Annotated in this window: 52 protein-coding genes; 38 read left to right on the top strand and 14 right to left on the bottom strand. The window is 68.2% G+C overall.

Translation table 11 applies throughout. The features are described from left to right. Positions 1–115: 115 nt before the first annotated feature. Together hflX and M2428_RS10950 are read left to right on the top strand one after the other, a co-directional pair. The gene (hflX, locus tag M2428_RS10955) at positions 116–1,723 is read left to right on the top strand and encodes a GTPase HflX (RefSeq protein WP_277525995.1); all 1,608 of its coding nucleotides are present in this window, start codon (positions 116–118) and stop codon (positions 1,721–1,723) included. Further along, on the top strand, positions 1,716–3,890 hold the full coding sequence (locus M2428_RS10950; protein WP_277525994.1) for an ATP-dependent DNA helicase: 2,175 nt from the start codon (positions 1,716–1,718) through the stop codon (positions 3,888–3,890). The genes hflX and M2428_RS10950 overlap by 8 nt, the downstream gene beginning before the upstream one ends. A gap of 73 nt (positions 3,891–3,963) precedes the next feature. Here the strand turns inward: M2428_RS10950 and lexA are convergent, their stop codons facing one another. Beyond that, positions 3,964–4,713, bottom strand: a complete 750-nt coding sequence (lexA, locus tag M2428_RS10945; RefSeq protein WP_277525993.1) for a transcriptional repressor LexA — start codon at positions 4,711–4,713, stop codon at positions 3,964–3,966. Positions 4,714–5,346: 633 nt separating this feature from the next. Here lexA and M2428_RS10940 point away from each other — a divergent pair. The 8 genes from M2428_RS10940 (at position 5,347) to M2428_RS10905 (ending at position 11,593) form a co-directional block, all read left to right on the top strand. Next, positions 5,347–5,652 carry a LysM peptidoglycan-binding domain-containing protein gene (locus M2428_RS10940; RefSeq protein WP_277526220.1) on the top strand — a complete coding sequence of 102 codons (306 nt, stop codon included), beginning with the start codon at positions 5,347–5,349 and terminating at the stop codon, positions 5,650–5,652. 101 nt (positions 5,653–5,753) lie between these two features. Further along, positions 5,754–6,872 (top strand): histidinol-phosphate transaminase, encoded by a 1,119-nt coding sequence (locus M2428_RS10935; RefSeq protein WP_277525992.1) that lies wholly within the window; start codon positions 5,754–5,756, stop codon positions 6,870–6,872. Between the two features lie 70 nt (positions 6,873–6,942). After that, a complete protein-coding gene (gene hisB / locus M2428_RS10930) occupies positions 6,943–7,569 on the top strand; it encodes an imidazoleglycerol-phosphate dehydratase HisB (protein ID WP_091557762.1) in 627 nt (208 codons plus the stop codon). Beyond that, positions 7,566–8,315, top strand: a complete 750-nt coding sequence (gene hisH, locus M2428_RS10925) for an imidazole glycerol phosphate synthase subunit HisH (protein WP_277525991.1) — start codon at positions 7,566–7,568, stop codon at positions 8,313–8,315. The genes hisB and hisH overlap by 4 nt, the downstream gene beginning before the upstream one ends. After that, on the top strand, positions 8,316–8,474 hold the full coding sequence (locus M2428_RS10920; RefSeq protein ID WP_277525990.1) for a hypothetical protein: 159 nt from the start codon (positions 8,316–8,318) through the stop codon (positions 8,472–8,474). Between the two features lie 40 nt (positions 8,475–8,514). After that, entirely contained in the window at positions 8,515–9,261 is a 747-nt protein-coding gene (gene priA, locus M2428_RS10915; protein ID WP_277525989.1) for a bifunctional 1-(5-phosphoribosyl)-5-((5-phosphoribosylamino)methylideneamino)imidazole-4-carboxamide isomerase/phosphoribosylanthranilate isomerase PriA, read from the top strand. A gap of 13 nt (positions 9,262–9,274) precedes the next feature. Beyond that, a complete protein-coding gene (locus M2428_RS10910; RefSeq protein ID WP_277525988.1) occupies positions 9,275–10,216 on the top strand; it encodes an SseB family protein in 942 nt (313 codons plus the stop codon). A 63-nt stretch (positions 10,217–10,279) separates the two neighbouring features. After that, positions 10,280–11,593 (top strand): MFS transporter, encoded by a 1,314-nt coding sequence (locus M2428_RS10905; RefSeq protein WP_277525987.1) that lies wholly within the window; start codon positions 10,280–10,282, stop codon positions 11,591–11,593. A gap of 130 nt (positions 11,594–11,723) precedes the next feature. Here M2428_RS10905 and M2428_RS10900 read toward each other — a convergent pair whose 3' ends face one another. Next, positions 11,724–12,110, bottom strand: coding sequence for a DUF1844 domain-containing protein (locus tag M2428_RS10900; protein WP_277525986.1), 387 nt, complete (start codon positions 12,108–12,110; stop codon positions 11,724–11,726). A 324-nt stretch (positions 12,111–12,434) separates the two neighbouring features. On the opposite strand from M2428_RS10900, the gene infC reads away from it, so the two are divergent. From infC to M2428_RS10880, 4 genes are all read left to right on the top strand, one after another. Next, the gene (gene infC / locus M2428_RS10895) at positions 12,435–13,646 is read left to right on the top strand and encodes a translation initiation factor IF-3 (protein WP_346780741.1); all 1,212 of its coding nucleotides are present in this window, start codon (positions 12,435–12,437) and stop codon (positions 13,644–13,646) included. Between the two features lie 115 nt (positions 13,647–13,761). Further along, entirely contained in the window at positions 13,762–13,956 is a 195-nt protein-coding gene (gene rpmI, locus M2428_RS10890; RefSeq protein WP_009358635.1) for a 50S ribosomal protein L35, read from the top strand. A gap of 121 nt (positions 13,957–14,077) precedes the next feature. Further along, complete coding sequence (gene rplT / locus M2428_RS10885; RefSeq protein WP_018774438.1) at positions 14,078–14,548, top strand: 50S ribosomal protein L20; 471 nt, start codon at positions 14,078–14,080, stop codon at positions 14,546–14,548. Positions 14,549–14,613: 65 nt separating this feature from the next. Beyond that, the gene (locus M2428_RS10880; RefSeq protein ID WP_277525984.1) at positions 14,614–15,510 is read left to right on the top strand and encodes an RNA methyltransferase; all 897 of its coding nucleotides are present in this window, start codon (positions 14,614–14,616) and stop codon (positions 15,508–15,510) included. A gap of 147 nt (positions 15,511–15,657) precedes the next feature. On the opposite strand, the gene M2428_RS10875 is transcribed toward M2428_RS10880, so the two are convergent. Next, positions 15,658–15,924 (bottom strand): GlsB/YeaQ/YmgE family stress response membrane protein, encoded by a 267-nt coding sequence (locus M2428_RS10875; RefSeq protein WP_090956472.1) that lies wholly within the window; start codon positions 15,922–15,924, stop codon positions 15,658–15,660. Positions 15,925–16,153: 229 nt separating this feature from the next. Here M2428_RS10875 and M2428_RS10870 point away from each other — a divergent pair, with 229 nt between their 5' ends. Continuing rightward, a complete protein-coding gene (locus tag M2428_RS10870) occupies positions 16,154–17,074 on the top strand; it encodes a cation diffusion facilitator family transporter (protein WP_277525982.1) in 921 nt (306 codons plus the stop codon). Positions 17,075–17,248: 174 nt separating this feature from the next. On the opposite strand, the gene M2428_RS10865 is transcribed toward M2428_RS10870, so the two are convergent. Beyond that, positions 17,249–18,457, bottom strand: coding sequence for an MFS transporter (locus M2428_RS10865; RefSeq protein ID WP_277525981.1), 1,209 nt, complete (start codon positions 18,455–18,457; stop codon positions 17,249–17,251). Between the two features lie 286 nt (positions 18,458–18,743). Here M2428_RS10865 and M2428_RS10860 point away from each other — a divergent pair, with 286 nt between their 5' ends. The 4 genes from M2428_RS10860 (at position 18,744) to M2428_RS10845 (ending at position 22,193) form a co-directional block, all read left to right on the top strand. Beyond that, the gene (locus tag M2428_RS10860; protein ID WP_277525980.1) at positions 18,744–19,208 is read left to right on the top strand and encodes a (deoxy)nucleoside triphosphate pyrophosphohydrolase; all 465 of its coding nucleotides are present in this window, start codon (positions 18,744–18,746) and stop codon (positions 19,206–19,208) included. Between the two features lie 89 nt (positions 19,209–19,297). Next, on the top strand, positions 19,298–20,440 hold the full coding sequence (locus M2428_RS10855) for a Re/Si-specific NAD(P)(+) transhydrogenase subunit alpha (protein ID WP_277525979.1): 1,143 nt from the start codon (positions 19,298–19,300) through the stop codon (positions 20,438–20,440). Beyond that, entirely contained in the window at positions 20,440–20,823 is a 384-nt protein-coding gene (locus M2428_RS10850; protein WP_277525978.1) for an NAD(P) transhydrogenase subunit alpha, read from the top strand. Before M2428_RS10855 ends, M2428_RS10850 begins: the two co-directional genes overlap by 1 nt. Next, complete coding sequence (locus tag M2428_RS10845; RefSeq protein WP_277525977.1) at positions 20,820–22,193, top strand: NAD(P)(+) transhydrogenase (Re/Si-specific) subunit beta; 1,374 nt, start codon at positions 20,820–20,822, stop codon at positions 22,191–22,193. Before M2428_RS10850 ends, M2428_RS10845 begins: the two co-directional genes overlap by 4 nt. 84 nt (positions 22,194–22,277) lie before the next feature. Here the strand turns inward: M2428_RS10845 and M2428_RS10840 are convergent, their stop codons facing one another. Continuing rightward, a complete protein-coding gene (locus M2428_RS10840) occupies positions 22,278–23,456 on the bottom strand; it encodes an Rv2578c family radical SAM protein (RefSeq protein WP_277525976.1) in 1,179 nt (392 codons plus the stop codon). A 137-nt stretch (positions 23,457–23,593) separates the two neighbouring features. Between M2428_RS10840 and pcp the strand changes: the two genes are divergently transcribed. After that, positions 23,594–24,235, top strand: a complete 642-nt coding sequence (gene pcp, locus M2428_RS10835) for a pyroglutamyl-peptidase I (RefSeq protein WP_277525975.1) — start codon at positions 23,594–23,596, stop codon at positions 24,233–24,235. A 154-nt stretch (positions 24,236–24,389) separates the two neighbouring features. Here pcp and M2428_RS10830 read toward each other — a convergent pair whose 3' ends face one another. Then, a complete protein-coding gene (locus M2428_RS10830) occupies positions 24,390–25,028 on the bottom strand; it encodes an SIMPL domain-containing protein (RefSeq protein ID WP_277525974.1) in 639 nt (212 codons plus the stop codon). A 1-nt stretch (position 25,029) separates the two neighbouring features. After that, positions 25,030–25,524 carry a DUF4157 domain-containing protein gene (locus tag M2428_RS10825; protein WP_277525973.1) on the bottom strand — a complete coding sequence of 165 codons (495 nt, stop codon included), beginning with the start codon at positions 25,522–25,524 and terminating at the stop codon, positions 25,030–25,032. A gap of 289 nt (positions 25,525–25,813) precedes the next feature. On the opposite strand from M2428_RS10825, the gene pheS reads away from it, so the two are divergent. The 3 genes from pheS to M2428_RS10810 are packed head-to-tail and all read left to right on the top strand — an operon-like array spanning position 25,814 to position 30,236. Next, complete coding sequence (gene pheS, locus M2428_RS10820) at positions 25,814–26,875, top strand: phenylalanine--tRNA ligase subunit alpha (protein ID WP_277525972.1); 1,062 nt, start codon at positions 25,814–25,816, stop codon at positions 26,873–26,875. A gap of 2 nt (positions 26,876–26,877) precedes the next feature. After that, entirely contained in the window at positions 26,878–29,421 is a 2,544-nt protein-coding gene (gene pheT, locus M2428_RS10815) for a phenylalanine--tRNA ligase subunit beta (protein WP_277525971.1), read from the top strand. A gap of 44 nt (positions 29,422–29,465) precedes the next feature. After that, the gene (locus M2428_RS10810) at positions 29,466–30,236 is read left to right on the top strand and encodes a 4'-phosphopantetheinyl transferase family protein (RefSeq protein WP_277525970.1); all 771 of its coding nucleotides are present in this window, start codon (positions 29,466–29,468) and stop codon (positions 30,234–30,236) included. 25 nt (positions 30,237–30,261) lie between these two features. Here M2428_RS10810 and M2428_RS10805 read toward each other — a convergent pair whose 3' ends face one another. The 4 genes from M2428_RS10805 to M2428_RS10790 all read right to left on the bottom strand — a co-directional run bounded on the left by M2428_RS10805 (position 30,262) and on the right by M2428_RS10790 (position 38,014). Further along, complete coding sequence (locus tag M2428_RS10805) at positions 30,262–31,569, bottom strand: M1 family metallopeptidase (protein WP_277526219.1); 1,308 nt, start codon at positions 31,567–31,569, stop codon at positions 30,262–30,264. Positions 31,570–31,731: 162 nt separating this feature from the next. Continuing rightward, on the bottom strand, positions 31,732–35,664 hold the full coding sequence (locus tag M2428_RS10800) for a Pls/PosA family non-ribosomal peptide synthetase (RefSeq protein WP_277526218.1): 3,933 nt from the start codon (positions 35,662–35,664) through the stop codon (positions 31,732–31,734). A 113-nt stretch (positions 35,665–35,777) separates the two neighbouring features. Further along, entirely contained in the window at positions 35,778–36,743 is a 966-nt protein-coding gene (locus M2428_RS10795; protein ID WP_277525969.1) for a quinone oxidoreductase, read from the bottom strand. 179 nt (positions 36,744–36,922) lie between these two features. Then, entirely contained in the window at positions 36,923–38,014 is a 1,092-nt protein-coding gene (locus tag M2428_RS10790) for an acyl-CoA desaturase (RefSeq protein ID WP_277525968.1), read from the bottom strand. A 203-nt stretch (positions 38,015–38,217) separates the two neighbouring features. Here M2428_RS10790 and argC point away from each other — a divergent pair, with 203 nt between their 5' ends. The 10 genes from argC to M2428_RS10740 all read left to right on the top strand — a co-directional run bounded on the left by argC (position 38,218) and on the right by M2428_RS10740 (position 48,499). Beyond that, on the top strand, positions 38,218–39,249 hold the full coding sequence (argC, locus tag M2428_RS10785) for an N-acetyl-gamma-glutamyl-phosphate reductase (RefSeq protein WP_277525967.1): 1,032 nt from the start codon (positions 38,218–38,220) through the stop codon (positions 39,247–39,249). After that, positions 39,246–40,412 carry a bifunctional glutamate N-acetyltransferase/amino-acid acetyltransferase ArgJ gene (argJ, locus tag M2428_RS10780; protein ID WP_277525966.1) on the top strand — a complete coding sequence of 389 codons (1,167 nt, stop codon included), beginning with the start codon at positions 39,246–39,248 and terminating at the stop codon, positions 40,410–40,412. Before argC ends, argJ begins: the two co-directional genes overlap by 4 nt. Before the next feature lie 43 nt (positions 40,413–40,455). Continuing rightward, entirely contained in the window at positions 40,456–41,388 is a 933-nt protein-coding gene (gene argB / locus M2428_RS10775; protein ID WP_277525965.1) for an acetylglutamate kinase, read from the top strand. Between the two features lie 107 nt (positions 41,389–41,495). Then, positions 41,496–42,806, top strand: coding sequence for an acetylornithine transaminase (locus M2428_RS10770; protein ID WP_277526217.1), 1,311 nt, complete (start codon positions 41,496–41,498; stop codon positions 42,804–42,806). Positions 42,807–42,814: 8 nt separating this feature from the next. Continuing rightward, positions 42,815–43,828 carry an ornithine carbamoyltransferase gene (gene argF / locus M2428_RS10765; protein ID WP_277526216.1) on the top strand — a complete coding sequence of 338 codons (1,014 nt, stop codon included), beginning with the start codon at positions 42,815–42,817 and terminating at the stop codon, positions 43,826–43,828. Further along, entirely contained in the window at positions 43,828–44,358 is a 531-nt protein-coding gene (locus M2428_RS10760) for an arginine repressor (protein ID WP_277525964.1), read from the top strand. Before argF ends, M2428_RS10760 begins: the two co-directional genes overlap by 1 nt. Positions 44,359–44,468: 110 nt before the next feature. Next, positions 44,469–45,674, top strand: coding sequence for an argininosuccinate synthase (locus M2428_RS10755; protein ID WP_229993928.1), 1,206 nt, complete (start codon positions 44,469–44,471; stop codon positions 45,672–45,674). Further along, positions 45,674–47,089 (top strand): argininosuccinate lyase, encoded by a 1,416-nt coding sequence (gene argH, locus M2428_RS10750; protein WP_277525963.1) that lies wholly within the window; start codon positions 45,674–45,676, stop codon positions 47,087–47,089. Before M2428_RS10755 ends, argH begins: the two co-directional genes overlap by 1 nt. A gap of 93 nt (positions 47,090–47,182) precedes the next feature. Next, complete coding sequence (locus M2428_RS10745; protein WP_277525962.1) at positions 47,183–47,704, top strand: pyridoxamine 5'-phosphate oxidase family protein; 522 nt, start codon at positions 47,183–47,185, stop codon at positions 47,702–47,704. Positions 47,705–47,761: 57 nt separating this feature from the next. After that, a complete protein-coding gene (locus M2428_RS10740) occupies positions 47,762–48,499 on the top strand; it encodes a maleylpyruvate isomerase family mycothiol-dependent enzyme (RefSeq protein ID WP_277525961.1) in 738 nt (245 codons plus the stop codon). Positions 48,500–48,609: 110 nt separating this feature from the next. Here M2428_RS10740 and M2428_RS10735 read toward each other — a convergent pair whose 3' ends face one another. Together M2428_RS10735 and M2428_RS10730 are read right to left on the bottom strand one after the other, a co-directional pair. Beyond that, a complete protein-coding gene (locus tag M2428_RS10735; RefSeq protein WP_277525960.1) occupies positions 48,610–49,128 on the bottom strand; it encodes a methylated-DNA--[protein]-cysteine S-methyltransferase in 519 nt (172 codons plus the stop codon). Further along, complete coding sequence (locus M2428_RS10730; RefSeq protein ID WP_277525959.1) at positions 49,125–50,648, bottom strand: AlkA N-terminal domain-containing protein; 1,524 nt, start codon at positions 50,646–50,648, stop codon at positions 49,125–49,127. The genes M2428_RS10735 and M2428_RS10730 overlap by 4 nt, the downstream gene beginning before the upstream one ends. 90 nt (positions 50,649–50,738) lie before the next feature. Here M2428_RS10730 and M2428_RS10725 point away from each other — a divergent pair, with 90 nt between their 5' ends. The 5 genes from M2428_RS10725 (at position 50,739) to tyrS (ending at position 56,653) form a co-directional block, all read left to right on the top strand. After that, positions 50,739–51,497: a DNA-3-methyladenine glycosylase gene (locus tag M2428_RS10725; RefSeq protein ID WP_277525958.1), complete on the top strand. Its 759-nt coding sequence runs from the start codon at positions 50,739–50,741 to the stop codon at positions 51,495–51,497. 64 nt (positions 51,498–51,561) lie between these two features. After that, positions 51,562–52,161, top strand: a complete 600-nt coding sequence (locus tag M2428_RS10720) for a hypothetical protein (RefSeq protein ID WP_277525957.1) — start codon at positions 51,562–51,564, stop codon at positions 52,159–52,161. A gap of 163 nt (positions 52,162–52,324) precedes the next feature. Continuing rightward, the gene (locus M2428_RS10715) at positions 52,325–52,846 is read left to right on the top strand and encodes an adenine phosphoribosyltransferase (protein ID WP_277526215.1); all 522 of its coding nucleotides are present in this window, start codon (positions 52,325–52,327) and stop codon (positions 52,844–52,846) included. A gap of 149 nt (positions 52,847–52,995) precedes the next feature. Then, on the top strand, positions 52,996–55,224 hold the full coding sequence (locus M2428_RS10710; RefSeq protein ID WP_277525956.1) for an AAA family ATPase: 2,229 nt from the start codon (positions 52,996–52,998) through the stop codon (positions 55,222–55,224). 115 nt (positions 55,225–55,339) lie between these two features. Then, complete coding sequence (tyrS, locus tag M2428_RS10705; protein ID WP_277525955.1) at positions 55,340–56,653, top strand: tyrosine--tRNA ligase; 1,314 nt, start codon at positions 55,340–55,342, stop codon at positions 56,651–56,653. A gap of 128 nt (positions 56,654–56,781) precedes the next feature. Here the strand turns inward: tyrS and M2428_RS10700 are convergent. Further along, positions 56,782–57,064, bottom strand: a 283-nt coding sequence (locus tag M2428_RS10700; protein ID WP_277525954.1) for a hypothetical protein, incomplete at its 5' end; no start/stop codon positions are given.

Raw genomic sequence — 57,064 nt, 5'->3', positions numbered from 1 at the left:
GCCGCGGGCAATCCAGGAGGCCTGCATGACCCCCCGCCGTCAGCCCAGCGCGAATACCGCCCCACAGAGCACCAATCGGCACTATTCTGAAAGTGCCGAACCCTTAAAGGAGACCATGACCAGCCACCCCAACACCGGACCCGATTCAGCAGCCCAGGACATGAGTCCTGAGGAGATCCAAGCTGTAATCGACCGGATCCTGTCCAAGGACACCCCGGCCCCAGGCGCAGGCCGTGGCGGCGGCTCCGGAGCCGGCGCCAACGGAGGCGCTGGCGCGACCGGCGGCCCGACGTCGGTACTCGGCAAGGCACAGGCCATCTCCCGCCTGGACGAGGTGTACACCAACTTCGACGGCGACCAGCAGGATCTCGAGGAACGCCACGCGCTGCGCCGCAAGGCAGGCCTGTCCACCGAACTCGAAGACGTCACCGAGGTCGAATACCGGCAGCTGCGCCTTGAGCGCGTCGTCCTGGCCGGCCTCTGGACCGAAGGCACCTTAGCGGATGCCGAGAACTCGCTGCGCGAACTCGCTGCCCTCGCCGAGACCGCCGGCTCGGAGGTCCTCGACGGGCTGGTCCAGCGGCGGGCAAAGCCCGATCCCGGAACCTTCCTCGGCTCGGGCAAGGCGCAGGAACTGAAGGCCATCGTGATGTCCACCGGCGCCGACACCGTAGTGGTCGACGCCGAATTGGCCCCGTCCCAGCGGCGTGGCCTGGAGGACATCGTCAAGGTCAAGGTCATTGACCGCACGGCGCTGATTCTGGACATCTTCGCGCAGCACGCGAAGAGCCGCGAAGGCAAGGCGCAGGTGGAGCTGGCCCAGCTGGAATACCTGCTGCCGCGCCTGCGTGGCTGGGGCGAGTCGATGTCCCGCCAGGCCGGTGGCCAGGTGGGCGGCGCCGGCGCCGGCATGGGTTCGCGTGGCCCAGGTGAAACCAAGATCGAACTGGACCGCCGTCGGATCCGCACCCGGATGGCCAAGCTGCGGCGCGAAATCGCAGCCATGAAGCCGGCCCGGGAAACGAAGCGGGCCAACCGCCGTCGCAATGCGGTGCCCTCGGTGGCGATCGCCGGGTACACCAACGCCGGGAAGTCCTCGCTGCTGAACCGGCTGACAGACGCCGGGGTGCTGGTGGAGAACGCCCTGTTCGCCACCCTGGACCCCACCGTCCGCAAGGCCGAAACCGCTGACGGGCTGGGGTACACCCTGGCGGACACCGTGGGATTTGTCCGGTCCCTGCCCACCCAGCTCGTGGAGGCATTCCGCTCCACGCTCGAAGAGGTGGCCGACTCGGACCTGATCCTGCACGTCGTGGACGTCTCGCACCCGGATCCGGAAGGTCAGATCGCCGCTGTCCGGACCGTATTCAGTGAAGTCGACGCGCGCAAGGTTCCGGAAATCATTGTCCTGAACAAGGCCGACGCCGCGGACCCGTTCGTGGTCGAGCGGCTCAAGCAGCGCGAACCGCGCCACGTGGTGGTCTCGGCCCGCACCGGGGAAGGCATTCCGGAGCTGCTCAGGGCCATCAGCGACGGCATTCCGCGGCCCAGCGTGAAGCTTGAACTGTTGATCCCGTACAACCGCGGGGACCTGCTCAGCAAGCTCCACGAGACCGACGCCGAGATCCTCAGCCTGGACCACGAGGAAACCGGGACCCGTGCCGTGGTGATGGTGCGTGAAGGACTCGCCGCCGAACTGGATCCCTTCATCAGCAATGACTGACGCTGCGGTGACCAGGGCAGACGCCGGATCTGCGGACGCCGACGCAGCTGACGTTGAATTGGACGCCGCCGGACCTCCGGACGCATCGGCCGACGCCGGCTCAGCCGCCGAAGGCGACGCCGATTCGGTTGCCGGGGCGGCCGGCGAGGAGTTCGTGGTTAAACTGCTCGACCGTGCCGTGTCCGGCATGGGCGGCCAGAGCCGCGATGGCCAGCACGAAATGGCCCGGCAGGTGGCGCGCGCGATAGACAGCGGCGACCACCTGCTGGTCCAGGCCGGCACCGGCACCGGCAAATCCTTGGCATACCTGATTCCGCTGATCGCCCATTCGCTGACCAGCAACAAGCCCACCCTGGTCTCCACCGCAACCCTGGCGCTGCAGACGCAGATCGTGGGCCGGGACCTGCCCCGGCTGCTCAAGACCCTCACGCCTGCCCTGGCACGGCCCGTCAAGGTCGCCCTGGTGAAGGGCCGGTCCAACTACGTGTGCCGGCACAAGCTCGAGGGCGGTTTCCCGTCCGAAGAACCTTCCGAGGGACAGCTGTTTTCCCTCGGGGAGGACACCAGCGTGCCGCATTTCGCCGCCGCACTGGGCGGGCCGTCCTCGCAAATGGGCAAGGAAGTCGTCCGCCTGCGCGAATGGGCGGAGGGGACCGCGACGGGGGACCGCGACGAGCTCATGCCTGGCGTCACGGACCGGGCCTGGCGCCAGGTCTCGGTCACCTCCATGGAGTGCCTCGGCGCGCAGAAGTGCCCGCTTGCGGCCGAATGTTTCAGCGAGCTTGCACGGCAGAACGCCGCCGACGCCGACGTCGTGGTCACCAACCACGCCATGCTGGCCGTCAGTGCCTTCGAAGGCCTGGCGGTGCTGCCCGAGTACGACGTCGTGGTGGTGGACGAGGCGCACGAACTGCAGGACCGCGTCACGGGCGCGGTCTCCGGTCAGCTCTCCGTGGCGATGGTTCACGCTGCCGCGTCCGGGGCCCGGAAGCACACGGGCATCACGGTGGACGCGCTGAACAATGCCGCGGCCCATCTGGAGCTGGCCATCGACGGCGTCCCCAGCGGGTTGATGCCCAACGGGCTGAACAGCGAGCAGCTGGACTGCATCGACCAGCTGCGCGATGCGTGCCGCGCCGCCCTGTCTGATTCGAAGGGGGACAGCTCCGTGTCGGCCGACGGCGGACGCCAGCTGGCCCGGTCACGCCTGATGGTCATCCTGGAACTCTGTGAGCGCCTCCTGGCCGCGCGCGAAAACCGCGAAGTGGTGTGGTTCTCCCGCAACAGCAGCTTCGACCCGGCGCAGGGCTACTCCCAGCCGGACGAGAGCTCGCCTGCCTTGATCAATGTTGCCCCGTTGAGCGTCGCGGGGCGTCTGCGCGAGGGTTTGTTCGCGGACCACACCGTCATCCTGACCTCGGCCACGCTGGCCATCGGCGCTGCCTTCGAGCCTGCTGCCGGCGGCCTCGGCCTCGTTGGCAACGGCGCCCCGAGCTGGACCGGCGTCGACGTCGGATCCCCCTTCGACTATCCGAAGCAGGGCATCCTCTACGTCGCCCGGCACTTGCCCAAACCCGGCCGCGGAACGTCCCCCGAGGCCTTGGACGAACTCGAGAAGCTGATCCGCGCTTCAGGCGGCGGTGCCTTGTGCCTGTTTTCCTCGCGGCGCGCGGCCGAGGAAGCGGCCGAGGCCATGCGGCCCCGGCTGGGCCTCAGCATCCTGTGCCAGGGGGAGTCGACCATGACGGCGCTCGTGCGGCAGTTTGCCGACGAGCCGGACACCTGTTTGTTCGGCACGATGTCCCTGTGGCAGGGCGTCGACGTTCCGGGGGTGTCCTGCCGGCTGGTGGTCATTGACCGGATTCCGTTCCCGCGGCCGGACGATCCGCTGATGACGGCACGCTCGCGGGCCGTCGCCCAGGCCGGCGGCAATGGCTTCATGTCCGTCTCGGCCACGCACGCCGCCATTCGGCTCGCGCAGGGCGCCGGACGGCTGATCCGCTCGACGTCGGACAAGGGCGTGGTGGCGGTGCTGGATTCGCGGCTGTCCACGGAGCGCTACGGCGGATTCCTCCGCGCCGCGCTGCCGCCGTTCTGGCCCACCACCGATTCGTCGATAGCCATGGCGGCCTTGGAGCGCCTGGCGAAGGACTCCGCGAAGGGCTAAGTCCCAAGCTGAAGCAGGAGCCGGACATCCTCGAGGAGGCGGCCACTCTGAGTGGCGGCCCCGACGGCGATGGCTAAAGGGAGCGGAGTACCGAGACGACCTTGCCCATGATGACGGCGTGGTCGCCGAGGATGGGCTCGTACTGGGTGTTTTGCGGCAGCAGCCAGGTGTGGCCGTCCCGCTGGCGGAATGTCTTGACCGTGGCTTCGTCGTCCAGCAGTGCGGCAACGATGTCGCCGTTTACGGCATCGCCCTGGCGGCGGACAACCACCCAGTCGCCGTCGCAGATGGCGGCATCGATCATCGAGTCGCCCGCCACCTTGAGCATGAAGAGTTCGCCATGGCCCACCAGCTGGCGGGGCAGCGGCATGACATCCTCCACCACCTGGTCCGCGAGGATCGGCCCGCCAGCGGCGATGCGTCCGACGAACGGCACCATTGCCGTGTCGGTGGCGCTGGCGAGTTCATTCACTGACAGGCCGCCGACGGCCCGCAGGCCGCTGGACTTCTCGACTCCCGAAATCGGGGTGGTCCCCTCGTCCAGGGTCAGCGGCATGAGCACTTCCATGGCCCTCGGGCGCTTCGGATCGCGCCGCAGGTAGCCGAGCTTTTCGAGCTGGGAGAGCTGATGGGTCACGCTCGACAGGCTGGCTAGACCGACAGTGTCGCCGATCTCGCGCATGGACGGCGGGTAGCCCTTGTCCGTGACGGACCGCTGGATGGTCTCCAGAATTTTCTTTTGCCGGACGGTGAGGCTTTTGGGGGCCCGGGCGGGCTGCGGGCTCCGTGAGGTGGCCCTGCCGCCGGTGGCTTGTGCTGCCATGTTCGCCAACGCCTTTCCGTTCCGCCCGGCTGCCGTGGCTGCTGTCACCGGGAACTTCCGGTCTGAAATGTCAGACCCTGCTGATCAACTACCAATGACTTCACCCAGTGAATTCATTTGTGGTTGTCCTGTCCCTCAAAAATAGGCCAGCCGCAGGGCTTTTTCAAACATTTGTTCTAGCGAGTCTCGACATCGTTCGTTAGTAAGTGCTAAAACAGAACAAGCAGAGTTCGAATATGTGTTCGAGTTCGGAGTTTCGAGTCCGGATCCGATGTTCGGTTCTATGTTCGAAGGTTCGGCCGGTTGGCGGCGAGTACGTGGAGTACGCCGGGCGGCACCGTATGGTCCAGGAGGGCTCAGTTCATGTCAGCTTCAAGCGCGTTTCAAGGCACGTTCGTTCAGGGCGTCACGAATCACCACCGCCGGGCAGGTGCCAGTGGCGTCGCCGGTTTCGGCAGCGCCGGCCAGGGCAGTGTTGGCCAGGGTAGCGTTGGCCAGAGCAGCGCCGACCAGGCCAGCGCCCGTCACGGCAATGTGTACCCGATCAACGCCGGCCGCCGCACTTCCCCGACGTCGCCTGCACCGCTAGGGGCGACGGCCGCTGTTTCCGCCGGCCGGCCCAAGCAAGCGCCGCTGCGGCTCACCCGGCGCGGACGCTTCGTCTTCTTCGGTGTCCCGCTGATCCTGCTGGCGGCGCTCATCCTGTCGTTCAGCGGATTCCTCAACGCGCCCGCGAAGGCGGCGGATTCCGCGGACCAGCTCTCGCTGACGCCGACCGTTACCGTCACTGTGCAGCCGGGGGAGTCCCTCTGGGCCATTGCGAGGTCCGTGGCCCCGGAGCGAGATCCCCGCGACGTCGTGGCCGATATCGTGCAGCTGAACAACTTGGATGCCGCGCGTGTGATGCCGGGCCAGCAGCTGTTCGTCCCGTCCAAGTAGCGTCCGGCAAGCCAGGTACCGTCACCCAACTACCATCACCCAAGTGCCGTCGCAGGCGTCACAGTTTCAGCGCCCGTGCCGCTACCACTTAAACTGGTCACGTGACTGACCAGCTTGAGCGCCTCAACCGACTGCCCCTCCGAACCAATCTGCGTGGCCTGCGTCCGTATGGCGCGCCGCAGCTGGACGTCCCCATCCTGCTCAACGTCAACGAGAACACCCATGGCGTTCCGGCCGATGTCCGCGCGGCGATCACCGAGGCCGTCAGCGCCGCCGCCGTCGGGCTGAACCGGTATCCGGACCGCGAGTTCACCGAATTGCGCGAAGCCCTCGCCGAATACCTTGGCCACGGCCTGGACGCGGAGAATATCTGGGCCGCGAACGGCTCCAACGAAGTCCTTCAGCAGATCCTCCAGGCATTCGGCGGCCCCGGCCGGACGGCCCTCGGGTTCCCTCCCACGTATTCGATGTACCCGCTGCTGGCCTCCGGCACGGACACGGAGTACATCGTCGGTGCCCGCGCGGCAGATTATGGGCTCAGCGCGGAATCGGCGGCGCGCCAGGTCCGCGAGCTGCAGCCCAACATCGTTTTCCTCTGCTCCCCGAACAATCCCACCGGCACGGGGCTGGGGCTTGATGTCGTCGAGGCCGTCTACGACGCCGGCGAGGCCAGTCAAACCATCGTGATCGTTGACGAGGCGTACCACGAGTTCGCCCACGACGGCACGCCCAGCGCGCTCACCCTGCTGCCAGGCCGGGAGCGGCTCATCGTCTCGCGCACCATGAGCAAGGCCTTCGCCCTCGCCGGCGCGCGGCTCGGCTACATGGCCGCGGCCCCGGAGGTCGCGGACGCCCTGCGCCTGGTCCGTCTCCCGTACCACCTCTCCGCCATCACCCAAGCCGCGGCCCTGGCCGCCCTGCGCCACCGGGAGGCCCTCATGGCGGACGTCGAGGACATCAAGCGCCAACGCGACAGGATCGTGTCCGAACTGACGCGGCTGGGCCTGAGGCCGGCCGCCTCCGACTCCAACTACGTGTTCTTCGGCGGCCTGGAGAACCCCCACGAGGTCTGGCAGGGCATGCTGGACGCCGGTGTCCTCATCCGCGACGTCGGCATTCCGGGGCACCTTCGCGTGACCGCCGGCACTGAGACAGAAACCACAGCCTTCCTTGAGGCCCTTGAACGCATCCTGAACGGCTCCGCAAAGCCGCAGGCCTAGACTTGATGGGGAGCCCGAGCGCCCCGCCAGACTGCCCAACACCCTGCCTTCTTCCAAAGGACACATCTACATGAGCAACACGGGATCCACCGCCGCCGAGGGCCGGACCGCACGCATGGAACGGACCACCAGTGAGTCCTCGGTCCTGGTCGAGATCAACCTGGACGGCACCGGCGTTTCAGACATCAGCACGTCGGTTCCGTTCTACGACCACATGCTGACAGCCCTCAGCAAGCACTCCTTGATTGACATGACCGTCAAGGCCACCGGTGACACCCACATCGATGTGCACCACACTGTCGAGGACGTGGCCATCACCTTCGGCGAGGTGCTGCGGACCGCCCTGGGCAACAAGGCCGGAATCCGCCGGTTCGGCGAGGCGACCGTGCCCCTGGATGAGGCCCTCGCGCAAGCCGTCGTGGACGTCTCCGGCCGTCCCTACCTGGTCCACGCCGGTGAGCCGGCAGGCCAGGAATACCACCTGATCGGCGGCCACTTCACGGGCTCCCTGACCCGCCACGTCTTCGAGGCGATCACGCTGCACGCCGGGATCTGCCTGCACATGAACGTCACCGCCGGGCGCGACCCCCACCACATCGTCGAGGCCCAGTTCAAGGCCTTTGCCCGGGCACTGCGGGCAGCCGTCGAACCGGATCCCCGCGTCGAGGGCATCCCGTCCACAAAGGGTGCCTTGTGAGCGGCCCGCTGCTCCGCGACGGGGCCATCATCGACCCCGCCGCCGCGACCAAGCCGGTGTCCCCGGAGGGAAAGCCCACTGTTACGGTGCTGGACTACGGCTCCGGGAATGTCCGGTCCGCCGTCCGCGCGCTGGAGCGGGCCGGCGCCGAAGTCATCCTCAGTTCCAAGCCTGAAGACGTCCTCAACGCCGACGGCCTCGTCGTCCCCGGTGTCGGCGCCTTCGAAACCGTCATGCGCGAACTCAAAGCCGTTGACGCCATCCGCATGATCGGCCGCCGTGTCGCCGGAGGCCGCCCCGTGCTGGCCATCTGCGTCGGACTCCAGGTGCTGTTCGAGGCCGGCGTCGAGCACGGCACGGAAGCCGAGGGCATGGGGGAGTGGCCCGGCAAGGTGGAGCTGTTGCCTGCCGACGTCGTACCGCACATGGGCTGGAACACCGTCTCCGTCCCTGAGGGATCCAAGCTGTTCGCCGGGGTCGAGGGCGAGCGCTTCTACTTCGTGCACTCCTACGGCGTCCAGCACTGGGACTTCGACGTCATCCAGCCGCGGATGGCCGCGCCGCTGGTGACCTGGTCCGACCACGGTGCCCCGTTCATCGCGGCTGTGGAAAACGGCCCGCTGTGCGCCACGCAGTTCCACCCGGAGAAGTCCGGCGACGCCGGCGCCCGGCTGTTGCGCAACTGGGTCCAAGGCCTGCGGCCCGCATCCCCGGAACGAACCGCAGCCCCGGAACGGACCGCCTAGATGTGGTCCCTGGTGCTCATGGGCGTCGCGGGCCTGCTGGTTGGCGGCGCGATCTCCTTCCGGCAGCAGAAAAGTCCGCTGTGGGTGCAGATCGTTTTCTATGTCCTCGCCGGCATGTCGCTGCTGGCCGCCTACCTCCTGACCCTGCCGGCGTCCTGACGGCCGCTCCCAACTACCATCCCAAGCTGAGGACTCCACGATGACCACCGAAACCCCGTTGCCCGTACTTGAGCTCCTGCCCGCCGTCGACGTCGTCAACGGCCAGGCCGTCCGCCTCGTCCAGGGCGAAGCAGGCAGCGAGACGAGCTATGGCACCCCGCTGGAGGCCGCCCTCAACTGGCAGCAGCAGGGGGCCGAATGGGTGCATCTGGTCGACTTGGACGCCGCGTTCGGGCGCGGCTCCAACGCCGAGCTCCTGCGCGAGGTGGTTGGGCGGCTCGACATCAAGGTGGAGCTCTCCGGCGGCCTGCGCGACGACGAATCCCTCGAGAAAGCCCTCGACCTCGGCGTCGCTCGCGTGAACCTGGGCACCGCGGCACTGGAGAACCCGGACTGGACGGCCCGGGTGATCGAACGCTTCGGCGACAAGATCGCCGTCGGCCTGGATGTCCGCGGCACCACCCTCGCCGGCCGGGGCTGGACCAAGGAAGGCGGGGACCTCTGGGAGGTGCTCGGCCGCCTCGAGGACGCCGGCTGCGCCCGGTACGTCGTGACCGATGTGACCAAGGACGGCACGCTCCAGGGCCCCAACGTCGAACTCCTGCGCCAGATGGTCGAGAAGACAGGCAAGCCTGTGATCGCTTCCGGCGGCATTTCCAGCCTTGAGGACCTCTTGGTCCTGCGTTCCCTGGTGCCGCTCGGGGTCGAAGGCGCCATCATCGGCAAAGCCCTCTACAACGGCAACTTCACACTGCCCGAGGCCCTCGACGCCGCCGGCCGCCGCTAGGCGCTCAGTGCCCATGACGCACACCGACAATCCGCACGGCCCCCACGACCCCCGGGACACAGTCCAGCCGGGCGCCGGGGCGGGCCCCGTCCGGCATCTGCCCGGACACATCGCGGCCGCCCTGGCCGGCTCCGGCGGGGCCACTGACTCCGCCGGCCAACCCTGGGCAGGCCGCAGCCTGTCCGGCGATGACGCAAAGATCCACAATTTCGAGGACGACGCCGGCACCGCCGACGCCGGATACCTTGCGGCTTTGGCCGACCTCGCCGCGGGCACTGGCGACGAGGCGGCCGTGGTGGCCGCGCTTGCCACCGCAAGGGTGTTCGTGCCAATCCTCGCCCAGCTCGCCGAAGAGGGCGAAGCCGCTGCTGGGGCGCACGGGGACCAGCTGCACTCGGACAAACAGGCCGACATGGCCCTCGTGACGCTCAAGGCGCCGGACGGGCGAACGGCTATGCCGGTGTTCACCTCGGCGGCGTCACTGACTGCGTGGCATCCGGAGGCCAGGCCGGTCGCCGTGTACGCGGCGCGGGCCGCCCTATCCGCGGTCGCGGAAGGCGCCGAGCTGCTGGTGCTCGATCCCGGCTCCAGCCTGACGTTCGTGGTGCGCCGGCCGGCGGTTTGGGCCCTCGCCCAGCAGCAGACCTGGACGCCGTCGTACGCCGATCCCGATCTCGCAGCAGCCCTCGGGGAGGGCGCGGTTAGCTTTCCTGCGGTCCGCCGTGTTGAAATTCATCCGGGGGGAGGAGTTGCCACGGCCACGGCCGATGGCACGCGGCTCCCCGGTGGGGGAGCCGGCCCGGAACTCCGGGTGGTCCTCTACCTTGAAGACGGGCTCGACGCCGCCGGCGTGCAGTCCATTGTCGCTGGCCTCAACAACGCCTGGGCCCGGAATGAAATCTTTGCCGAGCGGGTTGATTCGATCGAGGTCAAGCTGCAGCGCGCAGCACCATAGCTGACGGCCCAACGGGGGGACTTCCCGGTGCTGCCGTGGGCAGTACCAGAAGGAAGTAGTCTCGTGAATTTCGCGCTTTACCGTCAGCTGCTGGCCGTCCGGCCCATCCGGCGGCTCCTGCTGGTCGGCATGATCGCCCGCATACCGCACTCGGCGGCCGGAGTCTTGCTGACCCTGCACATCGTCCTGACCCTCGGCCAGGGCTACGCGGCCGCCGGCGCAGCCGCCGCCGTGATGACGATCGGAATCGCCGTCGGCGCCCCCTGGCGCGGGCGCCGGGTCGACACCGTGGGGCTGCGTAAGGCGCTCATCCCGTCTGTCGTCTCCGAGACGGTGATCTGGTCGATCGTCCCGCACGTCTCCTACGAGGTGCTGCTACCCCTGGTGTTCATCGGAGGCCTGCTGACCCTGCCCATCTTCAGCGTGGTGCGGCAGTCCCTCGGCGTGCTGGCCCCCGGGGAACAGCGCCGCACGGCCTTCACCCTGGACGCCATCGCCACCGAACTGGTCTTCATGATCGGCCCCGCTGTCGGAGCCGTCGTCGCCACCAGCGGCCAGTCCGTCCTGGGCCTGACAATTGTGGGAGTGGCGACATCCGTCTCGGGACTCTTCCTCATGTGGTTCAACCCGCCCACCCGGAGTGCTTCTCCGGACGCCGGGCTCGAGGCGCAAGAGCTCGAATGCGCGGAAGCCGCCGTCGTTGCCGCCGCGCCGGCCCACCTGCAGGAGGCCGCTGCCGAACTGGCACCCCTGGCCGCCGCGGCCGAGGAACGGCGCCGGCGGGGCTCCGGCCTGCGACACAGAGTCATCCACAACTTCAGCTGGTTCACCGCCGCCGTGGCCTCCGTATTCGCTGTCGCGGCCGGTGCGGGCATGGTCCTCAGCGGCACCGACGTCGGCATCGTCGCGGCCCTCCAGACCGGGGGCCACGAGGCCGAAGTCGGCATTGTGTTCCTCTTCTGGTGCGCGGCCTCGGTGGTGGGCGGCATCCTCTACGGCGCCATGCACCGGCCCATCTCCCCGATCCTCCTGTTGCTCGGGATGTCAGCGCTGACCGTCCCGATGGCCTTCGCGACCGACGTCTGGACGCTCAGCCTGCTCGCGTTGCTGCCGGGTCTGCTGTGCGCACCGGTGTTGTCCGCGGCCTCGGAAAAGGTGGCCGAACTGGTTGACGAAAGCCGCCGCGGTGAGGCGATGGGCTGGTACGGTTCATCGCTCACGTGCGGAGTGGCCCTGGGTGCGCCGCTTGCCGGGCTGTTCATCGACCTCATCGGCCCCTCGGCGGGCTTCGTGTCCGTGGGGCTGGCCGGCGTGGGCCTCTGCCTGGTGGGACTCGTCCTGCAGCACCTGCGCCGCCGCCGCCTGGCCCACGTCTGACCTTCCGCTGCCGCCGCTTGCGGCACCCGACCCCGGAGCGCAGGGGCGTTAACGACGGCGGCGGCGGTCGGACCGAAGTGGTCCGCCCGCCGCCGCTTTATGGCTGACGCTTGTGCTTAGTTGACTGTGCTTAGTTGACCGGGCCGGTGTACTTCTCGCCCGGGCCCTTGCCCGGAGCATCCGGAATGATCGATTCCTCGCGGAAGGCCAGCTGGAGCGAGCGGAGTCCATCGCGCAGCGGTCCCGCGTGCTGGGAGCCGATTTCCGGCGCCGCCGCGGTCACCAGGCCGGCAAGGGCGGTGATCAGTTTGCGGGCCTCGTCCAGGTCCTTGAGTTCCTGGGCATTTTCCTCGGCGGCGAGGCCGAGCTTTACCGCGGCGGCGCTCATCAGGTGCACGGCGGCCGTGGTGATGACCTCGATCGCGGGGACTTCCGAGATGTCGCGGATCTGCTGCGAGACGTCGGCCTGGGCGGCTGCGGGCTCGAAGACGTGGGAATTACGGTCTGATGTGCTCATGCTGGTAAGCTTGTCACAGACCGACTGAATGTCGTTATTCTCAGGCTTTTATAGAATGCAGTGCTTCTGGCTGAACTTTGGAGCCCGGAGTTGACGCCCGGCGACGCACATGTGCGTTGAACGGGTATCTTTCTGTAGAGTTGACTTTAGTTTGCAAGCGGAGTTCTCTCCCACCCGCGTCAGCCGCGAAACTTCCTTCGGGAAGCCCCTCCCTCCGGGAGTCAAGGTTGCCGGGTACCTGGTCGGGCACTACCTCGGACTCCGGTCCGCAGGAAGTGCATGCCGCCTCATTGAGGGCGGCAGCTCCGATCTCGAGGCCTTCGATTGCTCCGGCAATTGGGGGCCTTCTCTTTTTGCCGGTGGAATACCCCTCACGAACACAGGAGCTTTAACATTAGCGAGCCAAGAATCAATGAGCGTATCCGCGTCCCCGAGGTGCGGCTGGTCGGCCCTGCAGGCGAACAAGTAGGAATTGTCCGTATTGAGGATGCCCTGCGTTTGGCTGCCGAGTCCGATCTTGATCTCGTTGAAGTTGCACCGCAGGCGAAGCCTCCGGTGTGCAAGCTGATGGACTTCGGCAAGTACAAGTACGAAGCCGCCGTCAAGGCACGCGAGGCCCGGAAGAACCAGACCAACACGGTCCTGAAGGAAATCCGCTTCCGCCTGAAGATCGACACTCACGACTACGAGACGAAGCGCGGCCACGCGCTCCGCTTCCTCGGTGCCGGCGACAAGGTCAAGGCCATGATCCAGTTCCGCGGCCGTGAGCAGCAGCGCCCCGAGATGGGCATCCGCCTGCTCCAGCGCTTCGCCGACGACGTCGCCGAGGTTGGCGTGGTGGAGTCCAGCCCCCGGATCGATGGCCGAAACATGGTCATGGTGGTTGGCCCGCTGAAGAACAAGGCTGAAGCCAAGGCAGAGGCCCGCCGCGCAACGCAGCGCGCAGAAGCCAAGGCTGAGAACGAAGCCAAGGCTTCGGGACGTGTCGATGTCTCCGGTGACAGCAACGCCCCGCTGACCCAGACGCTGGCAGACCTCCTGCCGGAAGGCTACGTCGTATCGCCGGAGGCTCCCGCAACGGAGGCGCCCGTCGAGGAACCCCAGGTTGAAGCGGCCCCGGTCGAAGAAGCCCAGGTTGAAGCGGCCCCGGTCGAAGAAGCCAAGGTTGAAGCGGCCCCGGTCACAGAGACCAAGGTCGCAGAGGCCCCGGTTGAAGAGACCAAGGCCGACGAGGCTCCCGCCCAGGAAGCACCGAAGGCGGCTGCTCCCAAGGCGGCCGAGAAGCCGGCAGTAGCCAAGGCTCCCGCGGCTCCGAAGGCAGCCGAGAAGCCGGCAGCAGCCAAGGCTCCCGCGGCTCCGAAGGCCGCTCCGGCCAAGGCTCCCGAGGAAAAGGCAGCCGCTCCGGCCGCTCCGGCGGCGGCACCGAAGCCGGTTGCTGCTCCGAAGCCGGTGCCGAGGCCTTCAGCGCCGAAGCCCGCTGCACGGCCAGCCGCCCCCCGGGCTGCCGCCAAGCCTGGCAGCAAGAAGACCAACTAGTTCACGGCTGCCGGACAGCAATGTCCGGCAGTAGGCAACCAGCATGCCGCCCGCAGGGGCGGCTGCACGAAAGAGCTGCAGACTTTTCTGCGGATACGTAAGGAGATCGGTTCCCATGCCGAAGATGAAGACCCACAGCGGTGCTAAGAAGCGCTTCAAGCTGACCGGTAGCGGCAAGCTGCGCCGCCAGCAGGCCAACCGCCGCCACTACCTGGAGCACAAGTCCTCCCGGCTGACCCGTCGCCTTGCCGGCGACAAGATCGTCTTCAAGGGCGACGCCAAGGTCATCCGGAAGATGCTCGGCATCTAAGTTCCAAGTTTTCTGACTGTTCGCCACCTGGCAGCAGTCAACTACCAAAAAGGCTTCTCAGGCCAGCCGGACCGATCCGGCAGTAGACGCTTGGGATCAGAATTTTCTAAGGAGTACGCACGTGGCACGTGTGAAGAGGGCGGTTAACGCCCACAAGAAGCGCCGGGTTATCCTCGAACGCGCAAAGGGCTACCGCGGACAGCGTTCACGCCTGTACCGCAAGGCAAAAGAGCAGCTGCTGCACTCGTTTGTGTACAGCTACGGTGACCGCAAGAAGAAGAAGGGCGACTTCCGCCGTCTTTGGATCCAGCGCATCAACGCTGCATCCCGCGCCAACGGCCTGACCTACAACCGACTGATCCAGGGCCTGAAGGCCGCTGAGGTTGAGGTTGATCGCCGTATGCTGGCCGAGCTGGCCGTTTCCGACGCCAACGCCTTCGCCGCGCTGGTCAAGGTCGCCAAGGACTCGCTGCCCGCCGACACGTCCGCTCCGGCCGTCCAGGCTGAGGCCGCTCCGGCTCCGAAGGCTGCCAAGAAGGCTCCTGCGAAGAAGCCTGCTGCCAAGAAGGCTGACGCCGAGGCCGCAAAGTAGTTCCTGCCGTAGTCGAAAGACTGCTTCGTTCAAGAACCGGCTGTGAAAGCAACTAAGGTTCTTATATGAACGAAACCGGGCGCCCGCAAGATTTTCCACTTTCCAATCCTCGAGCTGATCGGGTGAGGAAGGTGGCACAACTTGCCGGGCGCCCGGCCCGTTTAAAGCGCAGCGAGTTCCTGGCGGAGGGCCCGCAGGCTGTCCGGGAGGCCCTGATCCTGCACCAGAAAAGGATTGCCGCGGGGGAGCCCGGCATCGTCTATGAGGTGTACGCGAGCGAGGCCTGCCTGGACCGGCACCCGGACCTGGAGACACTCGCAGAGGGCACCACCGCATTCCTCGCCACCGACGAAGTGCTGGCCGCGATGGCGGATACGGTCACCCCGCAGGGCATTCTCGCGGTCTGCGGTTTCCTGGACGTGAGCCTTGAGCAGGTACTCGACGCCGGCCCGCAGCTGATCGCGGTGCTGTGCCAGGTCCGCGACCCCGGCAATGCCGGAACCGTGCTCCGGGCAGCCGACGCGGCCGGCGCGGACGCCGTTATCCTGACCGCATCCAGCGTTGACATCTACAACCCCAAGGCCGTGCGCTCGACGGCGGGATCCCTCTTCCACCTGCCCGTGGTGCTGGGCGCTGATGTCGAGGAGTTGGTGGCCCGCTGCAAGGAACGCGGCATCGGAGTCCTCGCGGCGGACGGCCAAGGCCAGCTGAACCTGGACCGTCTCCAGGACGAGAATGCGGCCCGGCGCCTGGGGACCTCCGCGGCCGAGTCGGTCTTCGCGCTGGAGAACCCCACGGCCTGGCTCTTCGGCAACGAGGCACAGGGACTGTCCGAGGACGAGATCGCGCTGGCCGACCACCGCGTGGCCGTGCCGGTTTATGGGGGAGCGGAAAGCCTGAACCTCGGCACCGCAGCCACCGTCTGCCTCTACGCCAGCGCCCGCTCCCAGCAGGCGTCCTAGGGGCTCTGCACGGACCTGGCACTTCCGGCCGGCAATCCGGCCGGAAGCCCTCCAAAAAACGAACGGCGGGGCCCACCGAATGGTGGGCCCCGCCGTCGTACTGTCACTGCCGCCCCACACACAGTGTGCGGTCAGTGCTTTGCAGAATTATGTGGTCTTGTTGCGCCCTGTGATGGCGCCGTAAATGCCCGCTACGGCGAGGCCGCCGACAATGGCAAGGAGCCAGGAACCGAGATTCCAGAATTCCATCTTGCCGCCGCCGAACAGAAGGTCCCCGATCCAGCCGCCGACAATTGCGCCGACGACGCCGAGCACGAGGCTGGTAACCCAGCCGCCGCCGACCCTGCCGGGCATGACTGCCTTGACGATTGCACCTACTATGAGTCCGAGAATGATCCAGCCAAGAAAGCCCATGTCTCCTCCTACATATTCGTCGGCACCCAAATTGTGGATCCCGAATATGGCTTCAAGCTAACATAGGGCGGATTCGTTGTCAGCAGGGGACTACCCAATCGTTACGTGGCCCCGTTGGCCCCTGCCCCGGTTCGGCTGCGGCCCGGAAACGGGTACGGTATTCCTTGTGGGCGCTGGGTTCTTCCGGTGTTCGCGTACACCCTGAAGAACCCCATAAGGAGAAGCTCACGTGGCTGCAAATGGCGGTACCAAGGCGATTCTCGCGGCGCTGGCCGCAAACCTGACCATCGCCGTTTTGAAGTTCGTCGCCTACTTTCTGACGTTTTCCTCGTCCATGCTGGCCGAGGCGATTCACTCGCTCGCAGACTCCGGCAACCAGCTGTTGCTCCTGGTCGGCGGCAAGCGCGCGCAGCGGAAAGCCAGCCCCGAGCACCCCTTCGGCTATGGCCGCGAGCGGTACATCTACGCCTTTATCGTCTCGATTGTCCTTTTCAGCGTCGGCGGCCTGTTCGCCCTGTATGAGGCCTGGGGAAAGATCCAGCACCCGCACGCCATCGAAGGGGACTTCTGGTGGGTGCCGCTTGCCGTCCTGATCGGCGCAATCATTGCCGAGTCCTTCTCCTTCCGGACAGCGATCATCGAATCCAACCACCTCAGGGGAAAGCAAAGCTGGGTCAAGTTCATCCGCAATGCCAAGCAGCCGGAACTCCCCGTGATCCTGCTCGAGGATTTCGGCGCCCTCGTGGGCCTGGTGTTCGCGCTCTTCGGCGTGGGCATGACGCTCCTGACCGGGAACGGCATCTGGGACGCCCTCGGCACCGCCATGATCGGCCTGCTGCTTGTGGCGATCGCTGTGGTGCTGGCCATGGAAACCAAGTCCCTGCTGCTGGGCGAGTCGGCCACCCGCGATGACGTCGCCAAGATCCGCGGCGCAATCGAAGCCGGCGGCACCACCATCATTCACCTCAAGACCATGCACCTTGGTCCTGAGGAACTGCTGGTGGCGGCCAAGATCAGCATCGGCCGCTCGGACTCGGGCCAAGACATTGCGAAGGCGATTGATGACGCGGAGGTCCGGATCCGCGAGGCCGTCCCGATTGCCCGGGTCATCTACCTGGAACCGGACGTGCAGCGCGTCAACGCCCCCTGAGCCGCCCGGCAGCCCATTGCCCCAAATAGGACAACGGCCCTAAAGACAACGGCAGTACCTAAAGAAAACGGCAGTCCGGTCCAGTACTCCACTGGACAGGACTGCCGTTCTTTTTGAGCATGTCCGCCTTTTGCCCGGCCGCTTCGCTGCGGCTCAGGGGATGGCTAAGGGCGGCTAGGAGGCCAGCGGCCGCCTGCGTTCCACGGCACCGCTGATGGCAGCGACCCCGAGCCCCAGCACGGCAAGGACCGCGCCTACGAGAGCCGGCGCGACGTAGCCCCAGCCCCAGGCGATCACAAGGCCGCCCAGGAAGGCCCCGAGGGCGTTGGCGACGTTGAGCGCCGCGTGGTTGAGCGAGGAGGCCAGCGACGGTGCGTCGGGAGACGCATCCAGAAGCCTGGTCTGCAGGGCCGGAACCAGCATGGACCCGGCGGCGCCAACCACGAACACCATGACCAGCGCGGACCAGGCCCAATGGACGCCAATGGCGTAGACCACGAGCGCCACCGCAGTGCCGGGCAGCACCCAGTAAATCGTGCCCATGACGGACTTATCGGCGATCCGGCCGCCCACGATGTTGCCCGCCACCATGCCCACGCCGTACAGCGCCACGACCAGCGGCAGCCAGGGCGCCGGGACACCGGCCACGGAGGTCATGGTGTGCGAAATGTACGTGTAGGTCGCGAAGAAACCGCCGAAGCCGACGATGCCGACGAGGATGGCGAGCCACACCTGGAGCCGCTTGAGCGCGCCGAGCTCACGGCGGAAGCTGGCATCTGCGTGCGGCTTCTGGAACGGGACGAACTTCCACAGCATAGCGAGCGTGATGATGCCGATCAGGCCCACCAGCAGGAACAGGAGCCGCCACCCGTAGCTCTGGCCCAGCCAAGTAGCGAAGGGGACACCGACGACGTTGGACACCGTCAGCCCGGCCATGACCATCGAAATGGCCCAACCCCGCTTGGTCGGCGCCACCAGGGAGGCAGCAATCACGGCCGCGACCCCGAAAAAGGCGCCGTGGGGCAGTCCCGCGGCGAACCGGGACACCAGCATGGAGCCGTAGTCCGGGGCGAGGAAGGAACTGAGGTTGGCGATGCTGAAGAAGAGCATGAGCCCCAGGGCCAGATACTTCCGCGGGAGTTTGGCCCCGACGGCGGCCAGCACCGGCGCGCCGATCACGACGCCGAGGGCGTAGGCCGAAATAAGGTGGCCGGCCTCGGGCGTACTGATGTTCAGGCCCTGTTCGATCTCCTTGAGCAGGCCCATCATGGTGAATTCTGTGGTGCCGATGCCAAATCCGCCCATCGCCAGGGCAATGATGGCCAGGGCAACGTGACGGGTGCCGGTCTTGGACGGCGCCGGGGCGCGTGTGGTGGTTGTCATTCGTCTTTTCAGGGAGATTTTCCGGAAGGTCCGGAGGGATCGGACAGATAAATATGCTTTTAAGAACTGGGAGGCGGCGCCGAATATTCCGCAACCGGCCGCAACCAGTCTGCGCGGCCGCCTCCACCATTGTCCCTTACCCGGCCGCTCCCGGGTCCCCGTCCGCCCCGGCCTGAGCGCAGGACACGCTCCCGAGGCGATCCCGGGTCCCCGGTCCCGCCCGCAGCCGTCCGCCCCGGGTCCCCGCTCCGGCCCGGGACCCGGCGGCCGCAATAGACTGGTGGGCGTGACTGGACTCATTGGCGTCGTTGGCGGCGCAGTAGTGGACTCCCTGGCCGAACCGGGCCTGCTCCTTGTGGCGCGGCGCACGGCGCCGCCGCAGTTTGCCGGCATGTGGGAGTTCCCGGGCGGAAAAGTGGAGCCAGGCGAAGCAGCCGAAGACGCCCTGCACCGCGAGCTCCGCGAAGAACTGGGCGTACTGGTGCGGCTCGGGGCCGAGCTGCCTGCAGAATCCGCCACGGGCTGGCCGCTCAACGAGAAGGCGGCGATGAGGGTCTGGTTCGCCGAACTGGCTGGGGGAGAGCCCGAGCCGCTGGAGGATCACGACGAACTGCGCTGGCTCGACCTCCGCAACCTGGCGGAGGTCCTGGGCCTGCCATGGATCCCGGCGGACTTCCCCATCGTAGAAGCCCTGCTGGCCGCAGTCCGGGCTACCGGGCCGCGCGGAGTGGGCGCCGGGCTTAGCCGCTGACCCGGACGGGCCGACGGGCTTTCGAATGCCCGCCTCTCGCCAAACAGTCAGGCATGTGCCTACTCTGAACGCAATCGAGAGGAGTGGCCGTGCAGGTCGGTGTCGGACGAGAGCAGCGAGCCGGAGAACGCCGCGTTGCGGCCACCCCGGAGACGGTCCGGCAACTGACAGCCCTCGGGCTCCATCTCCTGGTGGAGAGCGGCGCCGGAACCGAAGCAGGGTTCGTGGACGCCGCCTTCAAGGAGGCTGGCGCCACTGTGATCTCCGAACTCCCGTTCGAGGTCCTCGACGTCCTGCTGCATGTCCGCCCACTCACCCCGGAAACCGCAGCCCGGCTCCGGCCCGGCACGGTCACCATCGGTCTGGCGTCGCCGGCCGCGGAACTGCCGACTGTCCGCGCGCTGGCAGCCGCCGGGATCACCTCGTTCGCCCTCGAGCTGCTTCCGCGGATTTCCCGGGCACAGTCCATGGATGCGCTCAGCTCGCAGTCCCTGGTCACCGGCTACCGTGCAGTACTGGAAGCGGCCATGCGGTACCCGCGGTTCTTCCCGCTCTACATGACCGCCGCGGGGACCATCCCGCCGGCGAGGGTGCTGGTCCTCGGCGCCGGCGTCGCCGGGCTGCAGGCGATCGGCACGGCGAAACGGCTCGGCGCCCGGGTGTCGGCCAACGACATCCGGGCCGCCTCCGCCGACGAGGTCGCCTCGATGGGTGGCACTTTCATCAATCTGGACGTGGACGCCGCCGCCGAAGGAGCCGGAGGCTACGCCCGTGCCCTCGGCGAGGACCGGGCACAACGCCAGCGTAGCCTCCTTGCCCCGCACGTCGCTGCAGCGGACATCCTGATCACCACCGCGGCCATCCCGGGCCGGGCCGCTCCCTTGCTGGTGACCACCGCAATGGTGGCCAGCATGCGGGCCGGGTCGGTCGTGGTCGACCTCGCCGCGGAGTCCGGAGGCAACGTCGAAGGCGTGATCGCCGGCCAGGACGTCCAGGTCCCGGCGGACGGCGGGTCGGTGACCCTCGTGGGCCTGCAGGACGCGGCGTCCGCCATGCCGTCGGATGCGTCCCGGCTTTTCGCCCGGAACGTCAGCAACTTCCTCGCCCTCATGACCGACTGCGGCTCGGTGGCCCCGGACTTCGACGACGACGTGGTTGCCGGAACGTGCCTGACCCATGGGGGCGCCGTGCGGCATGCCCCCACCGCGGCAGCACTGGAAACGGAGGCGTGATGGGCCCGGTCGCATTGCTGACAGTGGTGGTACTGGCAGTGTTCGTCGGATTCGAAGTCGTCTCCAAGGTCACCAGCAAGCTGCACACACCACTAATGTCCGGCGCCAACGCCATCCACGGCATCATCCTGGTCGGCGCCATCATTGTGGCCGGACGGGCCAGCGACCCCTGGGTGCTCGGCATCGCGCTGCTGGCCGTGGTCCTGGCAACCGTCAACCTGGTGGGCGGCTTCGTGGTCACGGACCGCATGCTTGAGATGTTCAGCGCCCACAAGCGGGCGGGAACACCGGCACGAACCGGGGCCGGCACAGCCGGCGGAATCGCGGGGGACGGACGCTCAGGTAACGGGAGCTCCGGCGGCGGGGCGGGGGAGGGCCGATGAGTCTCCTGGGCCCCGAATGGACAGCCCTGCTCTACCTTGCGGCCGCCGTCTGCTTCATCCTTGCGCTCAAGGGTCTCAGCTCGCCACGGACCGCACGCCGCGGCAACGCCATCGGTGCGGCCGGGGCGCTCCTCGCCGTCGTCACCGTGTTCTTCTCCGCGCGGCTGGATAATATTCCGCTCATCCTGGCAGCCGTTGCCGTGGGCTCCGCGATTGCCGTCCCCGTGGCCCGGCGGGTGCAAATGACGCAGATGCCCCAATTGGTGGCGCTGTTCAACGGCGTGGGAGGCGGGGCCGCCGCCCTCGTCGCCGTACTGGAACTTGGCCACAACGAAGATCCATGGGTCCGCCTGGCCGTGGTTTTCACCATGCTGGTGGGCGCGGTGTCCTTCGCCGGCTCCGCGGTGACTGTGGGCAAGCTGCAGGAACTCATCAGCACCCGCCCGCTGCTGTTTCCCGGCATGCCCTCGGTCATGGGCGCCGTCCTGCTGGGGGCAGTCATCTCTGGAGCGCTGGTGGTCCTGACCGGGTCGTTCGGCTGGTCGCTCGCGCTGCTGGGCTTTGGGCTCGCCGCCGGGCTGCTCCTGGTGCTGCCCGTCGGCGGGGCGGACGTGCCGATCGTGATCTCCCTGCTGAACGCCTTCACTGGCCTGGCGGTGGCAGCGTCCGGCGTGGTCCTGGGCAATGTCCTGCTGCTCGTCGCCGGGACGCTGGTCGGCGCGAGCGGCACAATCCTGACCAAGGCGATGGCCTCGGCCATGGGACGCGGAGTCGCCGGCATCCTGTTCGGGGCGTTCAAGGGCGGCTCGACGGCGGGTTCCACCGCCGTGAGCGACCGGCCTGTGCGTTGCTCGTCGCCGGAGGACGTTGCCGTTCAGCTTGGCTATGCCCAGCGGGTGGTCATCGTTCCCGGCTACGGACTCGCGGTGGCGCAGGGCCAACACACCGTGGCGGAACTCGCCACGGCCCTAGAGGCCCGCGGCGTGGAGGTGGTCTTCGCCATTCACCCCGTGGCGGGACGCATGCCGGGGCACATGAACGTGCTGTTGGCCGAGGCCGACGTGCCGTACGAGTCACTGCGGGAGCTGGCCGAAATCAATCCCGAGTTCGCGAACACGGATATCGCGCTGGTGGTCGGCGCCAACGACGTTGTCAACCCGGCGGCCAAGACTTCCCCCGGTTCGCCGATTTACGGGATGCCGATCCTGGAAGTGGTGCAGGCCCAGCAGGTCGTGTTCCTGAAGCGGTCGATGCGCCCGGGGTTTGCCGGCATCGAGAACGAGCTTCTGCACGATCCCAAGACCTCGCTCCTGTTCGGGGATGCCAAGGATTCGCTGTCCAGGGTGCTCGGCGCGGTCAAGGCACTCTAGGGTCAAGACACTCTAAGTTCACGGCTTAATCCGTTCACGCCGCGCGGCGCCCAAGGCTCAGGGCGCTTCGTGGTGGAGCGGGCTTCAAAACAGTGTGGGCTGCGCTGAGCTGGAAGAGGCTGCACCGGAGTGGGCTATGCCCGCGTGGCCGGCGAGCTGGCCGCCTGCGCGCCGGGCGCTCGCGTGCCGGGCAGTGTCCGGGATGCTTCCGGCCGGATATTGGGCTTCTTCCTCGCGGGCATCGTGGTGGTCGGTGCCGCCGTCAAGATCCCTGTGGCTGAATCCGTGCGAGCCGGAGAAGCCGTGCAGGTCTTTGAAGTAGCGGATGCGGCCGGCCAGCCACGCCCGGTATTCCTTGGACGCATAGGACCCGCTGCCGTACAGCCGACGGTACTTGCCGGCCAGCTGCGGATGTTCGCGGGCGATCCACTGCATGAACCATTCACGGGTGCCCGGTTTCAGATACAGCGCGCCGGCCGTGACCCCTGTGGCGCCGGCCGCCGCCAGGGCTCCGAAGAGCGAGTCGAGGGCCTCGTCGCTGTCCGAGAGCCACGGCAGGATGGGCATGGCCATGACACCACAGGGCAGGCCTGCCTCCCGCAGCCGCGAAATGAGCTTCAGCCGTGCGCGCGGCCCCGGCGTGCCCGGTTCCACGGCCTCGGACAGTTCTTCATTGGTCATGGCCAGCGAAATCCCTACCCCCACCGGCACCTGGGCCGCCGCATGCTTCAGGAGCGGGATGTCCCGGGCAAGGAGCGTGCCCTTGGTGAGGATGGACAGGGGAGTGCCGGAGTCGGCCAGGGCGCCGATAATGCCGGGCATGAGCTGATAGCGGCCCTCGGCGCGCTGGTACGGGTCCGTGTTGGTGCCAAGGGCCACGTGCTCGTGCTGCCAGGAGGGCTTGGCCAGCTCCTTGCGCAGGATCTCGGCGGCGTTGATTTTGACCACCACCTGGCTGTCAAAGTCCAGGCCGGCGTCGAAGTCCAGATAGGTGTGGCTCTTGCGCGCAAAGCAGTAGACGCAGGCATGGCTGCAGCCGCGGTAGGGGTTGATGGTCCACTCGAAGGGCATCCGCGAACCGGCGACCACCTTGTTGAGCACCGATTTGGCGGTGACCTCATGGAAGGTGATCCCGGCAAAGTCCGGGGTGGACACGGACCGCACCAGCCCGGCCAGCGGCAGCAGCGCCGGTGCGGCTGGCGAATCGGCGGAAAGGGCGGCCGTGGAATCGCCGCGCTCAAGTGCTTGTGCGTCCCATCTCATGTCTATATTCGAATATATGTTCGACTAAATGTCAAGGATGCGGCCAGGCCGGCGGGGCGCCAGGTCTTCGGGTGGGAGTGCCGTTCGCAGCGCCGGGCGGCCAGGTCGTGGCGTGAGGGCGTTGCTAGGCTGGGGCGATGATTCTCCTGACCGGGTTCGAGCCGTTCGGCGGCGATACCGCCAATCCGTCCTGGGCCGCGGCCCGTTCGGCGGCACGGTTGCTCCAAGCCGAAGGGCTGGATGTCCAGGCGGTGGAATTGCCCTGCGTCTTTGGGGACTCGGCCAAGGTATTGGCCGAGGCCCTCGAGCGGTTCCGGCCCGAGCTTGTGCTGTGCGCCGGCCAGGCCGGCGGGAGGGCGCGCATTTCCCTGGAACGGGTGGCCATCAATTGTGACGACGCCCGGATCCCGGACAACGCCGGCAACCAGCCCGTGGACGAACCTGTGGTCCAGGGCGGACCGGCGGCCTATTTCACGTCGCTGCCTGTCAAAGCGGCGCTCGCGGCGCTGACGGCGGAGCAGATCCCGGCTGAAGTGTCCCAGAGTGCCGGGACCTATGTCTGCAACCACGTCTTCTATGCGCTCATGCACGCCCTGCGGCGCAGTCCCGGCACAAGGGGAGGGTTTGTCCACATTCCCTACGCGGACACCCAGCTTCCGGCCGGGAGCAGCACGCCGTCGCTGCCGGCGCATCAGATGGCGGCGGCGCTCGCCGTCGTCGTCCGCACCGCGCTGGCGACGACGGCGGATCTCAGGCTCGCTGCCGGCGCAACGCACTAGCGGCCGGCGGGCCATTCGACGGCTCTTGCCGGTCGCGGCCGCCGTCGGTGACTCGAACAATTACCCGGGCAATTACTCGAGCAAACACCCGAGCAATTACCCGAGCAATTACTCGAGCCAATACCCGAGCACTTACTCGAGCAATTACTCGAAATTAGTTGAGCAGTTCCCAGACGACGCCGATCGTGGCGGTGACGCTCGACTCGCCGGCCTCAACGGTGAGCGCGTCAGCCGCCACCGCGCGCTGCATCTTCGCCACCGGGATCGGCGCCTGGAAACCGGTGTGCTGGGTGAGGGAAAGGACCCTGCCCAGGCTGGCCCCGGAGAGCGCGGCGTAGTGCGCGGCGGTGGTGCGGGCGTCCTGCCAGGCGGCCTCCCGGGCCCGGGCCTCGACGGCGGCGGGGTCCGCGAAGCCGAGGCTCAGTCCGTTCAGCCGAACGGAGTCGCCGCCGGCCGCAACGGCGCCGGCAAGGATCTGTGAGGACGCGGACACCGCGCGGATCCTGACGGTGAGCGTGTTGGAGGCCAGGTAGCCGGTCACGGTCTGGCCGCGGCCATCCTGCCAGTTCAGCTCGGCCCGGACGTTCAGCCCGGACGTGGACATGTCAGTGTTGTCCACTCCATGTTGCCGGAGCTCCGCCGTGATGGCCGCCGACCGTGTTCCTGCCTCGCTGTAGGCCTCGGCCACGGTGTCCCGGCGGCATTCAACGCCGATCGACAAGGTCAGCAGGTCCGGTACCGCCTCGGCGCTGCCGGTTCCTGTGACCGAGATGCTTCTGGGGGTCTCTGTCATGTCAGGCCTCATATCGGTTGGGGGGAGCCGCGCCGATTCTTCGGTGCGTCCACGGGGCGGTCCCGGGCGGAGCGGCCCCGGGCATGGCCGGCATACCCGGCCGGGGGTAGCCGCCTGCTTCGAGTCCGGCGTGGCGCTCGAAGAAGTTGGCGCTGCCCGGGTTGCCCGTCCGCCAGAGGGACCAGCCCGCGGCGATGAAGTACAGCGGGAGGAAGGGCCAGCCAAGGCACCAGGCGTACTGGGTGCTGTGCCGCTCCTCATGGCCGAGCAGTGCCGGGTTGGCGCCGGCGGATTCGGGGCCGGCGCGGAACAGGATCACGTTGCCCACCGTGAAGGCCGCGGCAAACGGAAGCCGCCAGCGGTAGCGGCTCGCAATCAGCAGTCCCCGCGGACCGGAGCTGACGTTCGTCCGGGCGCAGGCTGCCAGCAGCAGGCCCAGGAGGGTGGACCCGTTCAGCAAGTTGGCGATCTGGCGCAGCCGTTGTCCGGACGTCATGAGGCCATGCTAGCCGGGCGTGTGCCCGGCGGTCAGGGGTCCGGCGTCCGGGTGCGCCCGGGGATGCCTTGGGGTTCAGCGCTCGTGTTCAACGTCCAGGTTCAACGTCCTGGGGGCGCGGGGGCGAAGCGTCACGAACGCCTGACGTTCGACTGGCGATTGACTGGCGGCCGACGGCCGTCTACTAGACTGGGGACAGTGACCATAAGCCTTGCCGAGAACCCGCGCCGTGCCCTGTGCCCGTGCCGTGTGCTGTCGGCATGATCCGACTCGTAGCTAAGAACAGTAGATGACTGAAACTTTGCCGGGCGCCGCCGTCCCGAACCCTCTGGATGAAGCCGCCATTACCGCCGCCGTAGACCTGGCCGTTGCCGCCATCGCCGCTGCCGCGACCCTCGATGAACTCAAGGCAGTGCGCCTCGCGCACACGGGCGAAAAGTCCGCGTTGAGCCTTGCCAACCGTGAGATCGGCGCGCTCCCCAAGGACCAGAAGGCCGCCGCCGGCAAGCTCATGGGCGCCTCCCGGGGACGCGTCAACAAGGCGCTCGCGGACCGCACGGTGGCGCTCGAGGCCGAGAACGACGCGCGGATCCTCGTCGAAGAGACCGTGGATGTCACCGCGGCCCCGCGCCGGCGCCGGGCCGGTGCACGCCACCCGCTGTCCACGCTGCAGGACCGCGTGGCGGACATCTTTGTCGGCATGGGTTGGGAAATCGCCGAGGGGCCCGAGGTCGAGTCCGAGTGGTTCAACTTCGATGCCCTGAACTTCAAGCCGGACCACCCCGCCCGCGACATGCAGGATACGTTCTTCGTTGAGCCGCCCGAGGCCCACCTGCTCATGCGCACGCACACCTCGCCGGTGCAGGTCCGCTCCATGCTGGAACGGGAGCTGCCCATCTACGTGCTGTGCCCTGGCAAGGTGTTCCGCACGGACGAGCTCGACGCGACGCACACGCCGGTGTTCCACCAGTTCGAGGGTCTGGCCATTGACAAGAAGCTGAGCATGGCAGATCTCCGCGGCACCCTGGAGCACTTCGCACGCCAGATGTTCGGCGCGGAAGCCCAGATCCGGCTGCGCCCCAACTATTTCCCGTTCACCGAGCCGTCCGCGGAGCTCGACATCTGGCACCCGGGCGCCAAGGGCGGCCCCAGCTGGATCGAGTGGGGCGGCTGCGGCATGGTCAACGCCAACGTCCTGCGCGCCGCAGGCATCGACCCGGAAGTCTATTCAGGCTTTGCCTTCGGCATGGGCATCGAACGCACCCTCATGTTCCGCAACGAGGTTGGCGACATGCGCGACATGATTGAAGGCGACGTACGTTTCAGCGAGCACTTCGGGATGGAGATCTAACAGTGCGTATCCCACTTTCCTGGCTGCGCGAATTCGCGCAGGTACCGGCCGAAGCAACGGCCGAAGACGTCATGGCCGAGCTCGTCAAGGTCGGGCTCGAAGAAGAAGCAGTCCACCGCCCCACGGATTCCGTCCAGGGTCCGATCGTGGTGGGCCAGGTGCTCAGCATCGTCAAGGAACCCCAGACCAACGGCAAGACCATCAACTGGTGCCAGGTCCGGGTTGTCCCCGAGGGCCAGCAGCAGACCCTGACCGGGGACGGCATCGATCCCTCAGGCGTCCAGGGCATCATCTGCGGCGCCCACAACTTCGTGGAGGGCGACAAGGTGGTGGTGACCCTCCCGGGCGCCGTGCTGCCGGGCGACTTCCACATCTCCGCGCGCAAGACCTACGGGCACCTCTCGGCGGGCATGATCGCCTCCGTCCGGGAACTCGGCATCGGTGAGGACCACGACGGCATCCTGGTGCTGTCCCGGATCGGCCTCGACCCGGAACTGGGCACCGACGCCATGGAACTGCTGGGCCTCTACGACCAGGCCGCGGAAATCAACGTCACCCCTGACCGCAGCTACTGCTTCTCCATCCGCGGTGTGGCCCGTGAATACGCGCACGCCACCGGCACCGTGTTCACCGACCCGGCGTCCAAGGTCCAGGTCCCCGAGGCGCTGTCCGGCGGCTACGGCGTCAAGCTCAACGATGACGCCCCCATCTACGGCACGCCCGGCTGCGACCGTTTTGTGGCCCGCACCGTGCGCGGAGTAGATGCCACCCGGCCCACCCCGCCGTGGATGGCCTCCCGGCTCCGGCTCGCCGGCATCCGGTCCATCTCCCTGCCGGTGGACATCTCCAACTACGTCATGCTCGAGCTCGGGCAGCCGAACCACTGTTATGACCTGGACAAGCTGGCCGGCGACATCGTCGTCCGGCGCGCCACCGCAGGGGAGAAGATCACCACCCTGGACGACAAGGAGCGCACCCTCGACGTCGAGGATCTGCTGATCACGGACGAATCCGGGCCCATCGGAATCGCCGGCGTCATGGGCGGCGCCCACACCGAGGTGTCGGACGCCACCACGAACGTCCTGGTTGAGGCCGCGCACTTCGACGAGGTCTCGATCGCACGCGCCCGCCGCCGCCACAAGCTGCCGTCCGAGGCGTCAAAACGCTTCGAACGCGGCGTGGACTGGCAGGTGGCCGATGTCGCCGCCCAGCGCGTGGTGGACCTGCTGGTCGAACTCGCCGGCGGAACGGCCGACGAGGCCGGGACCGACGTCGGGACCGCGCCGGACGCCGTCACCATCGAACTGCCCGCAGAGTACGCGGCGGCCCGGATCGGGATCGACTTCACCGAAGAGCAGATCCTGACCTCGCTCGAAGACCTCGGCGCCGTCGTTGCCATGGGAGGCAACGGCTACACGGTGACCGCCCCGAGCTGGCGCCACGACCTCGAGACCAAGGACGACCTCACCGAGGAAATCGCCCGTCTGGTCGGCTACGACCAGATCCCGGCGACCCTGCCGGTGGCGCCCCCCGGCCGTGGCCTGACCCGCATCCAGCAGCAGCGCCGCCGCCTGATCCAGGCCCTCGCCGACGCCGGACTCACCGAGGTGCTGGCCTACCCGTTCGTCTCCAAGGCCGCCAATGACACCTTTGGCGTCCCCACCGAGGGCACGGAGCGCAAGGCCCTCAAGCTGGCCAACCCGATCAGCGAGGAGCACGGTTTCCTGCGGACTTCCATCCTGCCGGGCCTGATCGAGGTTGCCAAGCGCAACCACTCCCGCGGCTTCCGCGACCTCGCCCTCTTCGAGGCCGGGCTCGTGTTCCTGCCTGGCGACCAGCTTGGCACCGCCACGATCCCGTCGCTCGGCGTCAAGCCCAGCGACGAGGTACTGGACGGCCTGTACGACGGCGTCCCGGACCAGCCGCTGCACCTCGCCGCCGTGCTCACGGGGCACGACTCGCCCGTCGCCCCGGGCCACACCCCGCGGGCCTGGGACTGGGCGGATGCGGTGGACATCGCCCGGATCGCCGGCGACGTGCTCGGCGTCGAACTCCTGGTCGCGCAGGGCCGGCACCAGGCCTTCCACCCGGGCCGGGCAGCACAGCTTGAGCTGCGCACCGGCGAAGTAGTGGGCTACGCCGGCGAGCTGCACCCGAAGCTGCTGGCGGCACATGACATGCCGGCCCGTTCCGTGGCGCTGGAACTGAACGCCGACGCCCTCTTCGAGGCTGCTGCCGACGTGATCGTGGCGCGGCACATCTCGACGTACCCCGTGGCCACCCAGGACGTGGCCCTCGTGGTGCCGCAGGACGTCCCGGCGGAAGAGGTGCTCACCGCCCTGCGTGAAGGCGCAGGCGAGCTGCTCGAAGACGTCGCCCTGTTCGACGTCTACGCGGGCAAGGGCATCGAGGAGGGCAAGAAGTCGCTGGCGTTCAGCCTGCGCTTCCGCGCCAACGACCGCACCCTGACGGCTGACGAGGCCTCAGCAGCGCGTGAAGGTGCCGTTGCCGCTGCCCACGAACGCTTCGGAGCGGTACAGCGCTGAGAACTGCGCTGGCGACAGCGCTGATGAGCTGAAAGGGGCGGGTCATGGCATCACACCTGGTTGTGCGTGCCTGCCCGCCCTTTGGCGTTCCCGGGGCTCCCGGCGTTCCCGGGGCTCCTGGGGTCCCCGGTGTGCCCGGAGATCCCAGTGTGCCGGGGCCCGGGGCGGAAACCGCCTCTGCGTCCGAGCTGGAACGCGACTCGCGTTCCCTGCTGGACGGGGCCGAGCTCGAGCGGGCCCGGGCCATGACCCCGCGGACCCGGCAGGAGTTCCTCGCCGGACGGCTCGCGCAGCGGCGGTTCGCCGCCGGCCTTCTCGGCGTCCCGGCGTCGGACCTCACCGCCTGGTACAGCTGTCCACGCTGCGGCACCGGCGCGGACATCTCCCACGGCAAGCCCGGCTACCGGCTCCGGGGCGAGGCCGTGCCGCTGTTGCTGAGCCTGTCCCGCGCTGCCGGCTGGACACTTCTGGCCGGGCTCGTGGACCCGGAACCGGGCCAGCGCCTGGGCATCGACGTCGAGGATCCGGCCCGGGCGGACTTCGATGGGTTCGACGACGTCGTGTTGACCGCGGCGGAGCAACTCCACCTCGCCGGGCTGGACGGCATCTCCCTGCTGCGGGGCCGGGCACGGCTGTGGGCGCGCAAAGAGGCATGGCTCAAGATGCTGGGCACGGGGCTGCAGACGGCCCCGGACACCCTCGACGTGCTGGGCACGAACGTGGACGGCCGTGCCGGGCTCCGGGACCTGGCGCCGGCAGAGACAGGACTGCCCGCGGATCTCGTGGCCGCCGTCGCCGTCGCGGTCCTGCCCTAGCGCGTTCGTCAGAGCAGTCCTTCCCTCAGGGTCGGGGCGGTGCTGGCTGCGGGAGCGGCGGGAGGGCGTGTTCGAACAGCCAGGGGTGCAGCAGGGCCTCTGCGTCGAGGCCGGTCGTGTGAGCGGCCGCGACGATGAAGTCGGCAGTGGTCACCGTGCCGTGGCGGAAGCGGTCCGTCCAGTCGTGCAGCAGGGCGAAGAACGCGAGGTCGCCGCAGCGAACCCGCAGTGCGTGCAGGGCCAGGGCTCCGCGTTTGTAGACCCGGTCGTCAAACATCAGCTCCGGGCCGGGGTCGCCTACCATCAGGTCCTGCGGGGCAGCGGAGAGCTTGCGCCAGGCGGCGCGGGCGCGGCCCGCCACCGACATGATGCCGGCCTCTTCAGACCAGAGCCATTCCGCGTAGCAGGCGAAGCCCTCGTGCAGCCAGATGTCCTTCCACGTCGCCGTGGTGAGCGAGTTCCCGAACCATTGGTGGGCGAGTTCGTGGGCGATCATTCGTTGCGAATCCCAGTCCTGCCGCAAATGATTTGGGCCCAGGATGGACAGTGTCTGCGCTTCCAGCGGGATTTCCAGCACGTCGCCGGTGACCACCACGGTGTACTCCGGGAACGGATACGGGCCAAAGCAGTTGGTGAAGGTCCGCATCATGTCGGGCTGCCGGGCCAGGGCGGCCCGGGCGCCCGCCGCCAGCGCTGCGGGAACTGCCACATATTGCGGAACGTGCCCTGACGGCCGCTCGGCATTGAGCGTCAGGAGCTGGTAACGGCCGATCTGGACCGTTGCCAGGTAGGTGGCCATGGGTTCGGCCTGCTCGTACACCCAGGTCTCGCGGCTGGCCCGGCTGGTGCGGGAGAGCAGCACGCCGTTGCACACGGCCCGGTAGTTCGCGTCGGTGGTCACCGTGATGAGGTAGCTCGCCTTGTCCCGCGGGTGGTCATTGCAGGGGAACCAGGAGGCGGCGCCGTTGGGCTGGCCGGCCACCAGCACACCATCGGAGAGCTCTTCCCAGCCGACTTCGCCCCACAGGCCGCGGCGCGGCGCGGGGTAGCCCTCGTAGCGGATGTCCAGCGTGAAGGCCTCGTTGGCGAGCAGCGGACCATCGGGGTAGATGACGAGCTGCTCGGCCCGCTGGGTGAACCTGCGCACCCGGCGTCCGTCGAGCTGGATCTTTGTGGCCCGCAATCCGGCCAAGTCCAGGACGATCGCCGACGTCGGGAACTGCGTGACGGCGTGCAGGACGGCGTGCCCGGCAAGGCGGTTGCTGCTGACCCGGTAGTCCAGATTCAGTTCATACCGGGTGACGCGGTAGGCATTGGTCCCGTGGCCCGGCATATAGGGGTCCGGGGCGCCGGCTTCCGGGCCGGTTGCCCGGCTGATCTCGCGGCTGATTTCCCGGCTGATTTCCCCGCCTGTGGCGGCGCCGCTGCTTGGTGCGCTGGTGCTCAATGAACGGACCTTCGGGTTGTGGTGCTGGTGGACGTGCGCAGGCCGGGCCTACAGGGGCCTGGCGGGCGGTGCGGGCCCGTCCCACGGGCTGACCGGATTGCCCATCCAGTACGTCCCGGCAGGGACGGTTTCGCCCCGCATGACGAGGGACGCCGGCCCCACCGTGCCGCCGCTGCCGATCCTGGCCTGCGGCAGGATGACGCCGTGCGGCCCCATGGTGGCTCCGTCATCGAGAGTAACAGTGTCGATGCTCATGACACGGTCATGGAACAGATGGGTCTGGACGACACACCCGCGGTTGACGGTCGAGTTCCTGCCGAGGGTGACAAGGTCCGCCTCGGGCAGCCAGTAGCTTTCGCACCAGGTTCCCGCACCGATTTTCGCGCCGAGTGCCCGCAGCCACCACACGAGCGCCGGTGTCCCGGTGGCAGCGCGCGCGAACCACGGGGCGCTGACCATCTCAATGAAGGTGTCCACCACTTCGTTCCGCCAAATGAAGGAGCTCCACAGCGGGTGCTCGCCGGGGTGGATGCGGCCCACCAGCAGCCACTTGGCCACTACGGCACTGCCCGCCGCCGTGGCCCCGGCAAGCAGGACCACCACCCCGCTCAGGAGAGCGGCGATTCCGTAGTTGAAGAGGGTCGCCATCGCGTCGAACGCGAGCATGACGCCGACGGCGATTGCGACCGTCAGCATGACCGGGACGAAGCGGCACAGCTCCCACAGGGCGCGCGCGACCTTCAGCTTCCGGGGCGGCTGGTAGGTCCGCGTGTCGTCCGAGGCGATGGCGGTGCGCCGCAGCCGCACGGGCGGGCTGCCGAGCCACGATGTGCCGGACTTTGCCTTGGCCGGCGTCGCGGACAAGACCGCGACGAGGGAATTCTTGGGCACGTTGCGCCCGGCCGCCGTCATGCCCGAGTTGCCCAGGAAGGACCGTTTGCCGATCTTGGCCGGGGCTATGTGCATCCAGCCACCGTCGAGTTCGTAGGACGCCACCATGGTGTCGTCGGCCAGGAACGCGCCTTCGCCCACGGTGGTCATGCGCGGAATCAGCAGCACTGTCGAGGCTTCCACGTTGCGGCCGACCTTCGCGCCGAGGAGCCGCAGCCAGACCGGCGTAAAGAGGCTGGCGTAGACCGGGAACAGCAGATCCCGGGCCAGGTCCAGAACGCGCTCGGTCGCCCAAACTTGCCATCCGATCCGGCTCCGGACCCGGTAGTAGCCTTCTGCGAGGCCGACGCTGAGGAGCCTCGTCGTGGCCAGGATCAGCAGCAGGTTGGTCAGGAACCATGCCAGCGCCGCCAGGGGGATCGAGAGCACGATGCCGGGCAGGGCCGCGGGCAGGGAGGAGCTGCCTTGGATGAACGCGAAAATCACGAAGGCCGCGACGGCGGCGGAGACATAGGGGATGAGCGCCAGCACGGCGGATGCCGCGGCGAAGCCCGCGAACCACAGCCGGCCGATCAGCCGGTGCTCGGGCGGGGAGTCCGGCCACGAATGCCGCGCCTTGCCGCGGCGCTCGGCCGGTGACCCGGCCACCAGCTGCCCTGCCTTGACCTTCCCGATCACCGCGGAGCCCGGCTCCACCTGCGCCCCGGCACCCACGGTGGCACCCGGCATGAGCGTGCTGCGGGCTCCGACGCTGGCGCCGGCGCCAATCCGGATGGCGCCGATGTGGACGCGGTCGCCGTCGATCCACCAGCCGGACAGATCGACTTCAGGCTCGATGTTGGATCCGGCGCCCAGGGACAGCAGCCCGGTGACGGGCGGGAGCGAGTGCAGCTGGACGTTCTCGCCGATCTTCGCGCCGAGCGCCTTGGCGTAGTAGGGCACCCAGGGCGCGCTGGCCAGGCTGATGGCGCCGGCGAGGTCCTGGATCTGTTCCGCGAGCCAGAGCCTGAGGTGCACCCGCCCGGAGCGTGGATACGTGCCGGGCACGACGTTGCGGAGCAGGAGGCGGGCGGCGGCAACGGAGATCAGCATCCGCCCGGCCGGGCTGACAAAGACCAGCCAGGACGCGCCCACCCACCACCACGAGATGGTCGGCGCGGCGCTGAATCCGGCGAAGGCGGCCAGGAGATTGTTGGCGGCCATCAGGTAGGTCAGCCAGCGCATGCCGACCAGGATGTGCAGGGGAACGCCAAGGAGCGTCTGGAAGGCCTGGGACTTCCGCGCGGTGGGCCGGACGGTGCGCTCCTGGGCAGCGATCATTCCGCCCTCCGGGAGTGACTGCCGCGCCTCGTCCACCAGGGCGCCCACCCGGGGTGTCGCGTAGATATCGGCGACCGTGATGGTGGGGTAGCGGACGCGCAGGGCGGATACGAGCTGTGCAGCGGCCAGCGAGCCGCCGCCGTAGGCGAAGAAATCGGCGTCGAGGCTGGTGACCGGGCTTCCCAGCACGGCGCTCCACTGTTCCACGATCCACTGCGCGTCATCGGGCAGGTTCAGCGGGGCACCTGCGGCCTCGGCAGCTCCTGTTCCGCTGAGCGGCCAGGGCAGGGCATGGCGGTCCACTTTGCCGCTGGTCTTGGTCGGCAGCGAATCAACGAGCGTCAGCAGCGGGATGAGGGGCGCGGGCAGGCTCTCGCCCAGCAGTTCGCGCGCGGCCGCGAGGTCGATGTCCCGGCCCGATACTGCGGCCAGGTAGCCGACCAGGATCTGGTTGCCGGCCGCGGTGGTCTGCACCGCGGCGGCGGCGCCGGCGACGTCCGGCAGCGACTGCAGGGCGGCGTCGATTTCTCCGAGTTCGATCCGGCGGCCGCCGAGCTTGACCTGTTCATCGGCGCGGCCCTGGAAGATGAGGCCTGCTGCTTCGTACCTGACGAGGTCGCCGGAGCGGTAGGCGCGCGGCCATGCCAGGGACGGCATGGGGGCGTATTTTTCCGCGTCCTTGACCGGGTCAAGGTACCGGGCCAGCCCCACACCGCCGATGATCAGTTCGCCCACCTCGCCTTCGGCGACGGGCAGCGAATCGGCGTCGACGACGGCGAGGTCCCAGCCATCCAGCGGCAGGCCGATCCGGACGGGGCCGGGCGCGCCGAGCCGCGCGGCACACGCAACCACGGTGGCCTCGGTGGGCCCGTAGGTATTCCATACTTCGCGTCCTTCGACGGCGAGCCGCTCGGCCAGGTCCGGCGGACACGCCTCCCCGCCGAAGATGAGCAGCCGGACGCTTTCCAGCGATTCCACGGGCCAGAGCGCGGCGAGCGTGGGGACGGTGGAGACCACGGTGATGCCGTGGCTGATGAGCCAGGGGCCCAGGTCCATCCCGGTCCGGACCAGCGCCCGGGGTGCCGGAACAAGGCAGGCACCGTGGCGCCACGCGAGCCACATTTCCTCGCAGGAGGCATCGAAGGCAACGGACAAGCCGGCCAGCACCCGGTCCTGCGGGCCCACCGGATCGCCCTGCAGGAAGATGCGGGCCTCGGCGTCCACGAACGCGGCGGCCGAGCGGTGCTGGACCGCGACGCCCTTGGGTGTGCCGGTGGAGCCGGACGTGAAGATGACCCACGCGTCGTCGTCGGGGCCGGGCGGCCTGGCGCCGGGGAACGGCCGGGGGTGGTTGCTGTCCGTGACGATCTTCCCGCCGGCGCGGAGGATGCCGGCCACCCTGGCCTCGCCGAAGACCAGTTTGGCCCGCTCATCCGGATCGTCGGCGTCCACCGGGACGTAGGCCGCACCGACCAGCATTACCGCCAGGATCGAGACGTAGAGTTCGTTGGTGCCGGACGGGATCCGGACGCCGATCTTGTCTCCGGCACCCAGCCCGGCGAGGTGCAGATTCCTCGCGGTTGCCCGGACGTCGCCCATGAGCTGGGCGTAACTGAGCGAGCGGTGGCCGTCGTCGAGGGCGGAAGCATCCGGGAACCGGGAGGCGGTATCGCGGAGGATGTCGATGAGCGTCCGCTCCGCCGGGGCGGAGAGTGCGCCCGGCAACTGCGGCTCGTAGACGGTGGCGCGGGTTGCGGGAAGACTCTGCACCGTACCGGCGTCGGGGGCTTCACTCGGGGTCAGTCGTTGCTCGGTCACTGGCGCATTGTCCCTGCAGGAGATGAACGGATGGTGTTGCCGTGCGGCTTAGGGGACCGTGCGGCCTAGGGGACCAGAATGACCTTGCCGGTGGTGCGGCGCTGTTCAAGGTCATCGTGGGCACGGGCTGCCTCGGCGAGGGAGTAGCGGGCGCCGATCCGGACCTTGAGGCTGCCCTCGGCGGCGGCGGCAAAGACTTCGTCGGAGCGCCAGCGGCGTTCCCGGGCGTCGCGCAGGTAGTGGCCCATGGTCGGCCGCGTGAGGTACAGCGAGCCACCGGCGTTGAGCCGCTGCGGGTCGAACGGCGGGACCGGGCCGGACGCTCCGCCGAAGAGCACCAGCATGCCCCGGATGCGCAGCGACGCCAGGGAGGCGTCGAAGGTGTCTTTTCCGACGCCGTCGTACACCACGTCAGCGCCGGTGCCGTTGGTCAAATCCCGGACCCGCGCGGCGAAACCGTCGTAGCGCAGTACGTGGGCGGCCCCGGCGTCGCGGGCCAGCTGCTCTTTCTCGTCCGTCGACACGGTGGTGATGACATGGGCGCCCTTGGCCTTGAGCAGCTGGATCATCAGGAGCCCGACGCCGCCGGCGCCGGCGTGGACCAGGACCGTGTGGCCGGGCTCCACCTTGAAGGTGGAGTTGATGAGGTAGTGAGCCGTCACGCCCTGCAGCGGCAGGGCCGCGGCGGTGAAGTCGTCCAGGCCGTCGGGAACCGGCAGGGCCTTGTCCTCGTCGACGAGTGCATAGCCGGCGTAGCAGTCAGCGCCCTCGGCCGTGGCCACCCGGTCGCCGGGAGCGAACCCGGTGACGGCGTCGCCGACCTCCTCCACGGTGCCGGCGGCCTCGGAGCCGGGCGTGAAGGGGTAGCTGACCTTGTAGATGCCGCTGCGCTTGTAGGTGTCGATGAAGTTCACGCCCGCGGCGGCGACCTTGACGAGCAGCTGGCCCGGCCCGGGAACGGGGCGGGCTGTTTTGTCGAGCTCCAGGACCTCGGGACCCCCGGCCTGGCGGGCGACGATTGCGTGCATCATGTGGCTCCTTTTCCGGGCGGGAAAGTCTGTCCCGGTCCCTGGGTCCATCCTAGGGACACTGGCGGTAACCATGAAGGGGCGGTCCGTAACCGACCGTCACGAGATGCTTCGCCGGACGCCTTCACGGGACGCCGTCCAAACGCGGCGGATCCTGCGTGGCCCCCGGGGTGATGCGTCCTTTAGTAGCGGCGCGTGACCGTTGCCATCGGGCATTCGAAGTGACGGCCCGCGGCGAGTCCGACGTCGTTGAGGTAGCGGACGATGATGGCGTACGACTGCATCAGCGTGGTTTCCGTGTACGGGACCTGGTGCTTGGCGCAGTATTCGCGGACGATCTTGGCGGCCTTGTCCAGCTGGGGGCGGGCCATGTCCGGGAAGAGGTGGTGTTCTGCCTGGCGGTTGAGGCCGCCGAGCAGGATGTCCATGAAGCGGCCGCCCGAGATGTTCCGGGACGTCAGGACCTGGCGGCTGAAGAAGTCGACACGGCTGTCCGCCGGCAGTACCGGCATGCCCTTGTGGTTCGGTGCGAAGGACGCGCCCATGTAGAAGCCGAACACGGCCAGCTGGACGCCGATGAAGGCGAATGCCATGCCCAGCGGCAGGAAGGAGAAGGCGAGAACCGGCAGGAGGCTCAGCCGGACGGCGAGGATCGGGATTTCAACCCAGCGGTGCGTGACCTTGGCGCGGCGCACGATGAATTTCACGGAATCGATCTGGAGGCCCAGGCCCACCAGGAACAGGAGCGGGAAGAAGAACCAGCCCTGCTTGCGGGTCAGAAACGCGAGGCGCCCCTGGCGGTCGGCTACGGCTTCGGCGTGGAAGGCGATGGGGCCGGGCGCGATGTCCGGGTCCTTGGAAATGACGTTCGGGTGATTGTGGTGCGCGCCGTGCTTCTGCTCCCACCAGGAGTAGCTGATGCCGGCCACGGATGTGGCGAGCAGCCGTGCGGCCCAGTCGTTGGCGCGGCGGGACGCGAAGATCTGCCGGTGCCCGGCCTCGTGGGCCAGGAAGCTCAGCTGCGTGCAAATTATGCCCAGGGCGGCGGCGATCAGGAGCTGGAACCAGCTGTCACCGATCAGCGCGAACCCGAACCAGGTGGCGGCCATCAGGAGGGCGAGCACCGAAAACACGGTGATGTAGAAGCCGACACGGCGTTCCAGGAGACCGGCGGCCTTCACGGTCTTGAGCAGCTCCGAATAGCTGAGAACGACGGCGTTGGGTTGCCTGACTCGCGATTTAGGGCGCTCTGGGGTGGTGAGCGTAGTGGTCATAGGGGGCCTGCCTCGTTGCTGTTACGGGCAACGCTGCAGCTGACATTTGCAGCGGCACGGTCTGGATCACCCTTTACCAAGCATACGCCCGCGGGTTTCTGTGGCCCGCCGATCGGGCGCCGGAGACGCGTGTATTTAGGCACAGGCGCGATCTATGCATAAATATCGGCACCTATGCATACTCTTGCTGTATAGTCGTGTTTATGACTATTTCTGTTGCCGTTTCCGGGGCGAGCGGTTATGCCGGCGGCGAGGTCCTGCGGCTCCTCGCCGGTCATCCCGATGTCACGATCGGCGCCATCACGGCCCACAGCAACGCCGGTTCCAGACTAGGGGAATTGCAGCCGCATCTCCATGGTCTGGCGGGCCGGATCCTCGAAGACACCACCGTGGATAACCTGGCCGGGCACGACGTCGTGTTCCTGGCGCTTCCGCACGGGGCGTCCGCGGAGATCGCGGCGCAGTTGCCCGCCGGGACCCTGGTGATCGACGCCGGCGCGGACCACCGCCTCGAGGATCCCCAGGCCTGGGAGAAGTTCTACGGTTCCGCGCACGCCGGGACCTGGCCCTACGGCCTCCCGGAACTGCCCGGCCAGCGCGATGCCCTCCGCGGGGCCACCCGGATCGCCGTCCCCGGCTGCTACCCGACGTCGGCCCTGCTGGCCCTCACGCCCGGCTTCAGCAACCAGCTGCTGGACGGCGACGACGTCGTGATCGTCTCGGCGTCCGGCACGTCGGGGGCCGGCAAGGCCGCCAAGGTCAACCTGATCGGCGCCGAAGTCATGGGGTCCATGAGCCCCTACGGGGTAGGCGGCGGTCACCGGCACACCCCGGAGATCGAGCAAGGACTCTCCAAGGCGCTGGGAGCTCCGGTCACCGTCTCCTTCACGCCCACGCTGGCGCCGATGAGCCGGGGCATCCTCACCACGGCAACAGCCAAGGTGCGCTCGGGTGTCACCGCCGAAGAGCTCCGCCGCGCCTGGGCCGAGGCCTACGACGACGAACCGTTCGTGCACCTGCTCCCGGAGGGCCAGTGGCCGTCCACCAAGTCGGTCCAGGGTTCGAACCACTCGGTCATGCAGCTTGCCTTCGATGAGCACGCCGGCCGCGTGATCGTGTGTTGCGCCATCGACAACCTGACCAAGGGGACCGCTGGCGGGGCCGTGCAGTCCATGAATATCGCCCTCGGCCTGGCAGAATCCGCCGGCCTCAACCTCCAGGGAGTCGCACCGTGAGCATCACCGCACCGCAGGGATTCCGCGCCGCCGGCGTGACGGCCGGCCTCAAGGCTTCCGGCAAGCCGGACGTTGCCCTCGTGGTCAACGACGGCCCGTCCAAGGCCGCCGCGGCGGTCTTCACGTCCAACCGCGTCGCCGCGGCCCCCGTGCACTGGTCCCGCGAGGTGGTCAAGGACGGCCGCGTGGACGCCGTTTTCCTCAACTCCGGCGGGGCGAACGCCTGCACCGGAAGTCAGGGTTTCCAGAACACCCACACCACCGCGGAGAAGACCGCCGAAGCCCTCAGCGTCTCCGCCACCGACGTTGTGGTCTGCTCCACCGGACTGATCGGCGAACAGCTGCCCATGGACAAGATCCTGGCCGGGATCGGTTCGGCCACGGCGGCCCTGGCCGCCGACGGCGGCCCCGCGGCGGCCACCGCGATAATGACCACGGACTCCGTGTCCAAGCAGGCCGTGTTCACCGGAACGGACTCCAATGGCACACTGTTCACCATCGGCGGCATGGCCAAGGGCGCAGGCATGCTGGCCCCGGGCCTGGCCACCATGCTGGTGGTCCTCACCACGGACGCCGACGTCCAGCCAGGCACGCTCGACGCCGAACTCCGCGACGCCACCCGGGTCACCTTCGACCGGGCGGACTCCGACGGCTGCATGTCCACCAATGACACCGTGGTGCTGCTGGCATCCGGGGCCTCCGGCGCCGCACCATCGGCCGCCGACTTCGGCGCGGGCCTGACGCAGGTCTGCTCCGAACTGGCCCGCAAGCTGATCGGCGACGCCGAGGGCGCCAGCCACGACATCGCCATCCGGACATTCAACGCCGCGAGCGAGCGGGACGCCGAAATCGTCAGCCGCGCCGTCGCCCGCTCCAACCTGTTCAAGACCGCGATTTTCGGCAAGGACCCCAACTGGGGCCGCGTACTGTCCGCCGTCGGCACCACCGACGCGGCGTTCGATCCGGACCAGCTGAACGTGTCCATGAACGGCGTGCAGATCTGCCGCAACGGCAGCATCGGCGATGACCGGAACCTCGTGGACCTCGAACCGCGCGAGGTCCTCGTCGAAATCGACCTGCAGGCCGGCGGGGCCGAGGCCACGATCCTCACCAACGACCTCACCCACGACTACGTCCACGAAAACAGCGCCTACTCCAGCTAACCCCCCCGGGGAAGGCACAGGAAGGACGAACAGAAGGACGATCATGAACACCCAGACCCGCGAGACCACGTCCCAGTCGGACGCCCGGGACAAAGCCGCCACGTTGATCGAGGCGTTGCCCTGGATCCAGCGCTTTGCCGGCAGCACCATGGTGATCAAGTACGGCGGCAACGCCATGGTCAACGACGAGCTCCGCCGCGCCTTCGCCGAAGACGTCGTGTTCCTGCACCACGTCGGCATCCACCCCGTGGTGGTGCACGGCGGCGGCCCGCAGATCAACGCCATGCTCAGCCGGCTGGGCATCGAGTCCGAGTTCAAGGGCGGGCTGCGCGTCACCACGCCCGAGGCCATGGACGTGGTCCGGATGGTCCTCACCGGGCAGGTGGGGCGTGAGCTCGTGGGCCTGATCAACTCCCACGGCCCTTACGCCGTCGGCATGTCCGGCGAGGACGGCGGACTGCTCCGCGCCGTCCGCACGGGCACCGTGGTGGACGGCGAGGAGGTGGACCTGGGCCTGGTCGGCGAGGTGGTCGGGGTGAACCCCGAAGGGATCGTCGACATCCTCGCGGCCGGCCGGATCCCGGTTGTCTCCACCGTTGCCCCGGAGATCTCCGCAGACGGATCCACCACCGGGCAGGTACTAAATGTCAACGCGGACACGGCGGCGGCGGCGGTCGCGTCGGCCCTGGGTGCATCCAAGCTGGTCATCCTGACCGATGTCGAAGGCCTCTACGCCAACTGGCCGGACAGGTCATCGCTCATCTCGTCGCTGACGGCTTCGGAGCTGCGCGAGATGCTGCCGCGCCTTGAGTCCGGCATGATCCCGAAAATGGCGGCCTGCCTGAAGGCGATTGACGACGGCGTCGAGCGCGCCCACATCGTGGACGGCCGCCTGCCGCACTCGATGCTCCTGGAAACCTTCACGACCGCCGGCATCGGCACTCAGGTCGTTCCTGACGAGGAAGTGAACGCATGAACGAAACTGTAGGCGTGAGTCCGACCGGCGATGGGGCCCCCGCCCGCTTCGCGGTGCCCGACCACACCCGGGCCCCCATCGCAGGCTCGGCCCCCACAGCTTCCGTTATGACTGGAAAGAGTAGCGGAGCCGAGTGGCTCTCCCGCTACTCGTCCTCCCTGCTGGGTGTCTTCGGCACCCCGCAGCGGGTCCTGGTCCGCGGCGCCGGCTGCCTCGTGTGGGACGCCGACGGCAAGGAGTACCTGGACCTGCTCGGCGGCATCGCCGTGAACGCCCTCGGCCACGCCCACCCGTTCGTCACGTCGGTGATCTCCAGCCAGCTCGCCACCCTGGGCCACGTCTCGAACTTCTTCACCAGCCCCACCCAGATCGCCCTGGCCGAGAAGCTGCTGGAACTTTCCAAGGCGCCGGCCGGCTCCAAGGTGTTCTTCGCCAACTCCGGCACCGAGGCCGTTGAGGCGGCCTTCAAGCTGGCGCGCCGGAACACGGGCGCCAGCACAACGGGCGCAGGCGCGGACAGTGCCGAACAGCCGCGCACCAAGATCATCGCGCTCGAAGGCGCCTTCCACGGGCGCACCATGGGTGCCCTCGCGCTGACGGCGAAGGAGGCATACCGGGCGCCGTTCGCACCGCTGCCCGGCGGCGTCGTGCATGTCCCGTTCGGTGACATCGAGGCCCTGCTCGCCGCCGTGGATGAGACCACCGCCGCCGTCTTCCTCGAACCGATCCAGGGCGAGGCCGGCGTCCGGCCGCTGCCCGCCGGCTACCTCAAGGCCGCCCGGGAGGCCACCAGCGCGGCCGGCGCCCTGCTGATCCTCGACGAGGTCCAGACCGGCATCGGCCGTACCGGCAAATGGCTGGCCAGTGAGGACGCCGGAATCGTGCCCGACGCCGTGACCCTCGCGAAGGGCCTCGGCGGCGGCTTCCCGGTCGGCGCGCTCGTGACGTTCGGACCGGAAACGTCCGCCCTGCTGACCGCCGGCCAGCACGGGACCACCTTTGGCGGCAACCCAGTGGCCACCGCGGCCGCCCTCGCCACCCTGCACGTCCTTGAAAGCCAGGACATCCTGGCGCACGTCCGGAGCATGGGGGAGCACCTGCGCACCGGCCTCGCCGGAATCGCCGGCGTCACCGAGGTCCGCGGCGAGGGGCTGCTGATCGGCTTCGACCTCGACGGTGACGTCGCCCCCGGCGTCGTCACCGCCGGGCTCGACGCCGGGTTCATCGTCAACAGCCCGGGCCCGCGCACCATCCGTCTCGCGCCGCCGCTGATCCTGACCACCGAACAGGCCGACCGTTTCCTGGCCGCGCTGCCCGCGTTGCTCGAAACCGCAAAGGTCGCTGCCGAAAAGACCGCCGACCAGCAGGCCGAACAGCCCGCCACTTCCAGTAACAACGCCGCAAAGGACGCCAAGTGACCGCCGCCGTGACCACATCAGTGCCCACCCGCCACTTCCTCAAGGACACGGACCTCAGCCCGGCCGAACAGGCCGAGGTCCTCGAGCTCGCCGTCCGGATGAAGGCCGCGCCCTACAGCGTGCAGCCCTTCGCCGCGGCGGGCAGCGGCCGCCAGACCGTGGCCGTCATCTTCGACAAGACCTCCACCCGGACCAGAGTCTCCTTCGCCACCGGAATCGCGGACATGGGCGGCAACGCGCTCATCATCAACCCCGGCGAGGCGCAGATCGGGCACAAGGAATCGGTCGAGGACACCGCCAGGGTGCTCGAACGCATGGTGTCCACCATCGTGTGGCGCACCGGCGCGCATGCCGGGCTGGTCGCGATGGCCGCGAACTCCCGCGTTCCGGTCATCAACGCCCTGTGCGATGACTACCACCCGTGCCAGCTCCTCGCCGATCTCTTGACGGTCAAGGAGCACAAGGGCTCGCTCCAGGGCCTGACCATGGCGTACCTGGGCGACTCGGCCAACAACATGGCCAATTCCTACCTGCTAGCCGGCGTCACGGCGGGCATGCACGTCCGGATCGCCGGGCCGGCCGGGTACCTGCCGTCCGCGGAGATCATCGCCGCCGCCGAGGACCGCGCCGCAGAGACCGGCGGCTCGGTGCTGGTGACGGTCGACGCCGCCGAGGCGCTCCTGGGCGCCGACATCGTCGCCACCGACACGTGGGTGTCCATGGGGCAGGAGGCGGAGAAGGAAGCGCGCATGAAGCTGTTCCGCGACTACTCCGTGGACAGCGCGGCGATGAAGCTCGCGGCGCCGGACGCCGTCGTGCTCCACTGCCTGCCGGCCTACCGGGGCTACGAGATCGCCGCGGACGTCATTGACGGCCCGCAATCGGTGGTCTGGGACGAGGCCGAAAACCGGCTCCATGCCCAGAAGGCGCTCATGGCCTGGCTCATGCACCGCTCCGGCCTGGCCGTTGTTGATGGGCTGGGACCAGTCGATGGGCTGGCACCGGTGGACGGCTTGGCCTGATGTCCGTCCAGCCAGCCGCTCCGGGGGCCAGCCCGGCCACCAAAACAGCCCGGCAGGCACGGATCACGGCGATTCTGACGGGCGAATCGGTCCGTTCCCAGGCCGAGCTCGCGGCGCTGCTCGCGGACGACGGCGTCCAGGTCACCCAGGCCACGCTCTCCCGCGACCTCGTGGAACTCGGCGCGGTCCGGGTCCGTGGCAAGGAAGGCGTGCTGGTCTACGCCGTCCCCGGGGAGGGCGGCGAACGGGCGGCCAGGAGCGGCGTCACGCAGGAAATCCTCGACGCCCGGCTGACCCGGTTGTGCGGGGAACTGCTCGTCACTGCCGAGGCCTCGGCCAACCTCGTGGTGCTCCGGACTCCGCCGGGCGCCGCGAACTTCCTTGCCCTCGCCATCGACCACTCCGTGATGCCCTCGATCCTCGGCACCATCGCCGGGGACGACACCGTCCTGCTTGTCACCCGGGACCCCCTGGGCGGCGCGGACATCGCCGCACGCTTCCTGCAGTTCGCCGAGGAAGCCGGCCAATAACGCCACACCATGAGCCTTTCAAGGAGCCGGGTGCCCCGGGCTTGTGACAGGCTTGCAACAGAGATTTTTCCCAGACTTACAGCATCACCAAACAACTAAGGAGCATTTCCGTGACTGAGCGTATTGTTCTGGCCTACTCCGGTGGCCTGGATACTTCCGTAGCCATCGGCTGGATCGGTGAAGCCACCGGCGCCGAGGTCATCGCCGTGGCGGTCGACGTCGGACAGGGCGGCGAATCGCTGGAGACCATCCGCCAGCGCGCGCTGGGCTGCGGCGCCGTCGAAGCCTACGTCGCCGACGCCAGCGACGAGTTCGCCAACGAGTACTGCGTGCCCACGCTGAAGGCCAATGCCCTCTACCAGGGCCACTACCCGCTGGTCTCGGCCATCTCCCGCCCGGTGATCGTCAAGCACCTGGTCAAGGCCGCCCGCGAATTCGGCGCCACCACGGTGGCCCACGGCTGCACCGGCAAGGGCAACGACCAGGTCCGCTTCGAAGTCGGCATCCAGACCCTCGGCCCGGACCTGAAGTGCATCGCACCGGTCCGCGACCTCGCCCTGACCCGCGACAAGGCCATCGCCTTCGCCGAGGAAAAGGGACTGCCGATCGAGACCACCAAGAAGAACCCGTACTCGATCGACCAGAACGTCTGGGGCCGCGCCGTCGAAACCGGCTACCTCGAAGACATCTGGAACGCCCCCACCAAGGACATCTACGACTACACCGCCACCCCGGAATTCCCGCCGGCACCGGATGAGGTCACCATCTCCTTCGAAGCCGGCGTGCCGGTCGCGATCGACGGCGTCAAGGTCACCCCGCTGCAGGCCATCAAGGAACTCAACCGCCGCGCCGGCGCCCAGGGCGTCGGCCGCATCGACGTCGTCGAGGACCGCCTCGTGGGCATCAAATCCCGCGAAATCTACGAAGCACCGGGCGCCATGGCGCTCATCACCGCGCACAAGCACCTCGAGGACATCACGATCGAGCGCGAGCAGGCCCGCTTCAAGGCGACCGTCGGCCAGCGCTGGGCCGAGCTGGTCTACGACGGCCAGTGGTTCTCCCCGCTCAAGCGCTCCCTCGACGCCTTCATCGAGGACACCCAGCGCTACGTCACCGGTGACATCCGCATGGTGCTGCACGGCGGCCAGGCGATCGTCAACGGCCGCCGCTCCGAAACCTCGCTCTATGACTTCGATCTCGCCACGTACGACACCGGCGACACGTTCGACCAGTCGATGGCGCGCGGCTTCATCGAGCTGTGGGGCATGTCCGCCAAGGTTGCCTCCGGCCGCGACATCCGCGTCGCAGGACAGTAATGGCGTCCGCCACAAATGAAGGCGCGCTGTGGGGCGGCCGGTTCGCCGGCGGCCCCGCGGACGCCCTCGCCGCGCTGAGCAAGTCCACGCACTTTGACTGGCGGCTGGCCCGCTACGACATCGCCGGCTCCAAGGCGCACGCACGCGTGCTGCACAAGGCCGGGCTGCTGGACGACGCCGAACTCGAGGGCATGCTTGCCGCCCTGACCCAGCTGGATGAGGATGTCGCTTCCGGCGCCTACCTGCCGGCGGAGTCGGATGAGGACGTGCACGGTTCGCTGGAGCGCGGCCTGATCGAGCGCGCCGGCACCCAGCTCGGCGGCAAGCTCCGCGCCGGCCGGTCCCGCAACGACCAGGTGGCCACGCTGGGACGGATGTTCCTGCGCGACCACGCCCGGATCATCGCCCGCGGCGTGCTCGCCACGATCGACGCGCTGGTGGACCAGGCCAAGGCGCACCAGGGGGTGGCCATGCCCGGCCGCACCCACCTGCAGCATGCCCAGCCGGTCCTGCTCAGCCACCACCTGCTGGCCCACGCCTGGGCGCTGCTGCGCGACGTGCAGCGACTGGCGGACTGGGACAAGCGCGCCGGCGTTTCGCCCTACGGTTCGGGTGCCCTGGCAGGCTCCTCGCTGGGACTGGACCCGGAGGCCGTCGCCGCCGAGCTGGGCTTCTTCTCGGCGACGCACAACTCGATCGACGGCACCGCCTCCCGCGACGTCTTCGCCGAGTTCGCCTGGATCACGGCCATGATCGGCGTGGACCTGTCGCGGGTCTCGGAGGAAGTGATTTTGTGGGCCACGAAGGAGTTCTCCTTCGTCACCCTGCACGATTCCTACTCCACCGGCTCCTCGATCATGCCGCAGAAGAAGAACCCGGATGTGGCGGAACTGGCACGCGGAAAGGCGGGCCGGCTGATCGGCAACCTGACCGGGCTGCTGGCCACCCTGAAGGGCCTGCCGCTCGCGTACAACCGCGACCTGCAGGAGGACAAGGAACCGGTCTTCGACGCCGCCGACACGCTGGAGGTCCTGCTCCCGGCAGTGTCCGGCATGATCGCGACGCTGACGTTCAACACCGAACGGATGGAAGCGCTGGCGCCGCAGGGCTTCGCGCTGGCGACGGATATCGCCGAATGGCTGGTCCGCCAGGGCGTTCCCTTCCGCGAGGCCCACGAGCTCTCAGGCGCCGCGGTGAAGCAGGCCGAAAGCCGCGGCGTCGAGCTCTGGGACCTGACGGACGAGGAATACGCCGCCATCTCGGAGCACCTGACGCCGGAGGTCCGCACGGTCCTGTCCACTGAGGGTTCGCTCAACAGCCGGAACTCCCAGGGCGGCACCGCACCGGCCGCCGTCGAACGCCAGCTGCTGGCCCTCGACGGCGAGCTCGCCGGCGTGCGGGAGTACGCGGGGTAGTTCCCCTTTCGTCTACGCGAGATGGCATTTCGCGGCAGTGTTTACGAAAAACATTGCCGCGAAATGCCATCTCGCTGCGTTTAAGGTAGGCACATGAGCGAAACGTTCCGGCAAATGCTCCGTGCACTGCCCGATTTCCCCGAAGTGCTCCCGGACTTCGATCCGGCCTCAGCGCCGACGGACCCGGCCGAGCTGTTCCGGCTGTGGCTGGCCGAGGCGCTGGAGGCCGGGGTGCCGCAGCCCAACGCCTGCAGCCTGGCCACCGCCGATGAGCTGGGCCGGCCGTCGTCGCGGATGCTGATCCTGAAGGACATCGACGCCGACGGCTGGCACTTCGCGACCTCCCGGGAATCCCGCAAGGGCCAGGAGCTCGCGGCCAACCCGCACGCGGCGCTGAACTTCTTCTGGCAACAGCAGGGCCGCCAGGTGCGGGTGGCCGGGGACGTCGTGGAGCTGTCAGCCGAGGCCTCGGCCGCGGACTGGCAGGCCCGGCCGGGCGCAGACGGTGGCGAGAATCCGGACTGGCAGCTCTACGCCATCCGGCCCCGCGAAATCGAATTCTGGCAGGCCCGGCATGACCGCCGGCACATCCGGCACCGCTACCCGCCCCGCTGACCGGGTTCCGCTCAGTTAATCCGAGTTAATTGGGCGGCTCGGTTTAGGATGGGCGCCATGACCTCAATCACACCAGAGAACCTTCGGACAGAACTGCACCGCGCCGCCGACGTCGTGGCCGGAATCGCCGGGAAACTGACGGAACAGGACATCAAAGCGCCCTCGGAACTGCCCGGCTGGAGCCGCGGGCACGTGCTGGCCCACATCTGCGGGATCGCCAACGCGATGGGCCGACAGCTCGAATACGCCGCCCGCGGTGAGAGTGTGGAACTCTACAACGGCGGCTCCGAGGGGCGAAACCGCGCCATCGACATGGCCGCCAGCCACAGACTCGCTCAGCACCGGGCCGACCTCGACGCAGCGTTGGGCAGGGCCCTGCGCGCGTTCGACTCGCTCGACGCTGCGGGCTGGCGCGAGCCCATCACCTACCGCGGGGGAGTCGTGTTCGACGGCGGCCTGGCCTTGTGGCGCGAACTCGTCATCCACGCGGCCGATCTCGGCACCGGCCACGGACCGGAAACCTGGAGCCGGCCTTTCTGCGGGCACGTCTTCGATTTCCTCTCGGCCCGGGTGCCCGAGGGCCAGCGCTTCGTGCTGCAGCCGCTCGGCCTGCCCGCGGTGGCCATCGGGAGCGGCGGAACATCGACGGTGATCAACGGCATGCTCACGGACATCGCCGCGTGGCTCGCCGGCCGCACCCCCACCCTCGGCAGCCTGCGCGCCACCGCCGCGGCCGACGGCGTGGACCTTCCGCAACTGCTGCCCTGGCCTGCCGGAGTGCCCGTCAACAACTGAGTACCGGGCCTTCGCGGGCCAGCCCACCCGGTCCGGTGCCCGGCTCGGCACGGTGCAGGACCCGGCGCTGGCCTGAGACCGCGCAGTCGTGCAGCCCTACGACCTGGGGCCTAGGGCCGTGCCGTTGCGAGGGCGAGTTCGCGTTCCCGGTCCAACAGGCTGCCCTTGACGGCCAGCCCCCAGCGGAAGCCGCCCAGGGTCCCGTCGGTGCGGATGACGCGGTGGCAGGGAACAAACAGGGCCGCCGCGTTGAAGGCGCAGGCACTGGCCGCCGCCCGGACGGCCTTGGCGTTGCCGGACAGCTCCGCATACTCCGTGTAGGTCACCGGGCGCCCCGGAGCGACCGTGCGCAGCACGTCCCAGGCATGGCTGCGGAACGGACCAGACTTCTGCAGCACCGGCACCGCCATGGCAGGCTCCGGGTCGCCGGCGTAGAACGCCTCCACGGCCGCGGAGATGCGGCCCAGCCCAGAAACGGTCTCGAATTCGCCCGGCAGCAGGTCCACGTGGATCTGCCCGGTCAGCTCGCCGGGAACGGCGGTCCAGCCCGATGACAGGACTGTGCCGTCGCGGGCAATGATGGTGAAGGGACCGTCCGGGGTGGACATGGTCAACAGCTGGGCTTTCATGGTTTCGCTTTCTTCGGAGCCTGTTTTTGAGTCTGCTTTTGAGTTAGAGACAGCGCGCGCGCCGCGGACTGGGCAGCCGCTGCCGCGCGCCAAAGGTGCATGGTGGCGTAGGAGCGCCACGGGCTGACCTCACGGAAATCGGGGGTCAGGGCGGCCCCGTTTGGCGTCTGGGCGAGCGACCGGATGCCGTTGCGGACCGCAGCATCGTTGGCCAGGAACACGTCCGGCGCGCCGATGACGCGCATCGCTACGTAGCCCACTGTCCACGGCCCGACGCCGGCCAACGGCAGGAGCTTGGCCTCCAGCCCGTGCATGTCATCGCCGTAGCCGAAGTCCAGGTCGCCCGAGGCCATCGCCGCGGCGGCGCCGCGGACGGCATCGATCCGCCGCTGTGGGCCGCGGAGCAGCTCGAAGCCGGTTTCCGCAATCTGGGCGGCCGTCGGGAACAGCCGGTGGAGGCCGTCGTCGGGCACCAGGCTTGCGCTCCCGGCCGCGGACAGTTGGCCCAGTGCGGTCCGCGCGGCGGCCACCGTGATCTGCTGGCCGATCATGGCCCGGATCAGCAGTTCCTGCGGATCAACGGCGCCGGGCATCCGCATGCCGGGCGTGCGCGCCACCGTGGCGGCCAGGCGGGGATCGGCGGTGAGGGCGGCATCGATGGCGACCGGATCGGCGTCCAGGTCCAGCAGCCGGCGGACCCTGCTCAGCAGGGCGGCCAGGTCCCGGAGATCGACGGCGCCGATGGTCAGCACGAGCGGGCGCCCGGGCGCCCCGGCGTCGTAATCCACCCGGAAGCGGGCATCGCCGTGCGTCAGTCGCAGGGTGCGGGCGTAGGAACTGGAGGTACCCTCCTCGATCCCGGGGATGGCGCGGACGGCGAGGAAGTCGAAGACGCCTGGGTCGAACGGTTCGCGGTACGGAAGGTTGAGAGTGAGCGCTGTGGTGGCCGCGGGGGAGCGGTGATGCCGGGCTGTGGCCCGGAGTGCGGAGGGCGTCATCGCAAAGACCTCGCCGATGGTCTCGTTGAACTGGCGCACGCTGCTAAATCCGGCGGCGAAGGCGATGTCCGAGACTTTCATTGCCGTGGAGACCAGCAGGGTGCGGGCGGTCTGGGCGCGGCTCGCCCGCGCCAGGGACAGCGGGCCGGCGCCGAGTTCGTGGCTGAGGATGCGGTTGAGCTGGCGCGAGGAGTAGCCCAGCCGGGCCGCCAGCCCCTCGACGCCGTCGCGGTTGATCACGCCGTCGTTGATGAGCCGCATGGCACGGCCGGCGATGTCGGAGCGCACGTTCCAGGCCGGCGTGCCGGGCACGGCCTCCGGCAGGCAGCGTTTGCAAGCCCGGTAGCCGGCATCGTGCGCGGCAGCGGACGTCTCATAGAACGTGACGTTGTCCGCCTTTGGCGTCCGCGCGGGACACGAGGGCCGGCAGTAGATGCCAGTGGTCCGGACAGCGGTGTAGAACTGCCCGTCGAAACGGGTGTCCCGGGCGTCGATTGCCCGGTAGCGCTGCCAGAAGTCCATGACCCCATCCTGCCAGCTTCGCCGGACACCTGCTAGCGGAATTCGGACACGACCGTGTGGGCCTCCGGCGGCGTTTGTTAAAGTCTGAACATGACTTCGAGCCCGCTTCCTGCCCAGCCCGGCACGGTTACCGCTGCGCAGCCCGGCACGGAAAAAGGTGTCCAGCCCGGCACGGTTGCAGGCACGGCTGCGTCGCTCCGGGAGCTGCTCTCGGCCGATGCGCGGCACGTGGCGCCGCTGATCCTCGGCGCCGTGTTGACGCACGACGGGCGCGACGGCTCCGTCTCGGTCCGGATTACCGAAGTGGAGGCGTACCTCGGCCCGCATGATTCGCGCCACCCGGATCCCGGGTCCCATACGTTCCGCGGCCAAACGGCCCGCAACGCGCCGATGTTCGGCCCGGCCGGCCACCTCTATGTGTATTTCACGTACGGGATGCACCATTGCGCCAATATCGTGTGCGGGCCCGAGGGCGTGGCGTCCGCGCTGCTGCTGCGGGCCGGCGAGGTGGTGGCGGGACATGAGCTGGCCGGGGCCAGGCGCCCGACGTCGAAATCGGACATCGACCTCGCCAGCGGGCCGGCCCGGCTTGCCACCGCGCTGGGATTGACGACGGCGGACAGCGGGCGGGACGCCCTGGCTCCGCCGTTCCGGCTGGAGCTGCCCGCGAACCCGCCGGAAGGGGCCGCTGTTGGCATCAGCTCTGGTCCCCGTGTCGGCGTCTCCGGCGCCGGCGGCAGCCACGACTACCCCTGGCGGTTCTGGCTCAGCGGCGACCCGACCGTCTCCCGCTACAAGCCGGCAAAGCCGGCAAGAACAGTAAAGGCGCGCAACGCCCGCGGCGGGTAGCGCGCCACGCACTGTGCCCGCACACCCTGATGCCAGCACGCGCGGTGGGGGATGATGGAGCATTATGGGCGAGGGGAAACGCGGAAAACCGGGCAGTGAGCTGGAACGGCTTCAGATCTTTGTTCAGCTGGCCACCGAGTACTTCCGCATGGTCGAGCTGTTCACGCCGGACGGCGGGCAGGTTGCGGTGGACTCCGTCGAGGCGGAGCGCAGGCACTGGGTTGAGCTCTTCCGGGCCGCACTGCTGCGTAAATTCATCGTTCCGGAAGAACACGTTTCACTCAAACTCATCGTCAGGGCCCTGCGTCTGTGCAACTACTCGGCGGACGCCAGGATAACCGAGGGCACGGCAGAAGCGGCCAGTTTGTTCACGAACGGGATGATCCGGGACCGCCAGGCGCTGATGGCCGAAATGGCCCTGGATGACCACGACCTGTTCGAGGACGTCCTCTACGGGCGGCTCCTGCATGGTGACGCCGACAGGTTCCGCCGGTCCGGGTGGGCCGGGGACTACGCCCGGCTGAGCAGCGTGGCAGCCGGGCGGTTCGGTGCCGAGCGCGCGCTCAGAAAAGCGCTGGGCGTGGTCTCCTACGGGCTTGCCAACGAACTCCTGCGCCCGCCGGAACCGGGCGGCGACGCCGAGCCCCCAGCGCCAGAGGCATAGGGACTTCTAAGAGGCGGCGAAACCGGCCTGTCCGGGGCGGCCCGGGAGGCCGCCGGCCCGGGAGGCCGCCGGCCCGGGAGGCCGCCGGCCCGGGAAACGTCCAGCGGCCAGCCAGTAGGGTGGATGGGTGAATCAAAGTGAGCCGAACCTGACGAAGACTGCAATGCCGGTGGATGAACTGATCAAGGGCCTGTGCGCCACCATCCCGGATTATCCCAAACCAGGCATCAGCTTCAAGGACCTGACCCCGGTGTTCGCCGACGGCGCCGCCTTCGGGGCCGTCGTCGATGCCCTGGTGGGACCGTTCCAGGGCCAGTTCGACGCCGTCGCCGGAGTGGAAGCCCGCGGCTTCCTGCTCGCGGCAGCCGCCGCCTACGCCACTGGGACCGGGGTCATCACGGTCCGCAAGGCCGGCAAGCTGCCGCGCGAAGTGTTCTCCGAGGACTACGCGTTGGAATACGGCACGGCCACCCTTGAGCTGCACACCACGGACCTGGCGCCGGGGAGCCGGGTGCTGATCCTCGACGACGTGCTCGCCACAGGCGGTACGCTCGGCGCCGCGGCACGGCTGTTCGAGCGGTGCGGGATCCTCGTGGCCGGCATCGGCGTGGTCATGGAACTGGACGAACTTGCCGGCCGCACGGCCCTGACCGGCCACAACGTCCGCTCCCTGCTGCAGATCTAGCTGGGCCGGCGAGGCTGGACCATCCGGGACGTGTCGGTAGAATTCCCTGACGAAGACTGCCTTGGCATTGTTTGGCGACATGCAACAGCCGTGCCCGCCGAAATGGCTGTAGAATGGTGGGTCCGTCTTTTTCGATAGGGGAACGTTCGATGCACGACGCTGATTTGGCCCATGAACGCGACTATGTGGCCGGACTTTACGCCCGGCTCGATGAGTTGCGGGCGGAGAAGCGCACCCAGCTGGCCCAGGTGCGCCGTGCCGGTGCCGTGGGCACCATGCAGAACGTTTCCGAACGCGATGCCTTCGCGGCCCTCTACGAGGACCGCCTCGCCCAGCTCGACGCCGTCGATGACCGGCTCGTGTTCGGCCGCCTGGACCTGGATTCCGGGGAGGCCCAGTACATCGGCCGCATCGGCCTGACCACCGAGGACCTGCAGCGGCTCATGGTGGACTGGCGTGCGCCCGAGGCCGGCCACTTCTACCAGGCCACGGCGTTCGACCGGCAGGGCGTCCGCCGCCGTCGTCACCTGATCCTGCAGGGCCGCGAGGTCAAGGCAATCGAGGATGACGTGCTCGACGCCGACATGCTCGCCGACAATGATTCGCTCCAGGGCGAAGGCGCCCTGCTGGCTGCCCTGAACTCCAAGCGGACGGGCCGGATGTCAGACATCGTCGGCACCATCCAGTCCGAGCAGGACCGGATCATCCGTTCCTCCATCTCCGGCGCCCTTGTGGTCCAGGGCGGTCCGGGCACGGGCAAGACCGCTGTCGCCCTGCACCGCGCCGCGTACCTGCTCTACACGCACCGGGACAGGCTCAAGAGCGCCGGCGTCCTGCTGGTGGGGCCGACGTCGTCCTTCATGAAGTACATCGAACGCGTGCTGCCCTCGCTCGGCGAGACCGGCGTCGTGATGGCGAGCCTGGGCCGGCTCATGCCGGGCGTCACCGCCGTTGCCGAGCCGGACTCCGCCGTCGCTGCCATCAAGGGCCGGCTGGACATGGCCGAGGTGGTTGCCAACGCCGTGGCCAACCGGCAGCGCATTCCGGCCGGAAACCGGATCCTTGAGGTCGACGGCCGCAAGCTGGTCCTCACACCGCGCCAGGTCCGCCGCGCCAAGGAAAGGGCGCGCGCCACCGGCAAGCCGCACAACGAGGCCCGCGTCTCCTTCGTCAAGATCCTGCTCCGCGAACTCACCGAGCAGATGACGGAACTTGTGGAGGCCGGCAATATCGGCAACAACGCCGACCGCTCGTACCTGGCGGAGGATGTCCGCTCCGCCCGGGATGTCCGGATCGCCCTGAACCTGTGCTGGATGCCGATGACCCCCGAGAAGCTCGTGGGGGAGCTGCTGAGCAAGCCGGCCATCCTCGAGGCCTGCACCCCGAACCTCAGCCCGGAGGAACGCGCGCTGCTGTTGCGCCCTGCCGGTTCGCCCTGGACCGAGTCCGACGTTCCGCTGCTCGACGAGGCCGCCGAATTGCTCGGCGAGCTTGATGCCGCCGCGGGACGGGGCCTGGCGCAGCAGGAACAGGACCGTGCCCGCGACCTCGCCAACGCCAAGCAGACCCTGGTCAACATGGAAACCGCCGGCGTGGACGTCCTCGTCACGGCCGAAGACCTTGTGGACCAGAACCAGGAGCGCGAGACGCGGCTGACCGCTGCAGAGCGTGCCACCACGGATCGCAGCTGGGCCTTCGGGCACATCGTGGTGGACGAGGCCCAGGAGTTGTCACCCATGCAGTGGCGGCTGCTGGTCCGCCGCTGCCCGCTGAAGTCGTTTACGATCGTGGGCGACATCGCCCAGACAAGTTCCGTTGCCGGCGCCAACTCCTGGCACAGCGCCCTGGGCCCCATGTTCGGCGACCGTTGGCAGCTCGAGGAGCTGACGGTCAACTACCGCACTCCGTCCCAGATCGCCGAGGCCGCGGCCCGCATGGCGACGGCGGCCGGACTGGTGGTTTCTGCACCCAAGGCCGTCAGGGAAGGGCGCTGGTCCCCGGTCATCGACACTGTCGGCAAGGGCCAGATCGTCAACAAGCTCGTGGAGGTACTTCCCGAGGAACTGGACGCCATCGAAGGCGGCCTGATGGCGGTCATCGCTGACGGCGATCTTCTGCCCGAGGCCAGCGCGGCGCTGCGGGCCGTGTACGGCCACCGTGTCGGGACCGGAGCGGGGAGCTACGCTCAGGACATCGTGGTGATCAGTCCCCGCGAGGCAAAGGGCCTGGAATTTGACGGCGTCGTGGTTTTGGAACCGACGGACATGCTCAACCACGAGCACGGCCGGGTGGGCGACCTGTATGTGGCCATGACCCGGCCCACGCAGCGCCTGCGGCTCATCGCCGCCGCCGGAATCCCGGCAGGCATCGAGGAGTAGGCCTGCGGCCGGGCGATATTGGCTGTCCGCCCGCTGGACCGCAATGGCTGCCCGGCGGCCGGGCGCACGGCGTCAACTGCGATGCGGGTCTCTTGATCCTGCTAACTTAGATTCCGTGTCCCAGCTAAATATTCTCGATGCCCAGCAGAACGACCCCAGCTTTGCCAATATCTGGCAGGAGCTGAAATGGCGCGGCCTTGTCCACGTCTCCACGGATGAGGCGGAGCTCGAAAAGCTGCTTGCCGGCGAGCCCGTGACGTATTACTGCGGCTTCGATCCGACCGCGCCGAGCCTGCACCTGGGCAACCTGGTCCAGCTGCTGCTCATGCGCCGGATCCAGCTGGCCGGCCACAAGCCCCTCGGACTGGTGGGCGGTTCCACGGGCTTGATCGGTGATCCGCGTCCGACGGCGGAACGCACCCTCAACACCAAGGACACCGTGTCCGAGTGGGTGGGCTACCTGCAGGCCCAGGTCCGTCGCTTCCTCAGCTTCGAGGGCGACAACGCCGCCCGGATGGTCAACAACCTGGACTGGACGGCGCCCCTGAGCGCCATCGACTTCCTGCGCGAGATCGGCAAGCACTACCGTGTCGGCACCATGCTCCGGAAGGACGCCGTCGCATCCCGCCTCAGCTCCGAGGAAGGCATCAGCTACACGGAGTTCAGCTACCAGATCCTGCAGGGCATGGACTACCTGCAGTTGTTCCGCGACTACGGTTGCATGCTGCAGACCGGTGGCTCGGACCAGTGGGGCAACCTCACCAGTGGCACCGAGCTCATCCGCAAGGTTGAGGGCAAGCACGTCCACGCCCTGGGAACACCGCTGATCACCAACTCTGACGGCACCAAGTTTGGCAAGAGCGAAGGCAACGCGATTTGGCTGGATCCGGCCATGTGCAGCCCGTACGCCTTCTACCAGTTCTGGCTGAACACGGCCGACGCCGACGTCGCGGACCGCCTCAAAGTGTTCACCTTCCTGAGCCGGGCCGAGATCGAGGCTCTGGAGCTAGCGGTCGCCGAAAGGCCGTTCGCCCGCGAGGGCCAGCGGAAACTGGCATACGAGGTGACCTCGCTGGTCCATGGCGTGGACGCCACCGAGAAGGTCATTGCGGCGTCGGCCGCGGTGTTCGGCAACGGCGATCTCTCCGTGTTGGATGAAGCGACCTTGAAGGCGGCGACCTCCGAACTGCCGTCCGCCACTGTCAACGCCGGCGCACTGGGCATCATCGAGCTGCTGGTCGCCTCCGGCCTGTCAGAGAGCAAGTCCGCCGCACGTCGCACTGTGGGGGAGGGCGGGGCCTACGTCAACAATGCGAAGGTGTCCGACCCCGACGCCGTTATTGACTCCAGCCAGTTGCTGCATGGCCGCTACCTGCTTCTGCGCCGGGGCAAGAAGAACCTGGCAACGGTGGAAGTCGCCGCGTCCTGATCAGCTTTCGAAAACGCACCCTGCACGCTCCTTCCCGGCCGATTTGCACGGCCGGGAAGGAGCGTGTATTGTTTTCTGAGTCGCCGCCGTTGAGTGGTGACAAACCCCCACAAATGAGAAGCAATTCTTCATGCGCTAGGCGCAAACAATGAAAATTGCTTCAATTCTGTTGGGCGGATTCGCTCCACAAAGTGAAATTCGGATGAAAATTGCGAATTTGCAAAGTGGAAATGAATGAAATAAGCTGTAAACATCGCAGCGAAGAAAAGCGAAATAAAGAATTCATGGAAATGAATTGTTTCGGCAAGTATTCGAATGTGTCTGTTGTTTGAGAACTCAATAGTGTGCCAAGTTTGTTGATACCAATTTATTGTATTGAATTGGTTGAATTGACCAGGTTGCGCCACCCCG

Source organism: Arthrobacter sp. ES3-54 (genome assembly GCF_029504395.1).
Taxonomy (GTDB): Bacteria; Actinomycetota; Actinomycetes; order Actinomycetales; family Micrococcaceae; genus Arthrobacter.
This window is presented reverse-complemented; position numbering and strand designations above follow the sequence as displayed.

Bases quoted from the DNA above. Each gene is read 5' to 3' on its own strand.
- M2428_RS10715 (WP_277526215.1), top strand. From the start codon at position 52,325: ATGCCGGTGGATGAACTGATCAAGGGCCTGTGCGCCACCATCCCGGAT.
- lexA (WP_277525993.1), bottom strand. From the start codon at position 4,713: ATGGCAGCACAAGCCACCGGCGGCAGGGCCACCTCACGGAGCCCGCAG.
- M2428_RS10710 (WP_277525956.1), top strand. From the start codon at position 52,996: ATGCACGACGCTGATTTGGCCCATGAACGCGACTATGTGGCCGGACTT.
- M2428_RS10810 (WP_277525970.1), top strand. From the start codon at position 29,466: ATGGCATCACACCTGGTTGTGCGTGCCTGCCCGCCCTTTGGCGTTCCC.
- M2428_RS10850 (WP_277525978.1), top strand. From the start codon at position 20,440: ATGGGCCCGGTCGCATTGCTGACAGTGGTGGTACTGGCAGTGTTCGTC.
- M2428_RS10740 (WP_277525961.1), top strand. From the start codon at position 47,762: ATGACCTCAATCACACCAGAGAACCTTCGGACAGAACTGCACCGCGCC.
- pcp (WP_277525975.1), top strand. From the start codon at position 23,594: ATGATTCTCCTGACCGGGTTCGAGCCGTTCGGCGGCGATACCGCCAAT.
- M2428_RS10875 (WP_090956472.1), bottom strand. From the start codon at position 15,924: ATGGGCTTTCTTGGCTGGATCATTCTCGGACTCATAGTAGGTGCAATC.
- M2428_RS10725 (WP_277525958.1), top strand. From the start codon at position 50,739: ATGACTTCGAGCCCGCTTCCTGCCCAGCCCGGCACGGTTACCGCTGCG.
- M2428_RS10950 (WP_277525994.1), top strand. From the start codon at position 1,716: ATGACTGACGCTGCGGTGACCAGGGCAGACGCCGGATCTGCGGACGCC.
- priA (WP_277525989.1), top strand. From the start codon at position 8,515: ATGACCACCGAAACCCCGTTGCCCGTACTTGAGCTCCTGCCCGCCGTC.
- M2428_RS10795 (WP_277525969.1), bottom strand. From the start codon at position 36,743: ATGATGCACGCAATCGTCGCCCGCCAGGCCGGGGGTCCCGAGGTCCTG.
- M2428_RS10745 (WP_277525962.1), top strand. From the start codon at position 47,183: ATGAGCGAAACGTTCCGGCAAATGCTCCGTGCACTGCCCGATTTCCCC.
- M2428_RS10720 (WP_277525957.1), top strand. From the start codon at position 51,562: ATGGGCGAGGGGAAACGCGGAAAACCGGGCAGTGAGCTGGAACGGCTT.
- argC (WP_277525967.1), top strand. From the start codon at position 38,218: ATGACTATTTCTGTTGCCGTTTCCGGGGCGAGCGGTTATGCCGGCGGC.
- M2428_RS10825 (WP_277525973.1), bottom strand. From the start codon at position 25,524: ATGACGTCCGGACAACGGCTGCGCCAGATCGCCAACTTGCTGAACGGG.
- M2428_RS10730 (WP_277525959.1), bottom strand. From the start codon at position 50,648: ATGGACTTCTGGCAGCGCTACCGGGCAATCGACGCCCGGGACACCCGT.
- M2428_RS10790 (WP_277525968.1), bottom strand. From the start codon at position 38,014: ATGACCACTACGCTCACCACCCCAGAGCGCCCTAAATCGCGAGTCAGG.
- hflX (WP_277525995.1), top strand. From the start codon at position 116: ATGACCAGCCACCCCAACACCGGACCCGATTCAGCAGCCCAGGACATG.
- M2428_RS10910 (WP_277525988.1), top strand. From the start codon at position 9,275: ATGACGCACACCGACAATCCGCACGGCCCCCACGACCCCCGGGACACA.
- M2428_RS10770 (WP_277526217.1), top strand. From the start codon at position 41,496: ATGACTGGAAAGAGTAGCGGAGCCGAGTGGCTCTCCCGCTACTCGTCC.
- M2428_RS10880 (WP_277525984.1), top strand. From the start codon at position 14,614: ATGAACGAAACCGGGCGCCCGCAAGATTTTCCACTTTCCAATCCTCGA.
- M2428_RS10840 (WP_277525976.1), bottom strand. From the start codon at position 23,456: ATGAGATGGGACGCACAAGCACTTGAGCGCGGCGATTCCACGGCCGCC.
- M2428_RS10845 (WP_277525977.1), top strand. From the start codon at position 20,820: ATGAGTCTCCTGGGCCCCGAATGGACAGCCCTGCTCTACCTTGCGGCC.
- M2428_RS10735 (WP_277525960.1), bottom strand. From the start codon at position 49,128: ATGAAAGCCCAGCTGTTGACCATGTCCACCCCGGACGGTCCCTTCACC.
- M2428_RS10920 (WP_277525990.1), top strand. From the start codon at position 8,316: ATGTGGTCCCTGGTGCTCATGGGCGTCGCGGGCCTGCTGGTTGGCGGC.
- M2428_RS10865 (WP_277525981.1), bottom strand. From the start codon at position 18,457: ATGACAACCACCACACGCGCCCCGGCGCCGTCCAAGACCGGCACCCGT.
- M2428_RS10900 (WP_277525986.1), bottom strand. From the start codon at position 12,110: ATGAGCACATCAGACCGTAATTCCCACGTCTTCGAGCCCGCAGCCGCC.
- M2428_RS10760 (WP_277525964.1), top strand. From the start codon at position 43,828: ATGTCCGTCCAGCCAGCCGCTCCGGGGGCCAGCCCGGCCACCAAAACA.
- M2428_RS10830 (WP_277525974.1), bottom strand. From the start codon at position 25,028: ATGACAGAGACCCCCAGAAGCATCTCGGTCACAGGAACCGGCAGCGCC.
- hisB (WP_091557762.1), top strand. From the start codon at position 6,943: ATGAGCAACACGGGATCCACCGCCGCCGAGGGCCGGACCGCACGCATG.
- argH (WP_277525963.1), top strand. From the start codon at position 45,674: ATGGCGTCCGCCACAAATGAAGGCGCGCTGTGGGGCGGCCGGTTCGCC.
- argB (WP_277525965.1), top strand. From the start codon at position 40,456: ATGAACACCCAGACCCGCGAGACCACGTCCCAGTCGGACGCCCGGGAC.
- pheS (WP_277525972.1), top strand. From the start codon at position 25,814: ATGACTGAAACTTTGCCGGGCGCCGCCGTCCCGAACCCTCTGGATGAA.
- M2428_RS10805 (WP_277526219.1), bottom strand. From the start codon at position 31,569: ATGCCGGGCCACGGGACCAATGCCTACCGCGTCACCCGGTATGAACTG.
- rpmI (WP_009358635.1), top strand. From the start codon at position 13,762: ATGCCGAAGATGAAGACCCACAGCGGTGCTAAGAAGCGCTTCAAGCTG.